At 32.9% G+C, this 55,390-nt stretch carries 74 protein-coding genes and 1 pseudogene (1 of these 75 cut by a window edge); 63 read left to right on the plus strand and 12 right to left on the minus strand.

Annotated features, from left to right (window positions below):
- Positions 1–183: 183 nt before the first annotated feature.
- The 3 genes from HMPREF2663_RS00480 to HMPREF2663_RS00490 all read left to right on the plus strand — a co-directional run bounded on the left by HMPREF2663_RS00480 (position 184) and on the right by HMPREF2663_RS00490 (position 2,575).
- Positions 184–1,125, plus strand: coding sequence for a nucleoside hydrolase (locus HMPREF2663_RS00480; protein WP_002447300.1), 942 nt, complete (start codon positions 184–186; stop codon positions 1,123–1,125).
- Between the two features lie 109 nt (positions 1,126–1,234).
- Entirely contained in the window at positions 1,235–1,783 is a 549-nt protein-coding gene (locus HMPREF2663_RS00485; RefSeq protein ID WP_002473886.1) for a biotin transporter BioY, read from the plus strand.
- Positions 1,784–1,819: 36 nt separating this feature from the next.
- A complete protein-coding gene (locus tag HMPREF2663_RS00490) occupies positions 1,820–2,575 on the plus strand; it encodes a GNAT family N-acetyltransferase (protein ID WP_070845562.1) in 756 nt (251 codons plus the stop codon).
- Between the two features lie 122 nt (positions 2,576–2,697).
- On the opposite strand, the gene fdhD is transcribed toward HMPREF2663_RS00490, so the two are convergent.
- Positions 2,698–3,492: a formate dehydrogenase accessory sulfurtransferase FdhD gene (gene fdhD / locus HMPREF2663_RS00495; RefSeq protein WP_070845564.1), complete on the minus strand. Its 795-nt coding sequence runs from the start codon at positions 3,490–3,492 to the stop codon at positions 2,698–2,700.
- A 219-nt stretch (positions 3,493–3,711) separates the two neighbouring features.
- On the opposite strand from fdhD, the gene modA reads away from it, so the two are divergent.
- The 5 genes from modA to HMPREF2663_RS00520 all read left to right on the plus strand — a co-directional run bounded on the left by modA (position 3,712) and on the right by HMPREF2663_RS00520 (position 7,431).
- Positions 3,712–4,497, plus strand: coding sequence for a molybdate ABC transporter substrate-binding protein (modA, locus tag HMPREF2663_RS00500; protein ID WP_002500905.1), 786 nt, complete (start codon positions 3,712–3,714; stop codon positions 4,495–4,497).
- 13 nt (positions 4,498–4,510) lie between these two features.
- Positions 4,511–5,182, plus strand: a complete 672-nt coding sequence (modB, locus tag HMPREF2663_RS00505; protein ID WP_001832420.1) for a molybdate ABC transporter permease subunit — start codon at positions 4,511–4,513, stop codon at positions 5,180–5,182.
- Positions 5,183–5,791 (plus strand): ATP-binding cassette domain-containing protein, encoded by a 609-nt coding sequence (locus HMPREF2663_RS00510; protein ID WP_002447306.1) that lies wholly within the window; start codon positions 5,183–5,185, stop codon positions 5,789–5,791.
- An 87-nt stretch (positions 5,792–5,878) separates the two neighbouring features.
- Complete coding sequence (locus HMPREF2663_RS00515; protein ID WP_070592707.1) at positions 5,879–6,880, plus strand: ThiF family adenylyltransferase; 1,002 nt, start codon at positions 5,879–5,881, stop codon at positions 6,878–6,880.
- A gap of 20 nt (positions 6,881–6,900) precedes the next feature.
- Entirely contained in the window at positions 6,901–7,431 is a 531-nt protein-coding gene (locus HMPREF2663_RS00520; protein ID WP_002447308.1) for a MogA/MoaB family molybdenum cofactor biosynthesis protein, read from the plus strand.
- A 57-nt stretch (positions 7,432–7,488) separates the two neighbouring features.
- On the opposite strand, the gene moaC is transcribed toward HMPREF2663_RS00520, so the two are convergent.
- A complete protein-coding gene (gene moaC / locus HMPREF2663_RS00525) occupies positions 7,489–7,980 on the minus strand; it encodes a cyclic pyranopterin monophosphate synthase MoaC (RefSeq protein ID WP_002447309.1) in 492 nt (163 codons plus the stop codon).
- 61 nt (positions 7,981–8,041) lie between these two features.
- On the opposite strand from moaC, the gene glp reads away from it, so the two are divergent.
- From glp to HMPREF2663_RS00560, 7 genes are all read left to right on the plus strand, one after another.
- The gene (gene glp / locus HMPREF2663_RS00530; protein WP_002447310.1) at positions 8,042–9,301 is read left to right on the plus strand and encodes a molybdopterin molybdotransferase MoeA; all 1,260 of its coding nucleotides are present in this window, start codon (positions 8,042–8,044) and stop codon (positions 9,299–9,301) included.
- A complete protein-coding gene (mobB, locus tag HMPREF2663_RS00535) occupies positions 9,298–9,774 on the plus strand; it encodes a molybdopterin-guanine dinucleotide biosynthesis protein B (protein WP_070845566.1) in 477 nt (158 codons plus the stop codon). Before glp ends, mobB begins: the two co-directional genes overlap by 4 nt.
- Positions 9,775–10,227 carry a molybdenum cofactor biosynthesis protein MoaE gene (locus tag HMPREF2663_RS00540; protein WP_002500899.1) on the plus strand — a complete coding sequence of 151 codons (453 nt, stop codon included), beginning with the start codon at positions 9,775–9,777 and terminating at the stop codon, positions 10,225–10,227. It begins immediately after the preceding gene.
- Positions 10,224–10,457, plus strand: coding sequence for a molybdopterin converting factor subunit 1 (gene moaD / locus HMPREF2663_RS00545; RefSeq protein ID WP_070845568.1), 234 nt, complete (start codon positions 10,224–10,226; stop codon positions 10,455–10,457). The genes HMPREF2663_RS00540 and moaD overlap by 4 nt, the downstream gene beginning before the upstream one ends.
- Before the next feature lie 5 nt (positions 10,458–10,462).
- Positions 10,463–11,068: a molybdenum cofactor guanylyltransferase MobA gene (gene mobA / locus HMPREF2663_RS00550; RefSeq protein WP_033862434.1), complete on the plus strand. Its 606-nt coding sequence runs from the start codon at positions 10,463–10,465 to the stop codon at positions 11,066–11,068.
- Between the two features lie 12 nt (positions 11,069–11,080).
- Positions 11,081–12,103 (plus strand): GTP 3',8-cyclase MoaA, encoded by a 1,023-nt coding sequence (gene moaA / locus HMPREF2663_RS00555; protein WP_002475356.1) that lies wholly within the window; start codon positions 11,081–11,083, stop codon positions 12,101–12,103.
- Between the two features lie 414 nt (positions 12,104–12,517).
- Positions 12,518–12,868, plus strand: coding sequence for a SarA family transcriptional regulator (locus HMPREF2663_RS00560; protein ID WP_001832414.1), 351 nt, complete (start codon positions 12,518–12,520; stop codon positions 12,866–12,868).
- Positions 12,869–13,068: 200 nt separating this feature from the next.
- Here the strand turns inward: HMPREF2663_RS00560 and HMPREF2663_RS00565 are convergent, their stop codons facing one another.
- Together HMPREF2663_RS00565 and HMPREF2663_RS00570 are read right to left on the minus strand one after the other, a co-directional pair.
- Positions 13,069–14,262: an MFS transporter gene (locus HMPREF2663_RS00565; protein ID WP_002475365.1), complete on the minus strand. Its 1,194-nt coding sequence runs from the start codon at positions 14,260–14,262 to the stop codon at positions 13,069–13,071.
- On the minus strand, positions 14,262–14,702 hold the full coding sequence (locus HMPREF2663_RS00570) for a MarR family winged helix-turn-helix transcriptional regulator (RefSeq protein WP_176746322.1): 441 nt from the start codon (positions 14,700–14,702) through the stop codon (positions 14,262–14,264). Before HMPREF2663_RS00570 ends, HMPREF2663_RS00565 begins: the two co-directional genes overlap by 1 nt.
- 161 nt (positions 14,703–14,863) lie before the next feature.
- Here HMPREF2663_RS00570 and HMPREF2663_RS00575 point away from each other — a divergent pair, with 161 nt between their 5' ends.
- The 3 genes from HMPREF2663_RS00575 to HMPREF2663_RS00585 all read left to right on the plus strand — a co-directional run bounded on the left by HMPREF2663_RS00575 (position 14,864) and on the right by HMPREF2663_RS00585 (position 20,507).
- The gene (locus HMPREF2663_RS00575) at positions 14,864–15,625 is read left to right on the plus strand and encodes a VOC family protein (protein WP_070845570.1); all 762 of its coding nucleotides are present in this window, start codon (positions 14,864–14,866) and stop codon (positions 15,623–15,625) included.
- Between the two features lie 399 nt (positions 15,626–16,024).
- The gene (locus HMPREF2663_RS00580) at positions 16,025–17,275 is read left to right on the plus strand and encodes a lipid II:glycine glycyltransferase FemX (protein WP_002447319.1); all 1,251 of its coding nucleotides are present in this window, start codon (positions 16,025–16,027) and stop codon (positions 17,273–17,275) included.
- 76 nt (positions 17,276–17,351) lie between these two features.
- The gene (locus HMPREF2663_RS00585) at positions 17,352–20,507 is read left to right on the plus strand and encodes an efflux RND transporter permease subunit (RefSeq protein WP_070845572.1); all 3,156 of its coding nucleotides are present in this window, start codon (positions 17,352–17,354) and stop codon (positions 20,505–20,507) included.
- A gap of 49 nt (positions 20,508–20,556) precedes the next feature.
- Here HMPREF2663_RS00585 and mspA read toward each other — a convergent pair whose 3' ends face one another.
- Together mspA and HMPREF2663_RS00595 are read right to left on the minus strand one after the other, a co-directional pair.
- A complete protein-coding gene (gene mspA / locus HMPREF2663_RS00590; RefSeq protein WP_002438539.1) occupies positions 20,557–20,874 on the minus strand; it encodes a membrane stabilizing protein MspA in 318 nt (105 codons plus the stop codon).
- Between the two features lie 301 nt (positions 20,875–21,175).
- Positions 21,176–21,346: an SE1832 family protein gene (locus HMPREF2663_RS00595; protein ID WP_070845573.1), complete on the minus strand. Its 171-nt coding sequence runs from the start codon at positions 21,344–21,346 to the stop codon at positions 21,176–21,178.
- A 141-nt stretch (positions 21,347–21,487) separates the two neighbouring features.
- Here HMPREF2663_RS00595 and HMPREF2663_RS00600 point away from each other — a divergent pair, with 141 nt between their 5' ends.
- On the plus strand, positions 21,488–22,396 hold the full coding sequence (locus HMPREF2663_RS00600; RefSeq protein ID WP_002457946.1) for an AEC family transporter: 909 nt from the start codon (positions 21,488–21,490) through the stop codon (positions 22,394–22,396).
- Between the two features lie 198 nt (positions 22,397–22,594).
- Here the strand turns inward: HMPREF2663_RS00600 and HMPREF2663_RS00605 are convergent, their stop codons facing one another.
- Both HMPREF2663_RS00605 and HMPREF2663_RS00610 read right to left on the minus strand, forming a co-directional pair.
- A complete protein-coding gene (locus HMPREF2663_RS00605; RefSeq protein ID WP_002457945.1) occupies positions 22,595–23,386 on the minus strand; it encodes a glucose 1-dehydrogenase in 792 nt (263 codons plus the stop codon).
- Between the two features lie 27 nt (positions 23,387–23,413).
- Positions 23,414–24,277 (minus strand): GRP family sugar transporter, encoded by an 864-nt coding sequence (locus tag HMPREF2663_RS00610; protein ID WP_002447324.1) that lies wholly within the window; start codon positions 24,275–24,277, stop codon positions 23,414–23,416.
- A 297-nt stretch (positions 24,278–24,574) separates the two neighbouring features.
- Between HMPREF2663_RS00610 and HMPREF2663_RS00615 the strand changes: the two genes are divergently transcribed.
- Both HMPREF2663_RS00615 and HMPREF2663_RS00620 read left to right on the plus strand, forming a co-directional pair.
- Positions 24,575–26,710 (plus strand): DNA topoisomerase III, encoded by a 2,136-nt coding sequence (locus HMPREF2663_RS00615; RefSeq protein WP_070845575.1) that lies wholly within the window; start codon positions 24,575–24,577, stop codon positions 26,708–26,710.
- 112 nt (positions 26,711–26,822) lie between these two features.
- Positions 26,823–28,157 carry an NCS2 family permease gene (locus HMPREF2663_RS00620; RefSeq protein WP_002447326.1) on the plus strand — a complete coding sequence of 445 codons (1,335 nt, stop codon included), beginning with the start codon at positions 26,823–26,825 and terminating at the stop codon, positions 28,155–28,157.
- Between the two features lie 56 nt (positions 28,158–28,213).
- Here HMPREF2663_RS00620 and HMPREF2663_RS00625 read toward each other — a convergent pair whose 3' ends face one another.
- Positions 28,214–28,612, minus strand: a complete 399-nt coding sequence (locus HMPREF2663_RS00625) for a hypothetical protein (RefSeq protein WP_002496108.1) — start codon at positions 28,610–28,612, stop codon at positions 28,214–28,216.
- Between the two features lie 356 nt (positions 28,613–28,968).
- On the opposite strand from HMPREF2663_RS00625, the gene rpsJ reads away from it, so the two are divergent.
- From rpsJ to rpsI, 35 genes are all read left to right on the plus strand, one after another.
- The gene (gene rpsJ / locus HMPREF2663_RS00630) at positions 28,969–29,277 is read left to right on the plus strand and encodes a 30S ribosomal protein S10 (protein WP_001118667.1); all 309 of its coding nucleotides are present in this window, start codon (positions 28,969–28,971) and stop codon (positions 29,275–29,277) included.
- A 27-nt stretch (positions 29,278–29,304) separates the two neighbouring features.
- On the plus strand, positions 29,305–29,967 hold the full coding sequence (rplC, locus tag HMPREF2663_RS00635) for a 50S ribosomal protein L3 (RefSeq protein WP_070845577.1): 663 nt from the start codon (positions 29,305–29,307) through the stop codon (positions 29,965–29,967).
- A 28-nt stretch (positions 29,968–29,995) separates the two neighbouring features.
- Positions 29,996–30,619 carry a 50S ribosomal protein L4 gene (gene rplD / locus HMPREF2663_RS00640; protein ID WP_001829775.1) on the plus strand — a complete coding sequence of 208 codons (624 nt, stop codon included), beginning with the start codon at positions 29,996–29,998 and terminating at the stop codon, positions 30,617–30,619.
- Positions 30,619–30,894, plus strand: coding sequence for a 50S ribosomal protein L23 (gene rplW, locus HMPREF2663_RS00645; protein ID WP_001829755.1), 276 nt, complete (start codon positions 30,619–30,621; stop codon positions 30,892–30,894). The genes rplD and rplW overlap by 1 nt, the downstream gene beginning before the upstream one ends.
- A 28-nt stretch (positions 30,895–30,922) precedes the next feature.
- Positions 30,923–31,756: a 50S ribosomal protein L2 gene (gene rplB, locus HMPREF2663_RS00650; RefSeq protein ID WP_002447329.1), complete on the plus strand. Its 834-nt coding sequence runs from the start codon at positions 30,923–30,925 to the stop codon at positions 31,754–31,756.
- A 66-nt stretch (positions 31,757–31,822) separates the two neighbouring features.
- Positions 31,823–32,101 (plus strand): 30S ribosomal protein S19, encoded by a 279-nt coding sequence (gene rpsS / locus HMPREF2663_RS00655; protein WP_001829710.1) that lies wholly within the window; start codon positions 31,823–31,825, stop codon positions 32,099–32,101.
- A 27-nt stretch (positions 32,102–32,128) separates the two neighbouring features.
- Positions 32,129–32,482 carry a 50S ribosomal protein L22 gene (rplV, locus tag HMPREF2663_RS00660; RefSeq protein WP_001829734.1) on the plus strand — a complete coding sequence of 118 codons (354 nt, stop codon included), beginning with the start codon at positions 32,129–32,131 and terminating at the stop codon, positions 32,480–32,482.
- Positions 32,483–32,505: 23 nt separating this feature from the next.
- A complete protein-coding gene (rpsC, locus tag HMPREF2663_RS00665) occupies positions 32,506–33,159 on the plus strand; it encodes a 30S ribosomal protein S3 (protein ID WP_001829791.1) in 654 nt (217 codons plus the stop codon).
- 2 nt (positions 33,160–33,161) lie between these two features.
- Positions 33,162–33,596, plus strand: coding sequence for a 50S ribosomal protein L16 (gene rplP, locus HMPREF2663_RS00670; RefSeq protein WP_001829782.1), 435 nt, complete (start codon positions 33,162–33,164; stop codon positions 33,594–33,596).
- Entirely contained in the window at positions 33,586–33,795 is a 210-nt protein-coding gene (gene rpmC, locus HMPREF2663_RS00675; RefSeq protein WP_000644737.1) for a 50S ribosomal protein L29, read from the plus strand. Before rplP ends, rpmC begins: the two co-directional genes overlap by 11 nt.
- A 24-nt stretch (positions 33,796–33,819) precedes the next feature.
- On the plus strand, positions 33,820–34,083 hold the full coding sequence (gene rpsQ / locus HMPREF2663_RS00680; RefSeq protein ID WP_002432741.1) for a 30S ribosomal protein S17: 264 nt from the start codon (positions 33,820–33,822) through the stop codon (positions 34,081–34,083).
- Between the two features lie 30 nt (positions 34,084–34,113).
- Positions 34,114–34,482 carry a 50S ribosomal protein L14 gene (gene rplN / locus HMPREF2663_RS00685; protein WP_001829742.1) on the plus strand — a complete coding sequence of 123 codons (369 nt, stop codon included), beginning with the start codon at positions 34,114–34,116 and terminating at the stop codon, positions 34,480–34,482.
- Between the two features lie 41 nt (positions 34,483–34,523).
- Positions 34,524–34,841 carry a 50S ribosomal protein L24 gene (gene rplX, locus HMPREF2663_RS00690; RefSeq protein ID WP_002447331.1) on the plus strand — a complete coding sequence of 106 codons (318 nt, stop codon included), beginning with the start codon at positions 34,524–34,526 and terminating at the stop codon, positions 34,839–34,841.
- A gap of 25 nt (positions 34,842–34,866) precedes the next feature.
- Positions 34,867–35,406 carry a 50S ribosomal protein L5 gene (gene rplE / locus HMPREF2663_RS00695; protein ID WP_001829778.1) on the plus strand — a complete coding sequence of 180 codons (540 nt, stop codon included), beginning with the start codon at positions 34,867–34,869 and terminating at the stop codon, positions 35,404–35,406.
- A gap of 22 nt (positions 35,407–35,428) precedes the next feature.
- Positions 35,429–35,614, plus strand: coding sequence for a type Z 30S ribosomal protein S14 (locus HMPREF2663_RS00700; RefSeq protein ID WP_001829713.1), 186 nt, complete (start codon positions 35,429–35,431; stop codon positions 35,612–35,614).
- 30 nt (positions 35,615–35,644) lie between these two features.
- Positions 35,645–36,043 (plus strand): 30S ribosomal protein S8, encoded by a 399-nt coding sequence (gene rpsH / locus HMPREF2663_RS00705; RefSeq protein WP_001829768.1) that lies wholly within the window; start codon positions 35,645–35,647, stop codon positions 36,041–36,043.
- Positions 36,044–36,067: 24 nt separating this feature from the next.
- Positions 36,068–36,604, plus strand: coding sequence for a 50S ribosomal protein L6 (rplF, locus tag HMPREF2663_RS00710; protein WP_001829740.1), 537 nt, complete (start codon positions 36,068–36,070; stop codon positions 36,602–36,604).
- Positions 36,605–36,635: 31 nt separating this feature from the next.
- Positions 36,636–36,998 (plus strand): 50S ribosomal protein L18, encoded by a 363-nt coding sequence (gene rplR / locus HMPREF2663_RS00715; RefSeq protein WP_001829747.1) that lies wholly within the window; start codon positions 36,636–36,638, stop codon positions 36,996–36,998.
- A gap of 20 nt (positions 36,999–37,018) precedes the next feature.
- Positions 37,019–37,519, plus strand: a complete 501-nt coding sequence (rpsE, locus tag HMPREF2663_RS00720) for a 30S ribosomal protein S5 (protein WP_001829701.1) — start codon at positions 37,019–37,021, stop codon at positions 37,517–37,519.
- Between the two features lie 16 nt (positions 37,520–37,535).
- Positions 37,536–37,715, plus strand: a complete 180-nt coding sequence (gene rpmD / locus HMPREF2663_RS00725) for a 50S ribosomal protein L30 (RefSeq protein WP_002432330.1) — start codon at positions 37,536–37,538, stop codon at positions 37,713–37,715.
- 16 nt (positions 37,716–37,731) lie between these two features.
- On the plus strand, positions 37,732–38,172 hold the full coding sequence (rplO, locus tag HMPREF2663_RS00730; protein WP_001829796.1) for a 50S ribosomal protein L15: 441 nt from the start codon (positions 37,732–37,734) through the stop codon (positions 38,170–38,172).
- Positions 38,172–39,464, plus strand: coding sequence for a preprotein translocase subunit SecY (gene secY / locus HMPREF2663_RS00735; protein ID WP_002447333.1), 1,293 nt, complete (start codon positions 38,172–38,174; stop codon positions 39,462–39,464). Before rplO ends, secY begins: the two co-directional genes overlap by 1 nt.
- Positions 39,465–39,481: 17 nt before the next feature.
- The gene (locus tag HMPREF2663_RS00740) at positions 39,482–40,129 is read left to right on the plus strand and encodes an adenylate kinase (RefSeq protein ID WP_002447334.1); all 648 of its coding nucleotides are present in this window, start codon (positions 39,482–39,484) and stop codon (positions 40,127–40,129) included.
- A gap of 188 nt (positions 40,130–40,317) precedes the next feature.
- Positions 40,318–40,536 (plus strand): translation initiation factor IF-1, encoded by a 219-nt coding sequence (infA, locus tag HMPREF2663_RS00745; RefSeq protein WP_001829792.1) that lies wholly within the window; start codon positions 40,318–40,320, stop codon positions 40,534–40,536.
- A gap of 31 nt (positions 40,537–40,567) precedes the next feature.
- Entirely contained in the window at positions 40,568–40,681 is a 114-nt protein-coding gene (gene rpmJ / locus HMPREF2663_RS00750; RefSeq protein WP_001829709.1) for a 50S ribosomal protein L36, read from the plus strand.
- 22 nt (positions 40,682–40,703) lie between these two features.
- Positions 40,704–41,069 (plus strand): 30S ribosomal protein S13, encoded by a 366-nt coding sequence (gene rpsM / locus HMPREF2663_RS00755; protein ID WP_001829703.1) that lies wholly within the window; start codon positions 40,704–40,706, stop codon positions 41,067–41,069.
- Positions 41,070–41,091: 22 nt separating this feature from the next.
- Complete coding sequence (gene rpsK, locus HMPREF2663_RS00760) at positions 41,092–41,481, plus strand: 30S ribosomal protein S11 (protein WP_001829725.1); 390 nt, start codon at positions 41,092–41,094, stop codon at positions 41,479–41,481.
- A 76-nt stretch (positions 41,482–41,557) separates the two neighbouring features.
- Positions 41,558–42,502, plus strand: coding sequence for a DNA-directed RNA polymerase subunit alpha (locus tag HMPREF2663_RS00765; protein WP_001829787.1), 945 nt, complete (start codon positions 41,558–41,560; stop codon positions 42,500–42,502).
- A 16-nt stretch (positions 42,503–42,518) separates the two neighbouring features.
- Positions 42,519–42,887, plus strand: a complete 369-nt coding sequence (gene rplQ, locus HMPREF2663_RS00770; protein ID WP_002447335.1) for a 50S ribosomal protein L17 — start codon at positions 42,519–42,521, stop codon at positions 42,885–42,887.
- Between the two features lie 330 nt (positions 42,888–43,217).
- Entirely contained in the window at positions 43,218–44,027 is an 810-nt protein-coding gene (locus HMPREF2663_RS00775) for an energy-coupling factor transporter ATPase (protein ID WP_002474900.1), read from the plus strand.
- Complete coding sequence (locus HMPREF2663_RS00780; RefSeq protein WP_002447337.1) at positions 44,024–44,884, plus strand: energy-coupling factor transporter ATPase; 861 nt, start codon at positions 44,024–44,026, stop codon at positions 44,882–44,884. The genes HMPREF2663_RS00775 and HMPREF2663_RS00780 overlap by 4 nt, the downstream gene beginning before the upstream one ends.
- Entirely contained in the window at positions 44,874–45,680 is an 807-nt protein-coding gene (locus tag HMPREF2663_RS00785) for an energy-coupling factor transporter transmembrane component T family protein (protein ID WP_002474898.1), read from the plus strand. The genes HMPREF2663_RS00780 and HMPREF2663_RS00785 overlap by 11 nt, the downstream gene beginning before the upstream one ends.
- A 3-nt stretch (positions 45,681–45,683) precedes the next feature.
- Positions 45,684–46,487, plus strand: a complete 804-nt coding sequence (gene truA, locus HMPREF2663_RS00790; RefSeq protein WP_002474910.1) for a tRNA pseudouridine(38-40) synthase TruA — start codon at positions 45,684–45,686, stop codon at positions 46,485–46,487.
- Between the two features lie 259 nt (positions 46,488–46,746).
- Positions 46,747–47,184 (plus strand): 50S ribosomal protein L13, encoded by a 438-nt coding sequence (gene rplM, locus HMPREF2663_RS00795; RefSeq protein ID WP_001829751.1) that lies wholly within the window; start codon positions 46,747–46,749, stop codon positions 47,182–47,184.
- A 19-nt stretch (positions 47,185–47,203) separates the two neighbouring features.
- Positions 47,204–47,596, plus strand: coding sequence for a 30S ribosomal protein S9 (rpsI, locus tag HMPREF2663_RS00800; RefSeq protein ID WP_001829714.1), 393 nt, complete (start codon positions 47,204–47,206; stop codon positions 47,594–47,596).
- A 262-nt stretch (positions 47,597–47,858) separates the two neighbouring features.
- Here rpsI and HMPREF2663_RS00805 read toward each other — a convergent pair whose 3' ends face one another.
- Positions 47,859–48,599, minus strand: a complete 741-nt coding sequence (locus HMPREF2663_RS00805; protein ID WP_002474902.1) for an NAD-dependent protein deacylase — start codon at positions 48,597–48,599, stop codon at positions 47,859–47,861.
- A gap of 297 nt (positions 48,600–48,896) precedes the next feature.
- Here HMPREF2663_RS00805 and HMPREF2663_RS00810 point away from each other — a divergent pair, with 297 nt between their 5' ends.
- The 7 genes and pseudogenes from HMPREF2663_RS00810 to HMPREF2663_RS00840 form a co-directional block, all read left to right on the plus strand.
- The gene (locus HMPREF2663_RS00810) at positions 48,897–49,652 is read left to right on the plus strand and encodes a DeoR/GlpR family DNA-binding transcription regulator (RefSeq protein ID WP_020359644.1); all 756 of its coding nucleotides are present in this window, start codon (positions 48,897–48,899) and stop codon (positions 49,650–49,652) included.
- A 353-nt stretch (positions 49,653–50,005) separates the two neighbouring features.
- A complete protein-coding gene (gene lacA, locus HMPREF2663_RS00815; protein WP_002447342.1) occupies positions 50,006–50,434 on the plus strand; it encodes a galactose-6-phosphate isomerase subunit LacA in 429 nt (142 codons plus the stop codon).
- A 14-nt stretch (positions 50,435–50,448) separates the two neighbouring features.
- Positions 50,449–50,964, plus strand: coding sequence for a galactose-6-phosphate isomerase subunit LacB (gene lacB / locus HMPREF2663_RS00820; protein WP_002457936.1), 516 nt, complete (start codon positions 50,449–50,451; stop codon positions 50,962–50,964).
- A gap of 12 nt (positions 50,965–50,976) precedes the next feature.
- Positions 50,977–51,909: a tagatose-6-phosphate kinase gene (locus HMPREF2663_RS00825; RefSeq protein WP_002490815.1), complete on the plus strand. Its 933-nt coding sequence runs from the start codon at positions 50,977–50,979 to the stop codon at positions 51,907–51,909.
- A gap of 3 nt (positions 51,910–51,912) precedes the next feature.
- Entirely contained in the window at positions 51,913–52,890 is a 978-nt protein-coding gene (gene lacD / locus HMPREF2663_RS00830) for a tagatose-bisphosphate aldolase (RefSeq protein ID WP_002447345.1), read from the plus strand.
- Between the two features lie 19 nt (positions 52,891–52,909).
- Positions 52,910–53,224: a PTS lactose/cellobiose transporter subunit IIA gene (locus HMPREF2663_RS00835; RefSeq protein ID WP_001829758.1), complete on the plus strand. Its 315-nt coding sequence runs from the start codon at positions 52,910–52,912 to the stop codon at positions 53,222–53,224.
- Positions 53,225–53,229: 5 nt separating this feature from the next.
- Positions 53,230–53,460: pseudogene (locus HMPREF2663_RS00840) on the plus strand (PTS transporter subunit EIIC); the annotation flags it as partial.
- Between the two features lie 91 nt (positions 53,461–53,551).
- Here the strand turns inward: HMPREF2663_RS00840 and HMPREF2663_RS00845 are convergent.
- A complete protein-coding gene (locus HMPREF2663_RS00845; RefSeq protein ID WP_064206138.1) occupies positions 53,552–54,688 on the minus strand; it encodes a site-specific integrase in 1,137 nt (378 codons plus the stop codon).
- Positions 54,689–54,833: 145 nt separating this feature from the next.
- On the minus strand, positions 54,834–55,390 hold the 3' portion of the coding sequence (locus HMPREF2663_RS00850) for a hypothetical protein (RefSeq protein WP_002489655.1). It continues 4 nt past the right edge of the window; only the last 557 of its 561 coding nucleotides appear in the window; its start codon lies beyond the right edge, outside the window — the gene reads right to left on this strand; its stop codon occupies positions 54,834–54,836.

The raw sequence follows: 55,390 nt of genomic DNA on the forward strand, positions 1-55,390 counted from the left end.
GGCTATTTTGCTAGGAATTATGTCCCAGGCTCTTTTCTAATGCAATCATAATGAAATCGCTGTGTAACTGCTAAATATTTATAGATTGGCATGTATTCAATGATCAACTTGAAATTATTTGGTGTCATAAAAGATTTCAAATATAATTAAGTTATTCATTAAAAAACGTTAGGAGTATCAACTATGACCAAAGTATATTTTAATCATGATGGTGGCGTTGATGATTTAGTGTCACTATTTTTATTATTACAAATGGAAAATATAGAACTTGTTGGTGTAAGTACGATTGGTGCAGACTGCTATTTAGAACCTTCATTAAGTGCTTCATTAAAGATTATAAATCGTTTTTCAGACGTTGAAATTAATGTAGCACCATCATATGAAAGAGGGAAAAATCCTTTTCCAAAAGAATGGAGAATGCATGCTTTCTTTATGGATGCCCTACCAGTGCTAAATGAGTCTTGTATACCCAAAAGATGTAAGGCTAGTGAGGACGAGGCGTATATAGATATTATTCGTAAGGTGAAGCGTTGTGATGAGAAAGTTACATTGTTATTTACTGGACCGCTTACAGATTTAGCTAAAGCTATAAACTATGACAACTCAATTTTAAAAAATATAGAGAAATTAGTTTGGATGGGTGGAACGTTTTTAGACAAAGGAAATGTTGAAGAACCAGAACATGATGGTACAGCTGAATGGAATGCATTTTGGGATCCCGAGGCTGTAAAAGTTGTATTAGATAGTGATATGATTGTCGATATTGTTGCTTTAGAAAGTACAAATCAAGTCCCTCTAACAATGGAAGTTCGTCAAATGTGGGCAGATAAAAGACAATATTTAGGCGTTGATTTTCTGGGCACAAGTTACGCAGCAGTACCACCACTCACACATTTTGTGACCAATTCAACATACTTTTTATGGGATGTATTAACTACTGCTTATGTGGGTTCTCCAAATTTAGTTGAATCAACGAAATTGAAAATTGATGTAGTCAGTCAAGGACCTAGTCAAGGGAGAACATTCCAATCTGAAAATGGACGTGAAGTTCAAGTCATTACGGATGTAAATAAACAAGCATTCTTTAAATACATAACGGATTTAGCAAAGAAAATTGAGTCCTAAGTTTTATTTGTTAATAAAAAGGTGCATCTACTTCAACTTATTGTAAACTTTTCGTTCATAAAAGTTTACAAGGGTGCTATAATAAAATCTATGTAAGGAGGATGAACAAGTGACTACAAAACATTTAGTATATACAGCTTTAATGACTGCTATCATTTGTATTTTAGGTTTAGTACCAAGTGTACCTCTGCCATTTATGCCAGTACCTATTGTATTACAGAATATAGGAATCTTTTTGGCAGGAATTATTTTAGGGCGAAAACTTGGTACTACAAGTGTTATTGTCTTTTTATTATTAGTAGCTACAGGTTTACCAGTGCTTTCTGGAGGCCGTGGGGGAATTGGCGTATTTGCAGGACCTTCGGCAGGATTCTTATTCTTATATCCTGTTGTAGCTTACTTTATAGGTATTATTCGTGATGCATATTTGCATAAAATTAATTTCTTAGTGATTTTTATAGCTACACTAGTTATCGGTGTATTAGGATTAGATATATTAGGTACAATCATTATGGGCTTCATTATACATATACCTATCTCTAAGGCATTTATATTATCATTTACATTTATGCCAGGTGATATTATTAAGGCTATTATTGCAAGTTTAATAGGTGCAGCAATTTTAAATCATTCACGTTTCAAGACTCTTATTCAGTAACTAAAAAATAATAATGAAGTTGATGAGGCGATATTTATGTCGAAAATAACTTTTAAAGATATTTATATTGGTGGAAATAAAATAACTGAAGATTCTAGAAAGGTGATTTATCTCTTACCTTCTCAACCTTTAAAATATGCGAGTAACACGTGGATTTATAAAACGATGCCAACAATGAATCAATGGCTTAAAGACATTGAGGTTCAAAAGAAAACGCATCTAAATCAATCATCCTATCATCTTTCATTTTCATTTCCAGCTAATGAAAATATAGATGAAGTATTGTTGGAAAAAATCCGTGACCTAGGTTTTCAGATAGGAGTACTTGAGCTTTATGTCATTGAAGCTAAAGCGTTAAAGGAACTTTCACGCAAAAGAGACGTAGATATTCAACTTGTAACAAGTAGTAATATCAATGATTACCTTCATGTCTATGATGCGTTTGCACGGCCTTTTGGTGATAACTATACCAACATGGTTAAACAACATATTTATAGCTCACACAACTTGGATGACATTGAACGTTTAGTTGCATATGTTAACCAGCAACCAGTTGGAATAGTTGATATTATAATGACGGATAAAACAATAGAAATAGATGGTTTTGGGGTTTTAAAAGAATTCCAACATCAAGGTATTGGTTCTGAAATACAAGCTTACGTTGGACGTATGGCTAACGAGCGACCTGTTATTCTTGTTGCAGATGGAGAAGATACTGCTAAAGATATGTATCTAAGACAAGGATATATATACCAAGGTTTTAAGTATCATATTTTAAAAGAAAATATTTAAGTTAATCGAAATTTTACATCGAAGTGATAACCTAAGATGGATTATTAAATCTATCTTAGGTTATTTTTTATATGTTCAAAGGTGATCGGACATGTAGTGTTAACCTTAAAATTCATTTAATTTTAAAATTCATTTATGATTCTTTCTGGATGACTATAGATATTAAAATGATTTTCTCGAATAAACCCAATTGCGGTAATGTTTAAATCTCTTGCAAGTTGTATTGCAAGTGAAGTAGGAGCAGATTTAGATAATATAATTCCTACACCGATTTTAGCTGCTTTGATTAAAATTTCTGATGAAATACGGCCACTAAAAATCAAAACCTTATCTCTCACAGATATATGTCGTTGAATGCAGTAACCGTATAATTTATCAAGAGCGTTATGACGTCCGATATCGTGGCGATGTTCAAAAAAGTCTTTTCCATCACTGATGGCAGCATTATGAAGACCACCCGTTTGTTTGAAAATAATACTTGCATCCTGTAATTGCGTCATCAAATTAATAACTTGTTTGGGTTGAAATTGAATGTTTGTCATTGATGTTTTGGCAATAGCAGCATCATTTTGAAAATAAAATGCTCTGCTTTTACCACAACAGGAAGCCAGCACACGTTTTGTAGGATGTTCGAATTGTTGACCTACTGATTGAGTTAGTTTTACATGAGCGAATCCTTTACTTTCGTCAATATGAATGGATTGTAAGTCATTCCTCTTTAAGAATATACCTTCAGATGCAAGAAAACCTAAAGTCAATTCTTCTAAATGGTTTGGACTACAAATAATAGTTGCAAACTCAATATCGTTGACTTTAATTGTTAATGGCATCTCTGTTACACATGAATCCGATGCTGTATATAAGTGTCCATTCTCAAATTTGATTATAGTTTGTTTTTGCGTCACATCTTTTTTCATTTTTTTACCCCTTTAATCATGACTACTTATTATCTTAAATGTAACTCACTTCTCACTCTTTTGTATATCCTATTATTAGGAAAGGACTTTTGAGAAATTTTTATAAAGTCAATTCGAGTACATTTAGTTGTATAAATAATGACATAATTTATCACATTTTATTTCTTTTTCAAATATTATTTAAAGCGTATAATAAAGGTTAAATGGAGGTAGGCTATCATGAAAATGAAACATATTTTTATTACTATTTTAACATTAAGTATAGTATTAGCAGGTTGTACCAATGAGAGAGGTCTGAATAAAGAACATAATGAAAAACAATCCCCAAAAGGTGATAAACAAGAACTTCAAGTTTCTGCTGCAGCAAGTTTGACTGAAGTCAGTAAATCATTAGAAAATGAATTTAAAAAGGACCATCCAAATGTAGAGATTAAATTTAACTATGGCGGATCAGGTGCGTTAAGACAACAAATAGAAGCGGGTGCTCCGGCAGATGTCATGATGTCAGCTAACACTAAAGATATAGATCTGTTGAAGAAAAAAAACAAAGCACATGATACTTATAATTATGCAAAGAATCAGCTTGTATTAATTGGTGATAAAAATAAAAGTTATACCTCTGTAAAAGATTTAAATCAAAACGACAAACTCGCACTAGGACAAATAAAAACAGTGCCTGCAGGTAAATATGCAAAACAATATTTAGATGATCAACATTTATATGGTGATGTTAAAGATAAAATTATTTTTGCTAAAGACGTAAAACAAGTATTAAATTATGTGGAAAAAGGAAACGCACAGGAAGGATTCGTTTATAAAACAGACTTATATCAACAAAAGAAAAAAGCAAATAAAGTTAAAGTCATCGAAGAAATTAAATTAAGTAAACCAATTACTTATAAAGCAGGTGCAACTTCAGATAAAAAATTAGCTAAAGAATGGATAAACTTCTTAAAATCCAATAAAGCTAAACAAATTCTTAAAGAATATCAATTTTCTGTATAAGGGGTTCTGAGCTATGCCTGATTTAACGTCCTTTTGGATTTCTTTTCGTGTTGCTTTAATTAGTACAATGATAGTTACTATTTTTGGCATATTGATTTCTAAATGGCTATACAATAAAAATAGATATTGGGTAAATCTATTAGAAAGTTTTATCATTTTACCAATTGTGTTACCACCTACTGTTCTTGGTTTTATATTATTAATTATATTTTCTACAAGAAGTCCTGTAGGAGAATTCTTTACTAATATCTTACACTTACCAGTTGTATTTACTTTGACAGGTGCAGTGATTGCATCTGTCATTGTTAGTTTTCCCCTTATGTATCAACATACAGTGAATGGGTTTCGAAGTATAGATTCAAAGATGTTAAATACTGCAAGAACCATGGGAGCAAGTGAAACAAAAATATTTTTTAAATTGGTGTTACCATTATCTAAACGTTCTATTCTTGCAGGTATTATGATGAGCTTTGCAAGAGCAATAGGTGAATTTGGTGCTACTTTGATGGTTGCTGGCTATATTCCGGACAAAACAAACACATTGCCTTTAGAAATTTATTTCTTAGTGGAGCAAGGGAAAGAAAATGAAGCTTGGTTATGGGTGCTTGTATTAGTTGCGTTTGCGGTAACTGTCATAGCGACCATTAATCTAGTTAATCGTGATACGTTTAGGGAGGTTGATTAAATGCTCACAATTAAATTGAATGGTGTGCTTAATCAGACGGAAATTAATATCAACATAGATGATCAACTCCCCAAGATATATGCGATACAGGGACCATCTGGAATTGGAAAGACAACAATTTTAAATATAATTGCCGGTTTGAAAGCTATAAATTATTCATATATAAAGGTTGGTAAACGTGTATTAACTGATTCACGACATCATTTGAATGTTAAGGTTCAACAACGTCGTATAGGATATTTATTTCAAGATTATCAACTTTTCCCTAATATGAATGTTTATAACAATATAACGTTTATGACTAAGCCTTCTGAACATATCAATAAACTTATTCATACTCTAAAAATAGAGCATTTACTTGAAAAGTATCCTGTGACCTTATCAGGAGGTGAAGCTCAACGCGTCGCTTTAGCTAGGGCGCTAAGTACGAAACCCGATTTAATTTTGCTTGATGAGCCTTTTTCAAGTTTAGATGATAAGACAAAAAAAGAAGGTATCAAATTAATTTTAAAAATATTCGAAGCATGGAAAATTCCCATTATATTTGTAACGCATTCAAATTATGAAGCGCAACAAATGGCACATAAGATTATAACAATTGAAGATTGAATAAAAATATAGCAAGAAGTGCTATTTACCTGTTAATTTTAACAATTATTCGTATATTCAAAATATAAAGAGAGGTTTAGGGATTTGATGCAAGAAAGATACTCGAGACAAGTGCTGTTTAAGCAAATTGGTTTAAAAGGTCAAAGTCAACTTGAGAAAAAACATGTACTTATAGTAGGTATGGGGGCGTTAGGAACACACTTAGCTGAGGGATTAGTGAGAGCAGGAATAAATAAGTTAACTATTGTTGATAGAGACTACATTGAATTTAGCAACTTACAACGACAAACACTCTTTATAGAGCGTGATGCAGAAGATGTACTACCAAAAGTAATCGCTGCACAGAAAGTTTTAAAAGAGATACGTAAAGATGTAGAGATAGATGCTTATATTGAGCATGTCAATTACAATTTCTTAGAGCAACATGGAATAGATGTCGATATTATATTAGATGCAACTGATAATTTTGATACGCGTGAGTTAATTAATGATTTTGCTTATAAACATCAGATTCCTTGGATATATGGTGGTGTTGTTCAAAGTACATATGTTCAGGCAACGTTTATTCCTGGGCAAACACCGTGTTTTAATTGCTTAATGCCTCAATTACCATCTATTAATTTAACATGTGATACGGTTGGAGTTATTCAACCAGCTGTAACAATGACAACCAGTTTACAACTCAGTGATGCATTAAAGTTATTGACTGGTAATAAGGTTAAGACACACTTCACTTACGGGGATATTTGGGAAGGGGATCATTATACATTTGGTTTTAGTCGTATGCAAAATGAAGATTGTAAAACATGTGGTCATGCTCCAACATATCCACACCTTAATCAACATCAACAAGATTACGCGACCTTATGTGGAAGAGACACTGTTCAATATAAAAATGCTGATATTTCTCAGGAAATATTACTATCATTTCTCGAGCGAAATCATATTCAACATCGTACGAATTTATATATGACAATGTTTAGGTTTAGAGAATATCGAATTGTTGCATTTTCTGGAGGTAGATTTTTGATACATGGAACGACAGAACCTAAAAAAGCAATTCAATTAATGCATCAACTATTTGGTTAAATATAAGGGAGTGGATAAACATGCACAAACATCAACATCAGAATATTCATTTAAACAGACCGATTCATGTAGCAATTTTGACTGTATCGGATACGAGAGATTATGATTCTGATAAAGGTGGTCAACTGATTCAATCTTTGATAAATCAACATGAAAATCATGTTGATATTAATTATTATCGAATTGTTAAAGACGATATAGAAGCTATTACACACCAACTTAAGCTTTGGTTAGCTTCACCAAATCAACTAGATGTCATTATTACAACGGGAGGAACAGGTATCTCACAAAGAGATGTGACAATAGAAGCTGTTCGCCCATTATTAACTAAAGAATTAGAAGGTTTTGGTGAATTATTTAGATACTTAAGTTATACCGAAGATGTTGGTACAAGAGCATTATTAACTCGAGCTATTGCAGGTACCTGTGATAATACCTTGATTTTTGCACTTCCTGGCTCAACAGGTGCAATTAAACTTGCAATAGAAAAATTAATTAAACCTGAATTGAGTCACTTAGTGTTTGAATTAAATAAAGACATAAGGAATTAAGTAATTTCAAGATTTTAGATATAATGTAGGAATTTTTAATGTATATAATGAATAGAATTATAAATTTTTTCTGTGGAAGTCGCCAGATTTACCACCAGATTTAGATTCTAAGTACGTTTCGCCAATTACCATGCCTTTGTCTATAGCTTTTGTCATATCGTAGATTGTAAGTGCTGTAACTGAAGCAGCAGTCAATGCTTCCATTTCAACACCAGTTTTGCCTGTTGTAGACACGACCGCTGTAATATTTAAACGATATGAATCATCATTATTTGAACCCCATTTGAAGGATACATCTATACCTGTAAGTGGTAATGGATGACACATTGGAATGATTGTAGAAGTGTTTTTAGCTGCCATGATACCAGCAATTTGCGCAGTATTAAGTACATTTCCTTTACTATTAGTATTTTGAGTAATTTGTCTATAAATTTTTTCATTAACTATTATACTTGAGTGTGCTTCTGCTACACGTTTTGTAATTTTCTTATTAGAAACATCAACCATTTTAGCATTACCTTGTTTATTAATATGTGTGAAATGAGTCATTTTTTCCCTCCTATTAGGAGTAAGTATATCATGAAAATTAATATTTTTTGGAGATGAGTGTATGTCTGTAGAGAAAAGAACGCCAATATCAGTTAAAGAAGCAATTAATCGTATTATGAAACAACATGTAGAAGTGAAGAATATCAATGTTAATTTAGATGAAAGTTTAGGACATATTCTTGCTGAAGATATTGTTGCGACCTATGATATACCAAGGTTTAATAAATCACCTTATGATGGATTTGCAATTAGAAGTGAAGATTCACAAGGTGCAAGTGGCGAAAACCGTATTGAATTTGAAGTAATAGATCATATCGGTGCAGGTTCAGTTTCAGAAAAAACAATTGATAAAAACCAAGCAATACGAATAATGACTGGTGCTCAGATTCCTTCTGGAGCTGATGCAGTAGTAATGTTTGAACAAACTATTGAATCTGAAACAACTTTTACAATTAGAAAATCTTTTAAACATTTAGAAAATATTTCACTACAAGGTGAAGAAATAAAAGCTGGTGATATCGTACTGCATAAAGGTATGCGTATTAACTCTGGTGTGATAGCAGTCTTAGCAACATACGGTTATACTAAAGTGCGAGTGTCTCGAAAACCAACTGTTGCAGTAATTGCTACAGGTAGTGAATTGCTTGAAGTAGAAGATGAGCTTGAACCAGGAAAGATACGAAATTCAAACGGACCGATGATTAAAGCATTAGCTAAACAATTCGGAATACAAGTTGGAATGTATAAAGTTCAGCATGATAATCTAGAAAAGAGTATTGAGGTCGTAAGAAAAGCTTTATCAGAGCATGATTTAGTAATTACTACTGGAGGTGTGTCGGTAGGAGATTTTGATTACTTACCAGAAATATACAAGTCCATCCAAGCGCAGATACTATTTAACAAAGTGGCTCAAAGACCAGGTAGTGTTACTACGGTTGCATTTGTAGATGGTAAATATTTATTTGGCTTATCTGGAAATCCTTCAGCCTGCTATACAGGATTTGAATTATATGTTAAACCCGCTGTAAATAAGCTCATGGGAGCTAAAGCTTGTTATCCGCAAATAATCAAAGCTACACTTATGGAAGATTTTAATAAAGCTAACCCATTTACACGATTGATTCGTGCTAAGGCAACATTAACAAAAGCTGGAATGACAGTAATACCATCTGGATTTAATAAATCAGGTGCAGTTGTAGCTATTGCGCACGCTAATGCTATGATTATGCTTCCTGGTGGTACACGTGGATTTAAAGCAGGTAACATTGTTGATGTGATTTTGACCGAATCTAATAGTTTTGAAGAGGAATTGATACTATGATTTTACAAATTGTAGGTATGAAAAATTCAGGGAAAACTACATTGATGAACCATGCGATATCATTTTTAAAAGAACGAGGTTATTCAGTAGCAACAATTAAACATCACGGGCATATTGGTGAAGAAATTGAATTACAGTCATCTGATGTTGACCACATGAAACATTTTGCTGCGGGCGCAGATCAAAGTATTGTTCAGGGGCATCATTTACAGCAAACAGTGACACGTAAAAAGAAACAATCGCTTAGAGAAATAATTGAAAATTCTGTTACAATTGATTGTAGTATCATTTTAGTTGAGGGCTTTAAAGAAGAAAATTATGATAAAATTATCGTTTATAAAAATAATGATGAATTAAGAACTCTACAAAGACTTTCTCACGTCATAGGGAAAATAGAAACCAATCATCCACGAGCAAATAATCAACTTGAGCACTTACTCAACAAATTAATTAAGGATAAGGGAATGAATTAAATGAAGCAATTTGAAATCGTGACTCAACCTATTGAAACAGAACAATATAGGGATTTTACGATTAACGAACGTCAAGGTGCCGTAGTCGTATTTACTGGTCACGTAAGAGAGTGGACTAAAGGTATTCGTACACAACACTTAGAATATGAGGCTTATATACCAATGGCTGAGAAAAAATTAGCTCAAATTGGAAAAGAAATTGAAGAAAAGTGGCCTGGAACAATAACAACAATTGTACATCGAATTGGGCCGTTACAAATATCAGATATAGCAGTTTTAATTGCAGTATCTTCTCCTCATAGAAAAGCGGCATATGAAGCAAATGAATACGCCATAGAGCGCATAAAAGAAATTGTTCCAATTTGGAAAAAGGAAATTTGGGATGATGGTGCTGAATGGCAAGGCCATCAAAAGGGAACATATAATGAAGCAAAAAAGGGGAAAGCAAGATGAAAATTTTATATTTTGCAGAGTTAAAAGAGTTGCTCAATCGATCTACTGAAACAATACATTTAGATACGACACTAACTGTTCAAGAATTCGAGTCATATTTATTAAAACACCATAGAGAACTTAAATCTAAAAAATTTCAAATTGCCGTTAATGAAGAATTCGTCAGACAAGATGATATGGTCCAACCAGGAGATACAATTGCGCTCATTCCACCGGTCAGTGGGGGTTGATCAAGATGAAAGCAATTATTTTAGCAGGTGGAGAATCTAGCCGATTTGGTAAAGCTAAAGCTTTTGCTAAAATTGATAATCAATATTTTTATCAAAAAATTATAGAAACGTTAAAATCTACAAATATGTTTAATCGCATTATCATTAGCACTAATTCACAATTAGCTTCTCAGTTTGAATATGAATATGTGATTATTGATGACGAACATCATCAAAATAAAGGGCCGCTAACAGGAATTTACTCAGTGATGAAGCAATACATGGATGAAGAATTGTTTTTCATTGTATCTGTTGATACACCAATGATTACTAGTAAAGCAGTGAATGGGTTATATCATTTCATGGTATCAAACTTAATTGAATCACGTTTAGATATTGTAGCATTTAAAGAAGGACAAATATGTATACCGACGATTGGTTTTTATACACTTTCGACGTTTCCTTTTATTGAAAAAGCTTTAAATTCAAATCATTTAAGTCTAAAGCATGTCTTTAAACAATTATCAACAGATTGGTTAGACGTTACTGAAATTGACTCGCCTCATTATTGGTATAAGAATATTAATTTTCAGCATGATTTGGACTCTTTAAAAAAGCAGATAAATGAATAAGGAGGTCCAACAATGAAAACGGTAATACAAGATAAATTAGGTCGTCCAATACGGGATTTAAGAATATCGGTCACTGATCGATGTAATTTCAGATGTGATTATTGTATGCCAAAGGAAATCTTTGGAGATGATTACACTTTCTTACCTAAGGATGAATTGCTTACTTTTGAAGAATTAACACGAATTTCAAAGATTTATGCTCAATTAGGAGTTAAAAAGATAAGAATTACAGGAGGAGAGCCTCTCTTACGACGCAATCTTTATAAACTTGTAGAGCAATTAAATCTCATAGATGGTATAGAGGATATTGGATTGACTACTAATGGCTTGTTATTAAAAAAACATGGAAAAAATTTATATCAAGCTGGTTTACGACGTATTAATGTAAGTTTAGATGCGATTGAGGATAACGTTTTTCAAGAAATTAACAATAGAAATATTAAAGCGTCTACAATTTTAGAACAAATTGATTATGCAGTATCGATAGGTTTTGAAGTTAAAGTAAACGTGGTTATTCAAAAAGGGGTTAATGATAATCAAATTATTCCGATGATTGATTATTTTAAAAATAAAAATATTGAAGTACGTTTTATTGAATTTATGGATGTAGGTAACGATAATGGATGGAATTTCAATAAAGTTGTAACTAAAGAAGAAATGCTTAATATGATAGAACAACATTTTGAGATAAGTCCTGTAGCGCCTAAATATTATGGGGAAGTTGCTAAATATTTTCGACATAAAGATAGTGATGCACAATTTGGTCTAATTACGAGTGTATCTGAATCATTTTGTTCCACATGTACGCGTGCTCGATTGTCTTCAGATGGTAAATTTTATGGTTGTTTATTTGCCTCCTCAGAAGGGTTTGATGTAAAAGCCTTAATACGTAATGGAGCTACAGATGATGATTTAAAAGCACAATTTAAACGATTGTGGAGTATTAGAAACAATCAGTACTCTGATAAGCGTACGATGCAAACTATTGAGAATAATAGAAAGAAAAAAATTAATATGAATTATATAGGTGGATAGGCGTAGTTTAGAATTTTACTACTTATGGGATTTGGACATTATATTATAAGCATTTAAATTTAGTTTCAAAAGTTTATAATACTAATAAATTATATTAAATGAGCAAGAAACAATTAATACAGTTTTGAGTATTTATAGACAACATATGCTTAAGTCTTCATGTTAAACATTTTAAATCCATAATTTTATACATTTAGTTAGTTAATATAGCTACGACAAAACCTATTTAGATATTTTAAATGCCTTTCAACATATAACTGATTGTTTAAATTGTTTAATTTCAAAACAATATTTAGAGGCAATTTTAATATTTGTTATAGATTAAATGCAAAACCTGTAATATAATAAAAATAAGCAATTGAGTTTTATCACACAAACACAACATCCAAGAATCAACTTAGGAGGCATATTATTATGAGTAACAAAGTACAACGTTTTATTGAATCAGAGAGAGAATTAAGTCAATTAAAGCATTGGCTTAAAACAACATATCGTATTTCTATTGAAGAATTTGTAGTTCTTTACAAGGTTTATGCAGACACTAAAATTAGTGGTAAAGAGTTACGAGACACATTACATTTCGAGATGTTATGGGATACTAGTAAAATTGATGTGATTATTCGTAAAATCTATAAGAAAGAACTCATTTCTAAATTACGCTCAGAAACCGATGAAAGACAAGTTTACTATTTCTTCGATGCAAAGCAAAAGAAATTATTGGACAAAATGACTGGAGAAATTGAAACAATTAGTATTGCAAATTAAGGACAGTAAATTTTAAATCTAAAAGTGACTAAATAAATTATAAAATAGCAGCTACCTTATGAATATTAAGGTAACTGCTATTTTTGTTATTATTTATATCCTAATATGAGTGATATAGCGATGTTGGAATAAAATTTACATAAAAGTCATTTTGGCATATTTAGGTATATTAACTTAGAAGTTTTTTAAAATTCTAGCAGTTAATATGCAGTGCTGTGAACCTTACGTCCGTGAACAATAATATAGATGACTAAAGTTGCAAATCCTAAAATACCCATGATTCCATATAATTGACTATAAGAAATCGTATGTGTGAAAAGACCTAGTAAGGATGGTCCAAATCCAATTCCTATATCTAAACCAATAAAGTAAGTTGATGTAGCTAAGCCATATTTATTTGATGGAGATACTTTTATTGCGATAGCTTGCATAGAAGATGACAAGTTACCATAACCAATTCCTAATGCGATACCTGCAATAAGTAATACCCATCCGTTAAAACTAAGCATCAGTAGAACAAAAGATAATACTAAGAAGATAAATGCTGGATAAACAACTACATTTTCGTTTTTATCATCCATCAATCTTCCAGCAATAGGTCTTGTTATGAGGGACGCAATAGCGTAAAAAATGAAAAAGTAACTTGCTGATGTAACTAGATCTCTTTCAACAGCAAAAGCCTGTAAATAAGTTAAAATAGCAGCGTAAGTAACACCGATTAATAACATGACGAATGCTACCGGAATGGCTTCTTTGGCTACAAAATGAGCCAAATTGAACCGTTTATGTGTAATTGTGTTTTCTTTAACTGTTGTGAAATTAATTTTAATTAACAGTGATAATAGACCACTTATGACACCTAAAATTACACAAATAGTAAATAAAATATTGATAGAAAAGGAATTCATCAATAACATACCAAAAAATGGGCCAATAGCGGTTCCCAACACCAAACTTAATGAGAATAAACTGATACCTTCACTTTTGCGTGTAGGTGGTGTAATATATGCTGCTATTGTTCCTGTAGCAGTTGTGGCAACCGCTGTTGCTAAACCGTTCAGTAAACGCACCATCATTAAGAACCAAACAGAACCAGGTATAAAATAAAGTAGCTGTGTTACTACTAAACATATTAAACCAAAAATGAGAATTTTTTTTGGACCAAATCGATTGACGTATTTACCTGTTACAAATCGACCTATTAATGATCCTACTATAAAAAGTCCGACTACGAGTCCAGCAACAGAATCAGAAGCATGGTATTCTGATTTACTATAGCTCGCGATAACGACAATTAATAAATACATACATAGATAAACAAAAAAGTTAATAGCAAAGTTAATATTAAAACTCTTCGTAAAAATGGGGTCTTTAGTTATTGTAGACTGATTCATTACTGCTCCTCCTTTATCATTGCTTCATGAATTTGAGACATCGCATTTGTAATATCAAATACTTGCTCATCAGTTAATCCAGTTTTTTTTATAATATCTTGTTGAATGACAGTGACCTTTTTATTAATAGTTTCAAAGAGGCTTTGACCTTTGTCAGTTAAACTTAATAATTTCTCTCTCTTATCAACTCCTGTTTTTGTCATAACCCAACCATTGTCTAACAATACTTTAATCAACTTTCGTGTTGTAGGCTTTTCTATTGAACGACGATGAGAAATTTTTACAAGTGTAGTAGGTTGATAATTGGCGATATCTCTTAGCACAAGCCATTGGCCAGTATGAATCTGATGATGATCTAATATAGGTTGTGTAAGTTTAATATAGGGTCTATATATACCTATAAAACTATTGAAAAATTCATTGGTTAAAATATCTAACACCTCATTGTTATATTAGTTAGCCTAGCTAACCATTTAAAAGACAGAGACAATTATATGACTAAAATGTGAATTTTGCAATGGTCTTTGATTCCTTTTTAATATTTAAAGTAATTAAAGTTAAATTTTGTTAAAATGAGCAATAACATGTGGAGGGGATAAAGTTGAACTTAAAATTAGACCATATCATTCACTATTTACATCAATTAGAGTCATTTAAGTTTCCTGGAGAAATATTAGAATTGCAAAATGGTGGAAGACATCATCATTTGGGCACCTTTAATCAAATAGCACCGATTAAAAATAGTTATATCGAATTGCTAGATGTTGAAAATGAGTCAAAACTTAACAATGTAGCTAAAACTGAAGAAGGTCGTGTATCATTTGCTACAAAAATAGTGCAGGATCATTTTAAACAAGGCTTTAAAGGTATTTGTTTTAGAACAAAGGATATAGATCAAGTTAAAAGTACTTTAGAAAATAGAGGCGTTGATGTAATTGGTCCTATTGACATGGAAAGAGAAAATAAGAAAGGGCATCAATTACGTTGGAGATTGCTATATATTGCTAACCCTGACTATAGAGTCAAACCACCTTTCTTTATAGAATGGGATAACAGCAGAAAGCAAAACCTATCACAAATACATAATTTCAACTTGTCAGAATTTGAAATTAAAGAGGTGATTATTACTAGTACTCAACGTGAAACAACAGTAAGTCTTTGGAAAGAATGGTATAAAATGAAAATAGTAAATGAAACAGCTACATCTACTGATCTCAAATTAGAAACTGATAAAGTTATTTATAAAATAGAAGACGGCAAAGATTCCGGTTTTCATACATTAATAATGACCGATATCCATGCCACAGCTCCATACTCAATATTTATACGTGGTTCTAAATATCGTTTTGAGCCACCCAACTAGTATAAATATAGATATGCACTGTGAATAATTAAACCGATGTGTATGAAAGCGAAAACGGTAGATAAAATACTTAGAATCAATTCATAGTTTGTAGTACGTAAAAAAATAAAAAATATGGATATAATAAATATAAATGCTACGAAGATGACACGAAGACTAAAATATGAAATTGTTAGTGGGTGATTGATTGTAATAATGATTGCTACGAGATTTAGGATAATAAATAATAATAAAATAAACTTTCTCATATAAAAACCTCTATACTAGTTGTTAGTAACCATTATATCAAGGGTAATAGTATTGAAAGAACTAAAACGGTTTGAAAGTGACATCGTCGACATCGTTCTTATTAAGATGTATAATTAAAATTACTGTAAAATAAAGGAGATATTTTAAACCATGGAAAAGATGAACATCACTAATCAACAACATGACGCATTTGTGAAATCTCATCCCAATGGTGATTTATTACAATTATCTAAGTGGGCAGATACGAAAAAATTAACAGGATGGTATTCGAGAAGAATTGCTGTCGGTGAAAATGGTCAAATTAAAGGTGTTGGCCAGCTACTATTCAAAAAAATACCTAAACTCCCATACACTTTATGCTATGTATCTAGGGGATTTGTAGCTGATTATAATAATAAAGAAGTGTTAGAAGCTCTACTTAGCTATGCTAAAGAAGTAGCAAGAGATGAAAAGTCGTATGCTATCAAAATAGATCCCGATGTCGAAGTTGATAAAGGTGCAGAAGCACTTAAAAATTTACGTGAGCTTGGGTTTAAACATAAAGGTTTTAAAGAAGGATTATCTAAAGACTATATTCAACCAAGAATGACTATGATTACGCCTATCGATAAAACAGATGATGAATTAGTTCAAAGTTTCGAACGTCGAAATCGTTCAAAAGTAAGACTTGCGCTTAAGCGTGGAACTAAAGTAGAACGATCAAATCGCGAGGGGCTTAAAGTCTTTGCTAATTTAATGAAGATAACTGGAGAGAGAGATGGTTTTTTAACTAGAGATATTAGTTATTTTGAAAATATATATGATGCACTTCATGAAGACGGTGATGCAGAACTCTTCCTTGTTAAATTAGAGCCCAAGCCAGTATTAGATATGGTTAATCAAGACCTTGAAGCACAATTAGCTGAGAAAGAGAAATTACAATCAAAAAAGCAAGATAAAAAGACACTCAATAAACTTAATGATATTGAAAATAAAATTAAAAAAACAAATGAATTAAAATCTGATTTAACAGAACTTGAAAAAAGCGAGCCAGAAGGTATTTACTTGTCAGGTGCGCTCTTAATGTTTGCAGGAAACAAATCGTACTATCTCTATGGTGCTTCATCGAATGACTATCGTGATTTCTTACCAAACCATCACATGCAATTTGAAATGATGAAATATGCACGAGAGCATGGTGCAACAACCTATGACTTTGGTGGTACAGATAATGATCCTGATAAAGATTCAGAACATTATGGGCTGTGGGCATTTAAACGAGTTTGGGGTACATATTTAAGTGAAAAAATTGGAGAATTTGATTATGTATTAAATCAACCGTTATATCATTTAGTTGAGAAAGTGAAACCTCGTTTAACGAAAGCCAAAATTAAAATATCACGTAAACTTAAAGGTAAATAACTACTACATTCAGATCTGAACGCTTCTATGATAAATTGAGAGCGTTCAGATTTTTTTATAAGAAAGGAAAAAATGCATGATTAAAAAATTATTACAATTTTCGTTAGGTAATAAATTCGCTATTTTTTTGATGCTAGTTTTAATTATATTAGGTGGTGTTTATTCAAGCGCCAAATTAAAACTTGAATTATTACCAGATGTTGAAAATCCAGTTATTTCAGTTCAAACTACAATGTCTGGAGCAACACCCCAGTCAACACAAGATGAAATAAGTAGCAAGATTGATAATCAAGTACGTTCGTTGGCCTACGTAAATAGTGTGAAGACCGAATCTATACCAAATGCTTCTATAGTAACTGTAGAATATGATAATGGTACAGATATGGATAAAGCTGAAGAACAATTAAAAAAAGAAATCGATAAAATTAAGTTTAAAGACGGCGTTGGTGAACCTGAATTAACAAGGAACTCTATGGATGCTTTTCCAATTGTGGCATATTCTTTTTCAAGTAATAATCAAAAGTTAAAAGACGTTACTAATAAGTTAAATCAACAGCTCGTACCAAAATTGCAAACCATTGATGGTGTGCAAAATGCACAATTAAACGGTCAAACTAATCGTGAAGTATCGTTAAAGTTTAAACAAAAAAATTTAGATGAAAAAGGTTTAACTGCAAATGATGTTGAGAACTATATAAAAACGGCTACACGTGAAACGCCATTAGGACTTTTCCAATTTAATAAGAGTAATAAATCTATTATTGTTGATGGTCAATTTAAATCTGTAGACGCTTTTAAAAATCTTAAAATCCCTTTATCTATTTCTGGACAATCTGTACAAAATGATAGCGATTCCGACAGTGATAGTCTAATGCCAAGTGATAATACTCGCTCGACTAATAGTTCAACTCATATGGCACAAAAAGGCCAAATGCCATCTGTACCACTTAAAGATTTAGCAGATATTAGTGTCGGTGATGAACGTACTTCTATATCCAAGACAAATGGAAAAGATGCTGTTAACTTACAAATTATGAAATCACAAGATGCTAATACTGTGCAAGTTGCGAGAGAAGTTCAGAAAAAAGTAGATGAATTTGTACGTAATGAGAGTGGAATGAAATCTATTAAAACTATGGATACTGCTAAACCTATTGAAGATTCTCTTTATACTATGGTTGAAAAGGCCGCTCTCGGTACGATTGTTGCTATTATTGTTATTCTTCTGTTTTTAAGAAACATAAGAACTACAGCTATTTCAATTGTATCTATACCAATGTCAATATTAATTGCGCTCATAGCATTAAAATTAAGCAACGTATCATTAAATATTCTTACTTTAGGTGCATTAACGGTTGCAATCGGGCGAGTTATAGATGATTCTATAGTTGTCGTTGAGAATATATTTAGAAGATTATCTGATCCGAATGAGAAGCTCAAAGGGGAAAATTTAATTATAAGCGCTACTAGAGAAGTATTTAAACCTATTATGTCATCGACCCTTGTTACCATTGTAGTGTTTTTACCACTAGTGTTTGTGTCAGGTTCAGTAGGGGAAATGTTTAGACCATTTGCGCTAGCTATTACTTTTAGTTTATTAGCTTCACTACTTGTTTCGATTACCCTAGTGCCTTCTTTAGGTGCAACATTTTTTAAAAATGGCGTTAAAAATAGGGAACAAAAGGGAGGTCTAGGAGTAGTTGGGAGAGCCTATCGAAGCGCTTTGAATTGGTCACTTAATCATAAATGGATTGTGCTTATAGTTAGTATTTTTATTTTAGTTGGAAGTGTGGTCATAGGCGCAAGAAATCTAGGAACGAGTTATATTTCAACAGGAGATAATAAATTTTTAGCTCTAACATATACTCCAAAACCTGGAGAAACACAGAAATCTATAACACAACATGCTGAAAAAGTACAAAATTATTTAGATAAAAAAGATAAAGTAGAAACTGTTCAATATTCTATAGGTGGTCCTACACCACAAGATCCTACCGGTAGTACTAACAGCATGGCAATTATGATTAAATATCAATCTGACACGCCTAATTTTGACGAAGAGCCTGATAAAGTACTTAAACATATCGAGACATTTAAACAACCTGGAGAATGGAAAAATCAAGATTTAGGAACAGGAGCAGGTAATAATTCTGTTGAAGTAACTGTCAAAGGACCTAATACAAGTGCAATGAAAGATACAGTCAACCGTGTAGAGAAAATGATGACTGATATTAAAGGCATAACGAATGTTAAATCTGATTTATCACAGACGTATGACCAATATGAAATAAAAGTTGACCAAAATAAAGCTGCAGATAATGGTATTTCTGCTGCACAACTTGCGATGAATCTTAATGAAAACTTACCTGAGAAAACAATTTCTACAGTTAATGAAAAGGGTAAATCTATCGATGTAAAGGTCAAACAAAATAAGCAAACAGATTGGTCTTCTCAAAAAATTAAAAACATTAAACTAAATAAGCCTACGGGCGGTACGATTAAACTTAGTGAAATAGCATCTCTCAAAAAATCATACACACCAAGTAAACTGACACAAGAAGATGGCGATTATGCTACGACTGTTACAGGTAAAGTGACTGATAAAGATGTGGGTGGTAAATCTCAACAAGTCATGGCTAAAGTGAAAGATCTTGAGAAACCTAGTCATATTAAAATTAATGTCGGCGGTGCTACTGATGACATTGATAAGGCTATTTCTCAGCTTGCAATGGCGATGATAGCAGCAATTATCATAGTTTATTTAATTTTAGTTATTACATTTAGAGGTGGTCTGGCACCATTTACAATCTTATTCTCATTACCATTTACGGTTATCGGTGTAGTACTGGCACTCATCATTACTGGAGAAACCATTTCAGTTCCAAGTTTAATAGGTATGCTTATGTTAATTGGTATCGTTGTTACGAATGCTATAGTATTAATCGATCGTGTTATTAACAATGAAAAACAAGGTATGCAGATGAAACCGGCATTGATAGAAGCGGGTGGTACACGGATAAGACCTATATTAATGACAGCAATTGCAACAATAGGTGCACTAGTGCCGTTGTTATTTGGTCAAGACAGTTCAATATTAATTTCCAAAGGTATGGCTACAACAGTAATAGGTGGATTAATTTCTTCAACGCTACTCACACTCTTTGTAGTACCGGTTATGTACGAAATTTTATTCACTTTGAAAAATAAACTTACTAAAAAGTTTAATATGTAAAAAAAGACTTAGGTAAGATGATTATACTTACCTAAGTCTTTTTTATTATTTAATATAATATAAAAATTAAAATAATAAATATAACAAATAATAAAAGTGATAAGATATTTAAGATGCTAACACCTTTTTTATCATCTTTTAATTCTTTAAAACCAGTCACTTCAACATTACCAACTAAAAGTAATAAAACGACAAATACCCACCAATTTTCTTTAGGGAACTGTAACGTCGTCAAAGCAACTACAAATAGTAACAATATGCCCATAACAATTCTCAAGATTCGAGTTATGACAGAATGCATTTTAAAAATACTAATGTACGAAACAATTAAGTATAAAACAGGCAATAAAATAAGATAAAGTTTCATAAAAAGCCACCCTTTCTATTACGAATAATATATTAGCACGATAAAAATCATATGACTAGAATGCGAGTAGAGATGAGTCGTATTAATTGGTTGTCGTAGCTTTATACGTTGCTTTGTAAACCAAAATTTAAAAATTCTAGAAATACGTGTTTGTTAAATCGCTTTTTGATTGTCAATATGGTAACAATGTTTAAAACATTGATTTTTAGATTCTAATGTCATCTAAAATTGGCAAAAAAATTTTAATAAATTTTGTAGTTTAAATTTATACTTATGGGTTAAACAATCAACGTGCTAAATTTTAGGATTGTTGATTTAATTTTGAACGTACATAGGCGATTTCTTGTTCAATATTTTCAAGTTGTTTAAGTAGAGGTTCAATATCTTGATGAAGCGACTCACGTTTTTCTAAATCGTTTTGTAATCGTGTATAATCATATTTAAGTTCTGATAACTTTGAATTCAAGTCCATCGTATCATTCTCCTCTTCAAAGGGTTAATAGTAGTAATTTTTACATTTAATAAAGATTATATCACGAAATACGATACTTCTAAATAAGAGGGACACGATATCAAAGTACTCATTTGTATAAACTAGAAAGAAGGAATCAATGTGACTGAACAATTTGTCATAATTATATTATTAATAGCACTTGGTTATTTTCTTAAACGTATGAATTACTTGAAAGCAACTGATAGTCAAGTACTTTCAACTTTAGTGTTAAATGTTACATTACCTTCACTCGTTATAGTTAACTTAAATAGTGCGAAATTAGATGTATCTTTTTCAATATTGCCTATAATGATGATTATTTACGGTATAGTAGCTAAAATTATCGTAATTTGGTTTTTTAGAAAATATGATAACCATATGCGTGGTTCTGTTGGTATGATGACTGGATCTATGAATATTGGTTTGTTTGCATATCCGTTGGTTGAAGCGATATGGCCATCTAAAGGTATGATATATTTCGGAATGGTTGATATTGGCGGGGCCATTATCATGTTTGGTATTACTTATTTTGTAGGAAGTTATTATAGCGAAGGTAGTGACCAATTTAACTTCAAATTTTTAGGGAAAAAATTAGTTCAATCAGTCCCATTAGTAACCTATATGATTATGTTTGGATTGAATATGTCTCATATTCATATATGGCAACCAGCTATTGATTTCTTTAGTGTATTATCAAAGGCGAATATGCCTTTATCCATGATATTATTAGGTGTAATGCTTAATTTTAGTATTGAGAGAGAATACCTCCCTGTAACAATAAAATATCTTTGTTTACATTACGGGTTAGGTGTGTTAGCTGGAACACTAGTTCACTTTTTATTACCTGTATCTGATGATATGATTAAAACAACCTTGCTTATAACGTGGTTATTACCAGTAGGAGTAGCAATTATACCGTATTCGATTCAATTCAAATATAAGACATTACCGTTTGTTGGAATGGTAACTAATTTAACCATTATTATTAGCATTATCATTTTGTATATTTATCAAGCTGTATTTGTATAAAAATTGATTGCACAATTAATATGCTCATTTATATATAACTAAAAAAAGCTATGAAGAAATATATCATTGTAGATATCTTCATAGCTTTTTTATTATAGTTTGTAACTTATATTCAGCCGATGACTGATGCTTTTTAAGACTACTACTCACTATCAAATGATGACACTTTATTTCTAGTTAAAATTGAAAAAATGCAACTTAGCCTTTACCACCCATAAATGCTGGATAGTTCATCATGCCACCATCAACGTACAATGTTGTACCGTGTATATAACTTGCAAGATCTGAAGATAGGAATAGTACTGCATTAGCTATATCTTGAGCATTTCCAATTTCACGTGCGGGTATCATTTTTATTGTTTCTTCACGCGTCGTTGGGTCAGAAAATTTTTCTTCAGTGTGTTCAGTAAAAATTGCCCCTGGGGATATATTATTAATACGAATACCGTGCTGAGCATATTCCATTGACATTGTTTCCATCATTAATTTTAAGCCACCTTTACTTGCGGCATAGTGTACATAATTAGGCCATGGAATAGTGTCATGAACACTTGAAATGTTAATAATAGTACCTTTTTTGTTTTCCTTTAAAAATTGATTGATGGCTTCTCTTGAACCTACAAAGGCGCCAGTTAAGTTTATGTCAATCACTTTTTGCCAGTCATCAATCGACATTTCATGAGTTGGGATTGAATTTTCGAATCCAGCATTATTAATTATAATGTCTAAAGTTCCAAAGTGATTAATTGTTGTTTCGATCATTCGTTTAATATCTTCTTCAATTGAAACATCACCTTGAACCACTAATGTTTGACCACCAAATTTAGCAACAGTTTGTTTAATTTCCTCAATTTCATCATGATGTCGATCAGAACGGTAATTTATAACAACCTTGGCCTTAGCTTTACCAAAGTTTTCAGCAATAGATTTGCCAATTCCAGTGGCAGCTCCGGTAACAAGAACCACTTTATTTTCTAATTCTTCAAACATTATGTTACCTCCCTAAAGTTTAAAATTCTATTTTAAGTTGCCTAAAATGATTGAAGCTATAACTATAACAATAATACCTGACCAAATACCAATCATTTGGCGACGATCTTTTTTCTCCCCTAGAATAAAGATACCCCCTAAAGTTGAAACAATAACTAGAAGTTGTGATAATGAGAAACTAGTTGCAACACCAACTTTAGGTTGTGAATAAAACATAAATAAGTTACCGATACCCCAGATAACACCTGGTATAAGATTTAAAGCAGTAGATTTAATTGAAGTATTATGGTTCATTGAAAGAACTAATCCTCCAATTGCCATACCAATTGATTGGAAGAAGAGAGCATCTGTACCGCTTACTCCAAAAATATCTCCAAGAACTACATAACCTACGTAACCGATTGTTGATAGAAGTAAAATTCCCATTGCTTTTTTAAATTCCGGGTTATCGGATTTGCCTTCACTTTTGGCTTTAAGTGATGTTAAAGAAATACCTACAACCAATAAAATCATTGCTATAAGTCCCAGCACTACTTGAACAATCGTGCTCCATTCACCTAAGAAAATAGCGCTAAATAGAGTGGTACCGACAAGTTGCATACCCGTTGAAATAGGCATCGTTTTAGATACACCTATTAAATGCACTGATTTTAATTGATTTCCTTGACCAAAAGCCCATAGAGCTCCTGATACTAAACCGACAATAATTACTGTTAGATTATCAAACGCTGCGTGTCCAGTAGCTAGTAGAGAAAATCCGATAAAAAGTGTCCCTAAAGTTGTACCTCGAATCTGATTATATGGTCCACCACCTACAAAAACATTTATAATGACTACACTACCCCAAAACAGGGCTGGTAAAAGTGCTATCAAAAAATCTACAATTTGCACTTATTACTCACTCTCCTAAGAACAAAATTAAGTGTCCCAATTACACTCGAAGTCATTCTATAGTAATTAAAAAAAGAAGTAAAAAACAACACCTTAAAAGTGCTGAAATTTTTAGTAAGGAAAATATTCATAATAAGAGATAATGAGTTTTTGAATAATATGATTGAACAAGATATGTACATATATATAACTATCTTAATTAATTTTATATATAGTAATATACAAAAAAAGATACATGTTACAATGTATGTAATTCTATAACATGATGTACTTTATAAATGTGAAAGGAAAATTAAAATGAAATCTTTAATCTTAGCTGAAAAACCATCGGTTGGAAGAGATATCGCTAATGCTTTGAATCTTCAACAAAAAAGTAATGGTTATATAGAAGGGAAACAGTATATTGTGACTTGGGCATTGGGGCATCTTGTGACAAATGCAACGCCTGAACAATATAACCCTTCATATAAAGAATGGAATTTAGAAGATTTACCTATCATTCCTAAGAAAATGAAAACAGTAGTGATTAGTAAAACAAATAGACAATTTAAAGTTGTAAAATCTTTAATTTTAGATAAAAATGTTAAAGAAATTATTATAGCAACAGATGCTGGACGAGAAGGTGAACTTGTAGCTCGTCTTATTTTAGATAAAGTAGGTAATAAAAAACCAATCAAGCGTTTGTGGATTAGTTCAGTTACAAAAAAAGCCATACAAGAAGGATTTAAACAGTTGAAAAATGGCAACGCGTATCAAAATTTATATAAAGCAGCACTTGCACGAAGTGAAGCAGATTGGATAGTAGGGATTAATGCAACACGTGCACTAACGACAAAATATGATGCGCAATTATCATTAGGTCGCGTACAAACTCCAACAATACAGTTAGTTAAATCAAGACAAGATGAGATTAACTATTTTAAATCTGAAAAATATTACACGTTATCCATTAATGTTGATGGTTACGATTTAAATCTTAACCAACAAAAGCGATATAAAGATAAAAAAGAATTAGAATTGATTGAACATGAAATTAAACATCAAGAAGGAAAAATATTAGAAGTTAAAGGAAAAAATAAGAAATCTTACGCGCAACCTTTATTTAATTTAACAGATTTACAACAAGAGGCATATAAACGTTACAAGATGGGGCCAAAGGAGACACTAAATACATTACAACATTTATATGAGAGACATAAGTTAGTAACCTATCCTCGTACAGCTTCTAATTATTTAACACATGATATGGTCGATACAATTCAAGAACGGTTAAGAGCAATTCTAGCTACAGATTATAAATCTCATGTTCGAGATTTAATATCTGAGACCTTTTCTTCTAAAATGCATATTTTTAATAATCAAAAAGTTTCAGATCATCATGCGATTATTCCTACGGAAGTTAGACCTTCAATTGAACAATTGAGTCAACGAGAGTTTAAAATTTATATGCTAATAGCAGAAAGATTTTTAGAAAATTTAATGAATCCTTATTTATATGAAGTTTTAACAATCCATGCACAACTGAAAGGTTACCATTTTGTTTTAAAAGAGAAAATACCTAAACAATTAGGATATAAAGCTTTAAAAGATAACCCCTCTTCGAATACTTTAACGCATTCTTTTAAAGAAGGTCAGTTATTTAATGTACATCGTATTGATATTCATGAACATGAAACAAAGGCACCGGAATATTTTAATGAAGGTTCATTACTTAAAGCCATGGAGAATCCACAAAATCACATTGATTTGAATGATAAAAAGTATGCAAAAACACTTAAACATACGGGGGGGATTGGAACTGTAGCAACTAGGGCTGATATTATAGAAAAGTTATTTAACATGAATGCTTTAGAGTCGCGAGATGGCAAAATTAAAGTTACATCAAAAGGAAAACAAATTTTAGAATTGTCTCCAAGTGAATTAACCTCACCTATACTAACAGCCCAATGGGAAGAAAAATTAATGCTTATCGAAAAAGGGAAATATAATTCTCAGAAATTCATACAAGAAATGAAAAACTTTACATTTAAAGTGGTAAATAAAATTAAAAGCAGTGAGCAAAAATATAAACATGATAATTTAACAACAACTGAGTGTCCAACATGTGGTAAGTTTATGATTAAAGTCAAAACTAAAAATGGACAGATGCTTGTATGTCAAGATCCAAAATGTAAAACTAAGAAAAATATTCAACGAAAGACCAATGCACGTTGCCCTAATTGTAAGAAAAAAATGACCTTATTCGGTAAAGGAAAAGAAGCTGTTTATAGATGTGTATGTGGCCATACAGAAACTCAATCACAAATGGACAAAAGAATGAGAGATAAAACGAATGGTAAAGTGTCACGTAAGGAAATGAAAAAATATATAAATAAAAAAGAGGAAATCGATAATAATCCATTTAAAGATGCTCTGAAAAATCTCAAATTGTAGATAAATATCGAACTTCTTTGTGACTTCAGACTAAAAAGTTCGTTTTTGGTATTGTTTTTTAAGAAATTTGATATTAAACTATTAAAGTATTTCAAATAAAGGAGCATTCATTGTGAAAAAGTACTTCCAGTTTGATAAGCATGGGACAAGTTATAAAAATGAAATTTTAGGTGGAATTACGACCTTCCTATCAATGGCATATATTCTAGCTGTAAACCCGCAAATTTTAAGTTTAGCTGGTGTAAAAGGTGCAACAAGTGATATGAAGATGGACCAAGGAGCAATCTTTGTAGCGACAGCTTTAGCTGCGTTTGTTGGATCATTATTTATGGGATTAATTGCTAAATATCCAATAGCTTTAGCACCTGGTATGGGTTTAAATGCATTTTTTGCTTTTACAGTAGTATTAACTATGGGAATTCCTTGGCAAGTGGGATTAACAGGTGTTCTATTTTCTGGTATATTCTTTGCATTACTTACTGTTACTGGTTTAAGAGAAGTTATTATCAATGCTATCCCTCATCAAATGAAGCTAGCTGTTTCGGCAGGGATTGGTTTATTTATCACATTTGTGGGGTTACAAAGTTCAGGGATAATAATTAAAAGTGATTCAACTTTAGTAAAACTAGGACATTTGACTGAGGCACCAGTACTTTTAGCTATTTTCGGAATTATTGTTACGGTCATTTTATATGCTATGAAGGTTCCTGGTTCAATTTTTGTAGGTATGATTGTAACTGCCGTAGCGGGTATGCTAACTGGTCAAATCCATCCACCATCAGGAATAATTGGAGAAGTGCCAAGTATCAAGCCAACCTTTGGTGCGGCATTTGAATCATTTAAAGATCCTGGTCAACTGTTTACAATTCAATTCCTAATTGTTATTTTAACGTTCTTATTCATTGATTTCTTTGATACAGCTGGTACGTTAGTAGCTGTTGCCACGCAAGCAGGATTGATGAAAGATAACAAATTACCGAGAGCTGGAAGAGCGTTATTCTCTGACTCTTTAGCGACTATTGTAGGGTCTGTGTTTGGTACAACTACCACAACATCATATATTGAGTCTACTTCTGGTGTAGCTGTAGGTGCTAGAACAGGATTTGCAAGTATAGTTACGGGTGTTTGTTTCTTATTAGCATTATTCTTCAGTCCGTTAATTGAAGTTGTAACAAGTGCAGTAACTACACCTGCTTTAGTCGTAGTAGGTGTGCTGATGGCGGCTAATTTTGCTGATATAAATTGGAAGCAATTTGAAGTTGCGGTACCAGCTTTTATTACAATCATTATGATGCCATTGTCTTATTCTATTGCCACTGGTATTGCATGTGGATTTATTTTTTATCCAATAACAATGATTATTACTAAAAAGTATAAAGAAGTTCATCCTATTATGTACTTTTTAATGGCTTTGTTCATATTATATTTTATATTCGTTCATAAATAATAAAAAGGAGTTGAAACGTTGAAGTTTCAGCTCCTTTTTGTATATTAGTATGAATTTTAATCATTATCTTCTTTAATTCGTTCTTTATATTGAGTATAAACGACCCTCGCATTTTTATTAGGGATATAAGTGGGTGCAACCAAGACAATAAATACAAAGAAAATCATTAAGAAGAATAAAATCCAATGAATTACCATACCTATCACTGGTAAGAACGCTATGAAAGACCCTATTAAGCCTAAGAATGGAATGACAAGCATAGGTTTAATTGAGTTCTGTGAATCCACTAGTAAAATAATGATGAGTACAAGATATAGAAGAGCGTTAAACAACAATGGTTGCCATCCAAAACTTAGAATTACACTGCCTCCTAGAAATGGAATACCATAGAAAAATTCACAAACAATAAGAAAGACTCCTATGATTGCCAAAGACATTTTCACTCCATTTTTCATATTATCACTCCCATTCAACTACTATTATATATAATAATTGAGAATAATAATATTGATTTGATTTAGAATGTTTAGTGAAAGAAAATAAAAAGTAAAAAAAATTCTCTAAAATGGTTGAACAACATCATCATTTAAAGTACAATTATCAAGTATGTGTTAGACAGTTATATATAAGATTACTGAAAAACCTTGAATTATCAATGTTTTTCATGTATTATATCTAATGTTGGACTTTATGAAAAGCGATGAAGCGAAAGGTTACTGACACACCCGGCCGCTTTGCCATGGCGTTGTGTTGAGATAGTTTTCGTGGAGAAGTCTATCACTTAAATGTAGACGAATAAGGAGGGAAAATTATGGCAAAACAAAAAATCAGAATCAGATTAAAAGCTTATGATCATCGTGTGATTGATCAATCAGCAGAAAAAATTGTTGAAACTGCAAAACGTTCTGGTGCAGATGTTTCTGGACCGATTCCGTTACCAACAGAAAAATCAGTTTATACAATTATTCGTGCTGTGCATAAGTACAAAGATTCTCGTGAACAATTCGAACAACGTACTCATAAACGTTTAATCGACATTGTTAACCCAACACCTAAAACGGTAGATGCTCTAATGGGCTTAAACTTACCATCAGGTGTAGACATCGAAATTAAATTATAATAGAACAATATAGGAGGTGGACTTTCGATGACCAAAGGAATCTTAGGAAGAAAAATTGGGATGACACAAGTTTTCGGTGAAAATGGTGAATTAATCCCTGTAACAGTTGTAGAAGCTAGTCAAAACATTGTATTACAAAAGAAAACTGAAGAAGTTGATGGTTATAATGCTATCCAAGTAGGTTTTGAAGATAAACAAGCATATAAGAAAGGTTCTAAATCTAATAAATATGCTAATAAACCAGCTGAAGGTCATGCTAAAAAAGCTGACACAGCACCTAAGCGCTTCATTCGTGAATTCCGTAACGTTAACGTTGACGAATACGAAGTAGGTCAAGAAGTCTCAGTTGATACATTCGAAACTGGTGACATCATTGATGTTACAGGCGTTTCAAAAGGTAAAGGTTTCCAAGGTGCTATTAAACGCCATGGACAAGGTCGTGGACCAATGGCTCACGGTTCTCATTTCCATAGAGCACCAGGTTCAGTAGGTATGGCGTCAGACGCTTCAAAAGTGTTTAAAGGACAAAAAATGCCAGGACGCATGGGTGGAAACACTGTTACTGTTCAAAACTTAGAAGTCGTTCAAATTGACACTGAAAATAGTGTGATTTTAGTAAAAGGTAATGTACCTGGACCTAAAAAAGGTTTAGTAGAAATCACAACTTCAATTAAAAAAGGTAATAAATAATTAAGAAGCGAAAGGAGGAAATTGCATAATGGCTAATTATGATGTTTTAAAAGTAGACGGATCAAAATCAGGTTCAGTTGAATTAAACGATGCAGTATTTGCTATCGAACCTAATAATAGCGTTCTATTTGAAGCTATCAACTTACAACGTGCGTCATTACGCCAAGGTACTCACGCTGTTAAGAATCGTTCAGCAGTACGTGGTGGTGGACGTAAACCATGGAGACAAAAAGGTACAGGTCGTGCACGTCAAGGTACAATCCGTGCGCCACAATGGCGTGGTGGTGGTGTAGTATTCGGACCAACACCAAGAAGCTATGCATATAAAATGCCAAAGAAAATGCGTCGTTTAGCATTACGTTCTGCATTATCTTTTAAAGTTCAAGAAAACAGCTTTACAATTGTAGATACTTTTGGTTTTGAAGCACCAAAAACAAAAGAATTCAAAAATGTATTAACTACACTTGAACAACCTAAGAAAGTATTAGTTGTAACAGAAAACGAAGATGTAAATGTTGAATTATCAGCACGTAACATCCCTGGTGTTCAAGTTACAACTGCTCAAGGATTAAATGTACTTGATCTAACAAGCGCTGACAGTGTAATCATTACAGAAGCAGCTGCGAAAAAAGTTGAGGAGGTGCTCGCATAATGGAAGCAAGAGATGTTCTTAAGCGCCCCGTAATCACTGAAAAATCTTCTGAAGCTATGGCAGAAGATAAATACACTTTCGATGTTGATACTCGTGCAAATAAAACACAAGTTAAAATTGCTGTTGAAGAAATCTTCGACGTTAAAGTTGACAGTGTAAATATTATCAACTATAAACCTAAGAAAAAACGTATGGGCCGTTACCAAGGCTATACAAACAAAAGAAGAAAAGCGATTGTTAAACTAAAAGAGGGTTCAATCGATTTATTTAACTAAAAAATTACCAATAAGGAGGTAAGCGACAATGGCTCTTAAAAAATATAAGCCAATTACGAATGGTCGTCGTAATATGACTACTTTAGATTTCGCTGAAATCACAAAAACAACACCTGAAAAGTCATTATTACAACCGCTACCGAAAAGAGCGGGACGCAATAACCAAGGTAAATTGACTGTTCGCCATCATGGTGGTGGGCACAAACGTCAATACCGTGTTATCGATTTTAAACGTAACAAAGATGGAATCACTGCTAAAGTTGATTCAATTCAATATGATCCAAACCGTTCAGCAAACATTGCATTATTAGTTTATGCTGATGGTGAAAAACGATATATCATCGCACCGAAAGGATTACAAGTAGGTCAAACTGTCGAAAGTGGTGCTGAGGCAGATATCAAAGTTGGTAATGCCTTACCATTACAAAATATTCCAGTTGGGACAGTAATTCATAACATCGAGCTAAAACCTGGTAAAGGTGGACAACTTGCTCGTTCTGCTGGTGCTAGCTCTCAAGTATTAGGTAAAGAAGGTAAATATGTATTAATCAGATTAAGATCTGGTGAAGTACGTATGATTTTATCTACATGTCGTGCAACAATTGGTCAAGTGGGTAATTTACAACATGAATTAGTAAATGTTGGTAAAGCAGGACGTTCTAGATGGAAAGGCGTTCGCCCAACTGTACGTGGTTCTGTAATGAACCCTAATGATCATCCACACGGTGGTGGTGAAGGTCGTGCTCCAATCGGCAGACCATCTCCAATGTCACCATGGGGTAAACCTACGCTTGGTAAGAAAACTCGTCGTGGTAAAAAATCTTCTGACAAACTTATCGTTCGTGGACGTAAGAAAAAATAATATTAAAAACTTATTTGGGTGTGCGGCGTAAAGCTGCACGCACACAATAAGAAGGGAGGCGCCCAAATGGCTCGTAGTATTAAAAAAGGACCTTTCGTCGATGATCACTTAATGAAAAAAGTAGAAGCTCAAGACGGAAGTGAAAAGAAACAAGTGATTAAAACATGGTCTCGTCGTTCTACAATTTTCCCAAATTTCATTGGTCATACTTTTGCAGTATACGATGGACGTAAACATGTACCTGTATATGTCACTGAAGATATGGTAGGTCACAAATTAGGTGAATTTGCTCCTACACGTACTTTTAAAGGACATGCAGCAGACGACAAGAAAACAAGAAGATAATTTTAATAAGTAGAGGAGGAAATCCTGATGGAAGCAAAAGCGGTTGCTAGAACAATAAGAATCGCACCTCGTAAAGTAAGACTTGTTCTTGATTTAATCAGAGGTAAAAATGCTGGAGAAGCTATTGCTATTTTAAAATTAACTAATAAAGCTTCATCACCAGTAATTGAAAAAGTATTAATGTCCGCTTTAGCAAATGCTGAGCACAACTATGATATGAATACAGATGAATTAGTTGTAAAAGAAGCATATGCTAATGAAGGACCAACTTTAAAACGTTTCCGCCCACGTGCACAAGGACGTGCAAGTGCAATTAATAAACGTACAAGCCACATTACAATCGTCGTAAGTGACGGTAAAGAAGAAGCTAAAGAAGCTTAATAACTTTCTAAGGAGGGAATACTGTGGGTCAAAAAATTAATCCAATCGGACTTCGTGTCGGTGTTATCCGTGATTGGGAAGCAAAATGGTATGCTGAAAAAGACTTTGCTTCACTTTTACATGAAGACTTAAAAATCCGTAAATTTATTGATAATGAATTAAAAGAAGCGTCAGTTTCTCACGTAGATATTGAACGTGCAGCAAATCGCATCAATATTGCAATCCATACTGGTAAGCCAGGAATGGTTATTGGTAAAGGCGGTTCAGAAATTGAAAAACTTCGTAACAAATTAAATACCTTAACTGATAAAAAAGTACACATTAACGTAATTGAAATTAAGAAAATTGATATTGATGCACGTTTAGTTGCAGAAAATATTGCACGTCAATTAGAAAATCGTGCTTCATTCCGTCGTGTACAAAAGCAAGCTATTACAAGAGCTATGAAAAATGGTGCTAAAGGTATCAAAACTCAAGTATCAGGTCGTTTAGGCGGAGCTGACATCGCTCGTGCTGAACAATACTCAGAAGGAACTGTTCCACTTCATACATTACGTGCTGACATTGATTATGCACACGCTGAAGCCGATACAACATATGGTAAATTAGGCGTTAAAGTATGGATATACCGTGGAGAAGTTCTTCCTACTAAGAACACTAGTGAAGGAGGAAAATAATAATGTTACTACCAAAACGTGTAAAATATCGTCGTCAGCATCGTCCAAAAACAACTGGTCGTTCTAAAGGCGGTAACTACGTAACATTTGGTGAGTATGGATTACAAGCTACAACTACGTCTTGGATCACGTCTCGTCAAATCGAATCAGCTCGTATTGCAATGACACGTTACATGAAACGTGGCGGGAAAGTTTGGATTAAAATCTTCCCTCATACACCATATACTAAAAAACCTTTAGAAGTACGTATGGGTGCTGGTAAAGGTGCGGTTGAAGGCTGGATAGCAGTTGTTAAACCTGGTAGAATTTTATTCGAAGTAGCTGGTGTACCTGAAGAAGTTGCTCGTGAAGCATTACGTTTAGCAAGTCACAAACTTCCAGTAAAATCTAAGTTTGTAAAACGTGAAGAATTGGGTGGTGAAACAAATGAAAGCTAAGGAAATTAGAGACTTAACCACTTCAGAAATCGAAGAACAAATCAAATCTTCAAAAGAAGAGCTTTTTAACCTACGCTTTCAGTTAGCTACAGGTCAATTAGAGGAAACGGCACGTATTCGCACAGTAAGAAAAACGATTGCACGTCTAAAAACTGTTGCTCGTGAAAGAGAAATTGAACAAAGCAAGGCTAATCAATAATAATTGAAAGAGGAGGTTACAAAAGTGAGCGAAAGAAACGATCGTAAAGTTTATGTAGGTAGAGTTGTTTCAGATAAAATGGACAAAACAATCACTGTTTTAGTGGAAACTTACAAAACACACAAATTATACGGCAAACGAGTAAAATACTCTAAAAAATATAAAACTCATGATGAAAACAATTCAGCTAAATTAGGAGACATTGTTAAAATTCAAGAAACTCGTCCTTTATCAGCAACAAAACGTTTTCGTTTAGTAGAAATTGTTGAAGAGTCAGTAATTATTTAATCAAGATTAGAGATAAGGGAGGTTTAACGAATGATCCAACAAGAAACACGTTTAAAAGTAGCAGACAACTCTGGTGCTCGTGAAGTTCTTACAATTAAAGTATTAGGTGGATCTGGTCGCAAAACAGCGAACATTGGTGATATCATTGTATGTACTGTTAAAAATGCAACACCAGGTGGCGTTGTCAAAAAAGGTGACGTTGTAAAAGCTGTTGTAGTTCGTACAAAATCAGGTGTTCGTCGTGAAGACGGTTCATATATTAAATTTGACGAAAATGCATGTGTTATCATCCGTGATGACAAAGGCCCACGTGGTACTCGTATCTTTGGTCCTGTTGCTCGTGAATTACGTGAAGGAAACTTCATGAAAATTGTATCACTAGCTCCAGAAGTACTATAATACCAATCAAATAAATTAACATAATTTAAGGAGGTGCCTACATGCATATCAAAAAAGGTGACAACGTAAAAGTTATCGCAGGTAAAGACAAAGGTAAAGAAGGTAAAGTAGTAGCTACTGAACCTAAAAAAGACCGTGTCGTTGTGGAAGGTGTTAACGTTATAAAAAAACACCAAAAACCAACTCAATTAAACCCTGAAGGTGGAATTCTAGAAACAGAGGCAGCAATCCATGTTTCTAACGTACAATTATTAGATCCTAAAACAAATGAACCTACACGTGTAGGATATAAAACAGTTGATGGTAAAAAAGTTCGTATCGCTAAAAAATCAGGCGAAGAAATTAAAGCTAATAATTAATAACTAGTTGAAAGGAGGATCCACTTTGAACCGTTTAAAAGAAAAATTTAATACAGAAGTTACTGAAAACTTAGTGAAAAAATTCAATTATAGTTCAGTAATGGAAGTACCAAAAATTGAAAAAATAGTTGTAAATATGGGTGTAGGTGACGCAGTTCAAAATTCTAAAGTATTAGACAATGCTGTTGAAGAGTTAGAATTGATCACTGGTCAAAAACCATTAGTAACAAAAGCTAAAAAATCAGTTGCAACATTCCGTTTACGTGAAGGTATGCCAATCGGTGCGAAAGTCACTCTTCGCGGAGAAAGAATGTATGAATTCTTAGACAAACTCATTGCAGTTTCATTACCACGTGTACGTGACTTCCAAGGTGTTTCTAAAACAGCTTTTGATGGTCGTGGAAATTACACACTTGGTGTTAAAGAACAATTAATTTTCCCAGAAATTGACTACGATAAAGTAACAAAAGTTAGAGGAATGGATATTGTTATCGTAACAACTGCTAACACTGACGAGGAAGCTCGTGAATTGTTAACAAACTTCGGTATGCCATTTCGTAAATAATCTCTAAAAGGAGGCTAATAAAGTGGCTAAAACTTCAATGGTTGCTAAGCAACAAAAAAAACAAAAATTCGCTGTACGTGAATATACTCGTTGTGAACGCTGTGGTCGTCCACATTCTGTGTATCGTAAATTTAAACTATGCCGTATTTGTTTCCGTGAATTAGCTTACAAAGGTCAGATTCCTGGCGTACGTAAAGCTAGCTGGTAATAATAAGAGTCTGAAAGGAGGCAACAATCAATGACAATGACAGATCCAATCGCAGATATGCTTACTCGTGTAAGAAACGCTAATATGGTTCGCCACGAGAAATTAGAATTACCTGCGTCTAATATTAAAAAAGAAATTGCTGAAATCTTAAAGAGTGAAGGTTTCATTAAAAATGTTGAATATGTAGAAGACGATAAACAAGGTGTTATTCGTTTGTTCTTGAAATATGGTCAAAACAATGAACGTGTTATCACAGGTTTAAAACGTATTTCTAAACCAGGTTTACGTGTTTACGCTAAAGCAAATGAAGTGCCAAAAGTATTAAATGGCTTAGGTATTGCATTAGTTTCAACTTCTGAAGGTGTAATCACTGATAAAGAAGCAAGAAAACGTAATGTTGGTGGAGAAATTATCGCATACGTTTGGTAATAAATAATAAGGAGGTGCCATAACATGAGTCGTGTTGGTAAGAAAATTATTGACATTCCTAGTGACGTAACAGTAACTTTTGACGGAAGTCATGTGACTGTAAAAGGTCCAAAAGGTGAATTAGAAAGAACTTTAAATGAAAGAATGACATTTAAACAAGAAGAAAACACTGTTGAAGTTGTAAGACCATCTGATTCTAAAGAAGATAGAACAGATCATGGTACAACTCGTGCTTTATTAAATAATATGGTACTAGGTGTTTCTCAAGGTTACGAAAAAACACTTGAGCTTGTTGGTGTAGGTTACCGTGCGCAAATGCAAGGTAAAGATTTAGTACTTAATGTTGGATACTCTCACCCAGTTGAAATTAAAGCAGAAGAAGGCATTACTTTCGCTGTTGAGAAAAATACAACTGTTAAAGTATCTGGTGTTTCTAAAGAACAAGTTGGTGCGATTGCTTCTAACATACGTTCTGTAAGACCTCCAGAACCTTATAAAGGTAAAGGTATTCGCTACCAAGGTGAATATGTACGCCGTAAAGAAGGTAAAACTGGTAAATAATAGATAACACTCTAAAGAAAGGAGTATTGAAATGATCAGTAAAATTGATAAAAACAAAGTACGTTTGAAAAGACATGCTCGTGTTCGTACTAAATTATCAGGTACAGCTGAAAAGCCACGTTTAAATGTGTATCGTTCAAACAAACACATCTATGCACAAATTATTGATGACGTTAAAGGCGTAACACTTGCTCAAGCATCATCACAAGATAAAGATATTGCAAACACATCAGCTTCAAAAGTTGACTTAGCAACTACTGTAGGTCAAGAAATTGCTAAAAAAGCTAACGATAAAGGTATTAAAGAAATCGTGTTCGATCGTGGAGGATATTTATACCACGGACGTGTTAAAGCTTTAGCTGATGCTGCAAGAGAAAATGGATTAGAATTTTAATTTAAAGGAGGGACACATTCATGGCTCGTAGAGAAGAAGAAACTAAAGAATTTGAAGAACGCGTTGTTACGATTAACCGTGTTGCTAAAGTTGTAAAAGGTGGTCGTCGTTTCCGTTTCACTGCATTAGTGGTTGTTGGAGATAAAAATGGTCGTGTAGGTTTCGGTACTGGTAAAGCGCAAGAGGTACCAGAAGCTATCAAAAAAGCTGTTGAAGCAGCTAAAAAAGATTTAGTAGTTGTTCCACGTGTAGAAGGTACGACTCCTCATACTATCACTGGTCAATATGGCTCAGGTAGCGTATTTATGAAACCAGCAGCACCTGGTACAGGAGTTATCGCTGGTGGACCAGTTCGTGCTGTATTAGAGTTAGCAGGAATTACTGATATCTTAAGTAAATCTTTAGGATCAAATACTCCTATTAATATGGTTCGTGCGACTATCAACGGTTTACAAAACTTAAAAAATGCAGAAGATGTTGCTAAATTACGTGGCAAATCTGTAGAAGAATTATACAATTAAGGAGGGAAAATAAGTTATGGCTAAATTACAAATTACCCTCACTCGTAGTGTTATTGGTCGTCCTGAAACACAACGTAAAACTGTTGAAGCTTTAGGTCTTAAAAAGACTAATAGTTCAGTAGTTGTTGAAGATAACCCTGCAATTCGTGGGCAAATCAACAAAGTTAAGCATTTATTAACAATTGAAGAAAAATAATTAAGGAGGTGCCGAAATGAAATTACATGAGTTAAAAGCAGCTGAAGGATCACGTCGTGTACGTAACCGTGTAGGTCGTGGTGCTGCAACTGGTAACGGTAAAACAAGTGGCCGTGGTCAAAAAGGTCAAAAAGCACGTTCAGGTGGTAAAGTAAGACCAGGATTTGAAGGTGGACAATTACCTTTATTCCGTCGTTTACCTAAACGTGGTTTCACTAACATTAACCGTAAAGAATATGCTATTGTTAACTTAGACCAACTCAATAAATTTGAAGATGGTACTGAAGTTACTCCAGCTTTATTAGTAGAATCTGGTGTTGTTAAGAATGAAAAATCTGGTATCAAAGTACTAGGTAACGGTTCACTAGACAAGAAATTAACAGTGAAAGCTCATAAATTCTCAGCTTCAGCAGCAGAAGCTATTGATGCAAAAGGTGGAGCACACGAGGTGATCTAATGTTTCAAACGTTTGTACGTTTCTTTACAACTAAAGAAGTACGAAACAAGATTTTCTTCACTCTAGCAATGTTAGTTATTTTTAAAATAGGAACGTATATTCCTGCTCCAGGAGTTAATCCTGAAGCCTTTAATCATCCACAAGGATCTCAAGGTGCCACTGAGTTATTAAATACTTTTGGTGGCGGTGCCTTGAAACGTTTCTCAATATTTGCGATGGGAATCATGCCTTATATCACTGCGTCCATCGTCATGCAATTACTGCAAATGGATATTGTTCCTAAATTTACAGAGTGGGCAAAACAAGGTGAAATGGGTAGAAGAAAAATTAATAACGTAACTCGTTATTTTGCTATAATTTTAGCTTTTATCCAATCTATAGGTATGGCTTTCCAATTTAATAACTATCTCAAAGGACAACTTATTATAGAACAGTCCGTTATGAGTTATTTATTAATTGCAGTTGTATTAACAGCGGGAACAGCTTTCTTAATTTGGCTTGGTGACCAAATCACACAGTTTGGTGTTGGTAACGGTATTTCTCTTATCATCTTTGCAGGTATATTATCAACTTTACCTTCAAGTCTAGAACAATTTGCACAATCAGTGTTTGTTGGTCAAGACGATACTTCACTCGCTTGGCTGAAAATACTAGGATTGATAGTAGCGTTGATTTTACTAACAGTAGGCGCAATATTTGTTCTTGAAGCTAAACGTAAAATACCTATTCAATATGCAAAGAAACAATCTGCTCAACGATTAGGTTCACAAGCAACTTATCTACCTTTGAAAGTTAACTCTGCCGGTGTTATTCCAGTAATCTTTGCGATGGCATTTTTCTTGTTACCAAGAACATTGACTTTATTCTTCCCGAAAGCAGAATGGGCACAGAATATTGCTGATACTGCCAATCCGTCAAGTAATATTGGAATGATTATTTATGTGGTTTTAATTATTGCATTTGCATATTTTTATGCTTTTGTACAAGTTAATCCAGAGAAAATGGCAGATAACCTTAAAAAACAAGGTAGTTATGTCCCAGGAATTAGACCTGGTGAACAAACAAAAAAATATATTACTAGAGTACTTTATAGATTGACTTTTGTTGGTTCAATTTTCTTAGCGGCTATAGCTATTTTACCTATAATTGCGACTAAATTTATGGGCTTACCACAATCAATTCAAATTGGTGGTACGAGTCTTTTGATCGTAATTGGTGTAGCTATTGAAACTATGAAAACTTTAGAAGCACAAGTCACTCAAAAAGAATATAAAGGCTTTGGTGGTAGATAATTTGTAGGAGGGCATTTATGAATATCATTTTAATGGGCTTACCTGGTGCAGGTAAAGGGACTCAGGCGAGTGAAATTGTTAAGAAATTCCCAATACCACATATTTCTACTGGTGACATGTTCAGAAAAGCGATTAAAGATGAAACAGATTTAGGAAAAGAAGCTAAATCATATATGGATCGTGGAGAATTAGTTCCTGATGAAGTTACTGTAGGTATCGTTAAAGAAAGAATTTCTGAAGACGATGCAAAAAAAGGATTCTTGTTAGATGGATTCCCTAGAACTATAGATCAAGCTGAGTCATTAAGTCAAATTATGTCTGAGCTTGATAGAGAAATTGATGCTGTCATTAATATCGAAGTTCCTGAGGAAGAATTAATGAATCGTCTTACAGGTCGTCGTATCTGTGAGAAATGTGGTACAACATATCATCTTGTATTTAATCCTCCAAAGGTTGATGGTATATGTGATATCGATGGTGGAAAGTTATATCAACGCGAAGATGACAACCCAGAAACAGTATCTAATCGTTTGAGCGTTAATGTTAAACAATCTAAGCCTATTTTAGAATATTACAACAACAAAGGTGTCTTAAAAAACATTGATGGTTCAAAAGATATTGACGAAGTAACCAAAGATGTCATTGATATTTTAGATCATTTATAATAGATCAACACTATACGATCTATGTTTCAGTGAGTATTAGAGTTAAATTTAATAGAATGAGTGACAAATAACGATATTTAATTCCCGTATTTTTGTTGAACTTATATTAAACCATCACGAATAGATTCGTATCGTTAAGTTGTCTATTGACGATTACCTTACTATTGCAAAAAGGGGGAAGTTAATCAATGGCTAAACAAGATGTAATTGAATTAGAAGGTACAGTACTAGATACTTTACCAAACGCAATGTTTAAAGTAGAATTAGAAAATGGTCATGAGATTTTAGCTCACGTAAGTGGTAAAATCAGAATGAATTACATTCGTATTCTACCTGGCGACAAAGTAACTGTTGAGATGTCTCCGTATGATTTATCGCGCGGTAGAATTACTTATCGTTATAAATAATCGTCACTCCATAATATAGGGAGGTATAAAAATGAAAGTAAGACCATCAGTAAAACCAATATGCGAAAAATGCAAAGTCATTAAACGTAAAGGTAAAGTAATGGTAATTTGTGATAATCCAAAACACAAACAAAGACAAGGTTAATAAAAGAGAGGTGTAAATTAATATGGCACGTATTGCAGGAGTGGATATTCCACGTGAAAAACGCATTGTTATCTCATTAACATACGTATATGGTATTGGTACTTCAACTGCTAATAAAATTGTAGAAGAAGCTAACGTATCAGCAGATACTCGCGTTAAAGATTTAACTGACGATGAATTAGGTCGTATCCGTGAAGTTGTAGATGGTTACAAAGTAGAAGGTGACTTACGCCGTGAACAAAACTTAAACATTAAACGTTTAATGGAAATTTCATCATACCGTGGAATTCGTCATCGTCGTGGCTTACCAGTTCGTGGACAAAAAACTAAAAACAATGCTCGTACACGTAAAGGTCCAGTTAAAACAGTAGCTAATAAGAAAAAATAATAGGTAAAGGAGGCAAAATTTAATGGCACGTAAACAAGTATCTCGTAAACGTAGAGTGAAAAAGAATATTGAAAATGGTGTAGCTCACATCCGTTCAACATTCAATAATACTATCGTAACTATCACTGATGAATTCGGTAATGCATTATCTTGGTCATCAGCTGGTGCATTAGGATTCAAAGGATCAAAAAAATCAACTCCATTTGCAGCTCAAATGGCTTCAGAAACTGCTTCTAAAACAGCTATGGAACATGGCTTGAAAACAGTAGAAGTAACAGTAAAAGGACCTGGTCCAGGCCGTGAATCTGCTATCCGTGCACTACAATCTGCAGGTTTAGAAGTAACTGCAATTAGAGACGTTACTCCAGTACCGCACAACGGTTGTCGTCCACCAAAACGTCGTCGCGTATAATTTTTAAATGTATTGTTACAAGTCACTGAGCAAACAGTTTAAATCTAGTCGACGTATTTAAGGAGGATATTTGTAAATGATAGAAATTGAAAAACCTAGAATTGAGACAATTGAAGTTAGTGAAGATGCTAAATTCGGTAAATTCGTTGTTGAACCACTTGAACGTGGCTATGGTACTACACTAGGAAACTCCTTACGTCGTATCCTACTATCTTCATTACCAGGTGCAGCCGTTAAGTACATCGAGATTGAAGGAGTTTTACACGAATTTTCAGCAGTAGATAATGTAGTAGAAGATGTTTCAACAATCATTATGAACATTAAAAAACTTGCATTAAAAATTTACTCTGAAGAAGATAAAACTTTAGAAATTGATGTAAAAGATGAAGGCGAAGTAACTGCAAGTGACATTACTCACGACAGTGATGTTGAGATTTTAAATCCAGAACTTAAAATCGCAACAGTGTCTAAAGGTGGACATCTTAAAGTGCGTCTTGTTGCTAATAAGGGTAGAGGTTACGCATTAGCTGAACAAAATAATACTAGTGATTTACCAATTGGTGTAATTCCTGTTGATTCACTATATTCACCTGTTGAACGTGTAAACTATACAGTTGAAAATACACGTGTAGGTCAAAGTAGTGATTTTGATAAATTAACTTTAGATGTTTGGACAAATGGTTCAATCACACCACAAGAGTCAGTATCATTAGCAGCTAAAATAATGACTGAACACTTGAATATCTTTGTAAGTCTAACTGATGAGGCTCAAAACGCTGAAATCATGATTGAAAAAGAAGAAGATCAAAAAGAAAAAGTACTTGAAATGTCTATTGAAGAATTAGACTTATCCGTACGTTCTTATAACTGCTTAAAACGCGCAGGAATCAATTCTGTACAAGAGTTAGCTGATAAATCTGAAGCTGACATGATGAAAGTGCGTAATTTAGGTCGTAAATCTCTAGAAGAAGTAAAATATAAATTAGAAGATTTAGGATTAGGATTAAGAAAAGAAGATTGATAAAGGAGGTTAACTCATGGGTTACAGAAAATTAGGTCGTACTTCTGATCAACGTAAAGCAATGTTACGTGACTTAGCAACTTCATTAATCGTTAGTGAACGCATCGAGACAACTGAAGCTCGTGCTAAAGAAGTTCGTAGTTTAGTAGAGAAATTGATCACACTTGGTAAAAAAGGTGATTTAGCATCTCGTCGTAATGCTGCTAAAACTTTACGTAATGTTGAAATTTTAAATGAAGATGACTCTACACAAACTGCTCTTCAAAAATTATTTGGTGAAATCGCTGAACGTTATAGTGAACGTCAAGGTGGTTACACTCGTATTCTTAAAGTAGGCCCTCGTCGTGGTGACGGCGCTGAATCAGTAATTATTGAATTAGTTTAATCTAGTTTTAAGACACAAGTTATAACTTAGTTGTCTAACCTTAATAAATACACACTTACTACTTATATATAAAGCAAATGAGTGCAACGATAATGTTTGCCACATACAAATATTGTCTAGCTCAGAGTACCCCATCCAACTAAATAATTATTTAAGCGTGAACTCAACATTTGATGGGGTGCGCGCTTTTTTATTTAAGCTATAGTTAATAACACTATAGCTTTTTTTATAATTCATATTACAAATGATTAAATTATACATATCTGATATACAGTCAATTTGAATTATTGTAGAATGTTTAGTGATATAAAAATATTAGGAGTGATTAATGTGAATGAGTCAAATCCTATCATTGAATTTAAAGATGTATCATTTCAATATCAAAGTGACGCTGCTTTCACATTAAATCGCGTTTCATTTTCAATACCAGCTGGACAATGGACTTCAATTGTAGGTCACAATGGCTCAGGAAAATCTACTATTGCTAAACTTATGGTAGGTATAGAAGAACCAAGTGAAGGACAAATTCTATTCCAAAATCTACCAATAGACTCTCAGAATAAGCGAGAAGTGAGGAAACATATCGGAATTGTTTTTCAAAATCCTGATAATCAATTTGTAGGTTCTATAGTTAAATTTGATGTTGCTTTTGGTCTTGAAAACCAACTTGTTCCTTATAAAGTAATGGTATCTAAAGTTAATCAAGTATTAACCGAAGTCGATATGATAAATAAAGCAGATGATGAACCCCATTCACTTTCAGGAGGACAGAAACAACGTGTTGCCATTGCTGGGGTACTTGCACTTAATCCTGATGTGCTGATTTTAGATGAAGCGACAACGATGCTAGATCCTCACGGAAAGTCATCTTTACTTAACCTTGTAAATGAAGTTAAAGTGAATAATAATGTTACAATTATTTCAATCACTCATGATTTAGATGAAGCAATGCATGCTGATCAAATCATTGTATTGAATAAAGGAACTGTTTTTAAACAAGGAACACCTCAAGATATTTTTAAGTACGAAGAGGCACTAATATCAGTTGGATTGGACTTACCATTTCCTTTGAAAATGAATCGACTTTTAGGTTTTGATTCAACTTATGTAACTTATGAAGGGTTGATTAAAAAATTATGAGTATACAATTTAATCAAGTGAGTTATATTTATCAACAAGGCACACCTTATGAATTTGAAGCTATTAAAGACATTTCACTAACTCTTGAACAGGGCAAGTATTATGCAATTATTGGTCAAACTGGAAGTGGGAAATCCACCCTGATTCAACATTTGAATGCTTTATTAAAGCCCACTACAGGTTCAGTCAACATTAATGGTTTAGAAGTTACAAGTAAAACTAAAGACAAGCACTTACGTTACATAAGAAAAGAAGTAGGTGTAGTATTTCAATTTCCAGAATCCCAATTATTTGAAGATAGTGTTGAAAAAGAAATTGAGTTTGGACCTAAAAATTTTAATATGAACCTAAAAAATGTTAAAGATAAAGCTTTTCAACTTCTTCTTGAATTAGGCTTTTCAAGAAATGTGATGTCATCCTCTCCATTTCAAATGTCGGGAGGACAAATGAGAAAAATAGCCATTGTTTCCATTTTGGCTATGGATCCACAAGTAATTATTTTAGATGAACCGACTGCTGGGTTAGACCCGAATAGTAAACACCAGGTCATGTCTTTAATAAAGAAAATACAAATAGAAGAAAATAAAACGATTATTCTTGTCTCACATGATATGGATGATGTAGCACGTTATTCAGATGAAGTTGTAGTAATGAATAAAGGGACGATAGTAGAAAAATCAAATCCTAGAAATTTATTTAATCAGAAGTCACGTTTATTAAAATGGCATATTGATTTACCTAAAGTGGTGAAATTACAGAAAGATATCGAAAAAAAGTATAATATCTTATTTCCACAACTTGCTTTGAATGAAGAAGAGTTTGTGAAGTTGTATAAGGAGTGGCATCATGAAAAATAAATTAATCATTGGACGATATCTTCCCCTACAATCAATTGTTCATCAGCTTGATCCAAGGGCTAAGTTAATATTTGTCTTCTTTTTTATTATTTTAATTTTCTTTTGTCATTCATTAGGTACATATGCATGGTTGTTTCTTTTTTTAATCCTATTTATCAAGTTAGCACGCATTCCTTTTTGGTTTTTAATTAAAGGATTAACACCTATCTTTTTCTTCTTGATTTTCACTTTTTCTATGCATGTATTATTTACTAATGGAGGTATCATATTATTTCAATGGAAATTTATCACTATTGAATCAAATGGTGTTATGGAAGGGATTTATATATCATTAAGATTAATTTTTATAGTTATGATTGCAACAATCATGACACTTTCGACTAGTCCGATTGATTTAACAGATGCTTTTGAAAAATTATTTGCACCTCTAAAAGTGATTAAAGTACCAGTACATCAGTTGAGTATGATGATGTCAATTGCTCTAAGGTTTATACCAACGTTAATGGACGAATTAGAAAAAATTATACTTGCTCAAAAATCTAGAGGATCAGAAATAAGTTCAGGAGGTTTAATAACACGAATTAGAGCTTTTATACCTATCATGATTCCATTATTTATTTCTGCCTTTCAAAGAGCAGAAGAACTAGCTATAGCAATGGAAGTCAGAGGTTATGATATTAACATCAAACGAACAAGCTATAGGTTATTGCATTGGCAATATAAAGACACAATAACAGTCTTACTTTTAATACCTATCGCTACTATATTATTTATTTTAAAATTTTCAGGAGTGTAAATATTGCGTATATTAGTTGAAATCGCTTATCAAGGTAACCAATTTTTAGGTTTTCAAATTCAGCAACAAGGACGAACTGTTCAACAACAATTTGAAAAGATCCTCAAACGAATGCATAAACATCATGTACGAATTCATCCTTCAAGCCGAACAGACAGGGGTGTGCATGCGTATCAGCAATTCTTTCATTTCGATACCGAATTGAAAATTGATAACAAACAATGGCAATATGCGATGAATCGAGCTTTACCAGATGATATTTACGTTAAAAATGTACGAAATGTCGACGAGTATTTTCATTGTCGATATGACTGCGTAGGCAAACGCTATCGTTACAAAGTTTATCAAGGTAATCATCGAAATCCTTTTAAGAGTGGTACCGAAACGTTTGTTTATGAAACATTAGACTATGATAAAATGAACAAAGCTGCTCAAGAATTTATAGGTACACATGATTTTACCGGTTTTTGTTCACAGAAAACAGAAGTTGAAAGCAAAGTAAGAACACTCTATCAGAGTGAAATTGTTGCTACTAAAGAGGGATTTGATTACGTCGTAACAGGTTCTGGATTTCTTTATAATATGGTCCGTGTATTGGTAGCTTTCTTAATTGAAGTAGGAAAAGGAAAGCGTGAACCTAATGACGTCCCTAAGCTCTTAGAGGACAGAAATAGAAATAATGTGCCTCTTACAGCTCCACCTGACGGATTATATTTAGAAAAGATTTATTTAAGCCCAGAAGAATTGATACAAGAATATGGGAAAGATATAAAAATACACTACAAAAAATCGTTGGAAAAACACTAATTGTCATTGACAAAAGTACTGTGAAATTATATGATTATTAACGGTATTGTTTTATATCACCCCACGATAAGCCCCGGAAACTTATTGTGTTACAAGATATATAAGCAAAGCAGAACAACAGTTAATGAAATAAATGAAATCTTACGCTTTTAAATCGTAACAATAATGATAGTTGTTAGTGCAATAAACATAGGTTCGAATGTGATTTATTCGCACTGCAATAATGAACGAAGCATTTATTTTTAGGAGGACAATTATTATGCGTCAAACATTTATGGCAAATGAATCAAACATTGAGCGCAAATGGTATGTTATTGATGCTGAAGGCCAAACATTAGGTCGTTTATCATCAGAAGTAGCTGCTATATTACGCGGTAAAAATAAAGTAACTTACACACCACACGTTGATACTGGTGATTATGTAATTATCATTAATGCATCTAAAATTGAATTTACTGGTAACAAAGAACAAGATAAAATGTACCACCGTCATTCAAATCACCCAGGTGGTTTAAAATCAATCTCTGCTGGTGAATTAAAAAGAACAAATCCTGAACGTTTATTAGAAACTTCAATTAAAGGTATGTTACCAAGTACACGCTTAGGTGAAAAACAAGGTAAAAAATTATTTGTATATGGTGGCGCTGAACATCCACACGCTGCACAACAACCAGAAAACTACGAGTTACGTGGTTAATTAGAAGGAGGAAATTACATTGGCACAAGTTGAATATAAAGGCACAGGCCGTCGTAAAAACTCAGTAGCACGTGTACGTTTAGTACCTGGCGAAGGTAACATTACTGTTAACGAACGTGATGTACGTGACTACTTACCATTCGAATCATTAATTTTAGACTTAAATCAACCATTTGATGTTACTGAAACTAAAGGTAACTATGATGTTTTAGTTAACGTACATGGTGGTGGATTTACTGGACAAGCTCAAGCAATCCGACATGGAATTGCACGTGCTTTATTAGAAGCAGATCCTGAATACAGAGGTTCTTTAAAACGCGCTGGATTACTTACTCGTGATCCACGTATGAAAGAACGTAAAAAACCAGGTCTTAAAAAAGCACGTCGTTCTCCACAATTCTCAAAACGTTAATTTTTGGCGAACAACATTTACACTTCCCATTTATTGGGAAGTGTTTTTTTATAATTAAAGACTGGGACAATTAAATGTCCCAGTCTTTATTGTTACGTAGGATTTAGATTATTCAATTAAAAAGCACACCATATTCAAGCTTTTTCAATACTATGCTATGCCCTAAAATAAGGAAGTGTCATCAAGAAATTCTACCGACTTGACGTGTTTGATTTTGGAGCATGAGTAGTGGATTTTGAACTTAATTTGACTTCTATGTTACTTAACTATTACTATTTACTATTTCTTCTATAACACTAGTCATGTCATCGTGTATAACTAGGCTAGCTGTATGATCATATGGAGTTGCATCTCTATTGATGATAACTAAGTTGTCACCTTTAAATTCTGATACAAAACCAGCAGCAGGCTGTACAACAAGTGATGAACCTAATACGATGAGTGTATCTGCATGTTGAATTTTATCTAATGCCTTGAATACTGTTTTTTGATTTAACATTTCGCCGTATAAAACAATATCAGGTCTGATGACGTTACCACATTTTTCACAATATTTGAGATGATGTGTCATGACATATGATTTTGAGTATTCCTCATAACAGTTAATACAATAAAAGCGATTAAGTGAGCCGTGTAGCTCATCAATATTGTGACTTCCTGCATCTTCATGTAAACCATCTATATTTTGAGTGATGACGCCAAGTGATTTTTGTTGATTTTCCAGTTGTGCTATCCATTGATGAACAATATTAGGTTTTTTATCAGCAATTAAAAGTCTTTCATGATAAAAGTTTATAAAACTTTCTTTATTATCATGTAAATGATCGATGCTAAGCAAATACTCTGGAGACTGTCCATCCTTTGATATTTCATCATACAAGCCACCCATTGAGCGAAAATCTGGAATTCCGCTTGCAACTGAAACACCAGCTCCTGTAAAGAAAACAATTTGATTAGAGTTGTTTACGATATCTTTTAACTGTTGAATATCTGTTTTTTTCATTTGTTTTCACCTCATTATCATAGATATTATGTAAGTATTCATTTATTATCAACTGCAATATAATTTAATATTAAAGAATTCATGTTATGATTTAAAGTAATGATAGAAGGTATTTCTAACTTTTTAATGAAAATCGGTAGTATTTTTGAAAAATCAAAATAATTATATAAAAAAATGTGATATTTAAAATATACAATATCGATTTTAAATTTGTATGATAGTAAGTGATAAACTTCTAAAATAATGAAACTGTTTCAATATTATGATATATAGTAATTATAGGAAGTGAATAAATAAATGAACAAATATGATAGATTAGATGAAATCACAAAATTAGTAAATAAAAGAGGTTCTGTAAGAACAAACGAAATTGTCGAAGATCTAAATGTTTCAGATATGACTGTGCGCCGTGATCTTGCTGAGCTCGAAGAAAAAGGTGTTCTCACTAAAATACATGGTGGCGCTCGTAGTAATTCAGCTTTCCAATATAAAGAAATGTCGCATCAAGAAAAACATACACGTTTTATTGAAGAAAAACGATTTATAGCAAAGAATGCAGTAGATTTAATTGAAGATGGAGATACTATTTTCTTAGGTCCTGGTACTACGGTTCAAAAATTAGCTGAAGAAATAAATCATTATTCATTAACGATTATTACTAATTGTTTACCAGTATTTAATATATTAATGAAAAAACAAACGTTACATTTCAGAGTCTATTTATTAGGTGGAGAAATGCGTGATTTAACTGAAGCATTTGTAGGTGAGATGACAAATCAATTATTAAGTCAACTAAGATTTAGTAAAATGTTTTTTAGTAGTAATGGTGTTAAAGATGGTCTAGCTATGACATCCTCAATAGAAGAGGCTTATACGCAACAAATTGCACTTAGCCATTCGTTGGAAAAATATTTACTGATTGACTCTTCAAAAATTGGTAAGGATGATTTTTCATCATTTTGTGAGCTTCGTGAACTCAATGCAGTTTTAACAGATAATAATGACTTGGAAAAGAAAGAAAAAATAGAATCATATGTTGAGGTTATTAGTTAATGTCGTTAACATATTGTCTTTAAAGTGATCATAAAGATTATGTCAATTAAACATTATTATAAAGTAATAAAATCAAGTGATAAGAATTGTAAAATTAAATATCTAGTTTAAGTAAAAACAGCAATAAATTTTTAACATTTATTGCTGTTTTTTTGTTTAAATAAACATTTCACATAGAGAAAAACAATAATTTCTTTTTAAATCAACATGTATCAAACAAAATTACGTGACAATTGTTTGATATGTGTTGATTATTTGTTTGAATATGTTTATAATTTAGGTGTAAAGATTTGAAAGCGCTTTTTCAAAAACACATGTGTTTAAACACCTTAATTCAAAAAAGGAGACTTATTATGACGATTATTATTGGTTCAGATGTAGATGGCAAACGCTTAAAAGAATTAATTAAAGCTTATTTGGAAGACAACGATTATGATGTTTTAGATGTCACAGAAGGAAAAGATTTAGATTTTGTTGATTCTACAGTCTCTGTAGCTAAAGAAGTTCAAAAGTCCGACGACAATCTAGGTATTGCTATAGATGCCTATGGTGCAGGTAGTTTTATTGTTGCAACTAAAATTAAGGGAATGATTGCGGCTGAAGTTTCAGATGAGCGTTCAGCTTACATGACACGTAGTCATAATAATGCACGCATGATTACTATGGGAGCCGAAATTGTTGGAGATACGCTTGCTAAAAATGTTGCAAAAGAATTTGTCAATGGTCATTACGATGGTGGACGTCATCAAATCCGCGTAGATATGTTAAATAAAATGTGTTAATAGGAGGAATAAAAATGAAAATTGCAATAGGTTGCGATCATATTGTTACTGATACAAAAATGGAAGTTTCACAACACTTAAAATCACAGGGACACGAAGTGATAGATGTTGGAACTTATGATTTTACACGTACACATTATCCGATTTATGGAAAAAAGGTAGGAGAAAAAGTTGCGAGTGGTGAAGCAGATTTAGGTGTATGTATTTGTGGCACTGGGGTAGGAATTAGTAACGCTGCAAACAAAGTACCTGGTGTTAGAACTGCTTTAGTTAGAGATATGACATCAGCGCTTTATTCTAAAGAAGAGTTAAATGCAAATGTTGTAAGTTTTGGCGGTAAGGTAGCAGGTGAATTATTTATTTTCGACATCGTTGATGCATTCATTGAGGCAGAGTACAAACCTACTGAGGAAAATAAAAAATTAATTGCTAAAATCAATCATTTAGAAGCACATAACAATGACCAAACTGATCCACATTTCTTCGATGAGTTCTTAGAAAAATGGAATAAAGGTGAATATCACGATTAAGGATGATGTCCAATGATTTTAACATTAACTTTAAATCCCTCAGTTGATATATCTTATCCTTTAGATCAGTTTAATTTAGATACTGTTAATAGGGTATCTCAAACAAGCAAAACAGCAGGCGGTAAAGGATTAAATGTTACTAGAGTATTGTCTGAATTTGGTGAAGACGTAATAGCAAGTGGTTTTTTAGGTGGAGCATTAGGTCAATATATTGAAGAACAAATAGAAACTACTCGTATTAAACAAGCATTTTTCAAAATCAAAGGCGAAACACGAAATTGTATTGCGATACTACATGAGGGACAACAAACTGAGATCCTTGAAAAGGGTCCCACGATTGAACTTAAGGAATCAGAGGAATTCAAGTCACATCTATTAAAACTTTTCAAAGAAACTGATGTGGCTGTTATGTCTGGTAGTCTGCCCAAAGGACTTAATACTGATTATTATACGGATATTGTGAGATTAGCAAAAGAACAAGGAATTTTGACCATTTTAGATAGCTCTGGTCAATCACTTGAGGAAGTTCTTATTAGTAATGTGAAACCTACAGTAATTAAACCTAATATATATGAATTATCACAGCTTTTAAAATACAAAGTAACAAGTGATATTAAAGAATTGAAAACGGCAGTAAGTCAGCCAATATTTAATGATATTGAATGGATTATTGTTTCATTGGGCAGTGAAGGTGCTTTTGCAAAACATAATCATAAATTTTACAAGGTGAATATCCCCAACATTAAAGTAGTTAATCCTGTTGGATCAGGAGATTCTACCGTAGCAGGTATTGCTTCTGCACTCATTCATCAACAAACCGATGAAGAGTTATTAAAAAAAGCAAATGCATTCGGAATGCTAAATGCAATGGAACAACAAACAGGTCATATTAATACAGATAAATTTGACGAAATATTCAAACAAATAGAAGTTATAGAGGTGTAATTTATGACAAAATCACAACAAAAAGTGTCATCAATTGAGAAATTAAGTAATCAAGAAGGTATTATTTCAGCTTTAGCATTTGATCAACGTGGTGCATTAAAAAGAATGATGGCAGAACATCAATCTGAAACACCAACAGTAGAGCAAATAGAACAATTAAAAGTACTTGTTTCCGAAGAATTAACTCAATATGCGTCTTCAATTTTATTGGATCCAGAATATGGTTTACCAGCATCGGATGCTCGAAATAATGACTGCGGACTATTACTTGCATACGAAAAAACTGGATATGATGTGAATGCGAAAGGTCGCTTGCCAGATTGCTTGGTAGAATGGTCTGCGAAACGTTTGAAAGAGCAAGGGGCCAATGCAGTTAAATTTTTACTTTATTATGATGTAGATGACACAGAAGAAATTAATATACAAAAGAAAGCATATATTGAAAGAATTGGTTCAGAATGTGTTGCCGAAGATATTCCTTTCTTCTTGGAAGTTTTAACATATGACGACAATATTCCTGACAATAAAAGTGCAGAATTCGCTAAAGTCAAGCCACATAAAGTTAATGAAGCAATGAAGTTATTCTCTGAAGATCGTTTTAATGTGGATGTACTTAAAGTAGAAGTACCTGTGAATATGAATTTTGTGGAAGGATTTTCAGAAGGAGAAGTTGTCTATACTAAAGAAGAAGCTGCACAACATTTCCGTGATCAAGATGAAGCTACTCACTTACCATATATTTATTTAAGTGCAGGTGTATCAGCGGAATTGTTCCAAGATACATTAAAATTTGCGCATGATTCTGGTGCGCAATTCAATGGTGTTTTATGTGGACGTGCCACATGGTCAGGAGCAGTTAAGGTATACATTGAAGAAGGAGAGCAAGCTGCTAGAGAATGGTTGCGTACGGTAGGATTTAAAAATATTGATGATTTGAATACAGTATTGAAAACAACAGCTACATCATGGAAAAACAAATAATGTAAGGGAGGATATTCAAATGAATAGAGATGAGGTACAATTACTCGGATTTGAAATTGTTGCCTATGCTGGGGATGCACGTTCAAAATTATTAGAAGCTTTAAATGCCGCTAAAGATAGTGAATTTGATAAAGCAGAACAACTTGTAGAGGAAGCGAATGAATGTATTGCCAATGCACATAAAGCACAAACTAATCTTCTAGCTCAAGAGGCTAAAGGGGAGGATATCGCATATAGTATCACTATGATTCATGGTCAAGACCATTTAATGACAACATTACTTTTAAAGGACTTAATGAAGCATTTAATTGAATTATACAAAAAAGGGAGCTGACCCCTATGAATAAATTAATAGCATGGATAGAAAAAGGAAAGCCTTTCTTTGAAAAAATATCACGAAATATCTATTTAAGAGCGATTCGTGATGGATTTATTGCTGCTATTCCAATTATCTTATTCTCAAGTATATTTATTTTAATTACCTATGTACCAAATGTGTTTGGTTTTACTTGGAGTAAAACAATGGAAGGTATATTGATGAAACCCTATAACTATACAATGGGAATAGTTGGTTTAAGCTAAAAAAGAGTCGTAAACGTTGATATGAAGAGGTTTACAACTCTTGATAATATGAATTGAATACGTTTTGAATACGTTATTATTAAAAACTAACATAATTTGCGAACTTTTCGGCCACTTTCTCACGCTGCTTTTCAGTAACGTGTGCATATATTCCCATTGTCGTTTGTATATCCCCGTGACCTAATCTATCTTGTACCTCTTGAACAGATAAGCCCGCTTCAAATAATAATGAACAGTGTGTATGTCTAAAACCATGTACTGTTATCCTTTTAAAATTATTTTTCTTACATATCAAATTCAAAGTTTCATTAGCATATACTCTATTTAGTCGTTTATTCGTTTCTACATTCGTGAATATTTCTTGATGTTTGCTAGATGTATTATGACCGTGTTTAAGAGATAACACACGTTGTTGAGTACGCCACTCTTTTAATACCTCTAATGTTTTACTATCAACGCTGATCGTTCTAATAGATGAACGAGTTTTAGGAGTATCTATAAATTGCCTATGATTTAAGCCCTCTGCAAGCGTCTTATTCACGCTTAACGTCTGATTAGTAAAATCTATATCATTCCATGTTAAAGCCATTAATTCGCCCCGTCTGATACCAGTAAAGGCAAGTGTACGAAATAAAGCATGATGTAATACATTATCTTTTACAAGCTCTAAAAACTGCTGCAATTCATCACTTGTATAGTATTTCATTGTTTCATGTTTCTGATTACTTTTCTTACGTGGTGCTTTTATGTGATTAAATGGATTATCAGTTATGATCTTCAAACTAATAGCATACTCAAAGATAGTAGACGCATATATACGCCCCTTTTTCGTTTCTGAATATATTCTATACCATTCATTCAATACTTTTTGACAATGTGGCACGGTAATATCTTTAATGGCCATATTCTCAAAGTGTGGAAGTATCATCATTTTAAACGTTGTCATTGCTTGCTGATAGGTACTTTCTTTTACTGTATTTCTATATTGTTCTAACCATAGTTCATATATTTGCTTAAACGTCGTTATTTCGTTGTTTAAAAAGCCATTAGCTTGTACTTCTGTTTGCAGCTTAGCCTCTGCAATTTTGGCTTCTCTCTCAGTTTTAAAGCCACGTCTTGTTGTCCGCTTCTGCTTACGAGTAATTGGATCAATGCCAAGATATGCAACAAACATATAAGCAGTTGAACCATCTTTTTTAGTATATTTTTTAATCATGGTAAATCAATCCTTTCTACTTGCCCGCATGCGTTTGATTGGATTGAACACACCTTTGAGAGTGGTTACTCATTGGTGCGGTAATAGTATTAATATTGTTGTTGTAGGTAAAAAAATAATAAGGGTAGGCATGCTACCCGTAAAATTATTGTTGTAACACTTGTGATTCATTTCTTGCTTTAGTTACATCTTGTTTGAAACTGTCATACGATTGGTTGGGACTAGACAACGTCATGCCAGGACCACCACCCATGTGTTGATATTTATCAGGATTATTTTGAATGTTTTCTGTAAGCTTTTTAGCATTTAAATATTCTTGATAACTAGGAGAGTTAGGGTCTTGTTGTTCTGTTTGATTATCATTAGATTGTTGCTGGTTATTTTGTTGTTGAGTAACGTTTTCACCCTGTATGCGTTCATTGTTGCCATTGTTATCTTGCGCTTTGCCATTATTGTTTTTAGATGTACTTTGAGATTCATTGCTAGACGTATCATTACTATCTGAATTAGCTTGTTGTTTATCTTCACTAGAGTTATTCTTTGAATCTTTCTTACTATCTGATTTCTCATCTTTATTCTTTTTAGGGTCATTCGACTTTTTATGTTCGGACTGTTTGTTATCAGCTTTATTCGACTTATCCCCGTCTTGTCCACATGCACCTAACACCAACAAACTTACAAACATTAAAAATAAAACCTTTT

Source organism: Staphylococcus sp. HMSC077D08 (genome assembly GCF_001837945.1).
GTDB classification, from domain to species: domain Bacteria; phylum Bacillota; class Bacilli; order Staphylococcales; family Staphylococcaceae; genus Staphylococcus; species Staphylococcus epidermidis.

Excerpts from the sequence above, each read along its gene's own strand:
- HMPREF2663_RS00540 (WP_002500899.1), top strand. The coding sequence starts at position 9,775 with ATGAAGCAATTTGAAATCGTGACTCAACCTATTGAAACAGAACAATAT.
- HMPREF2663_RS00515 (WP_070592707.1), top strand. The coding sequence starts at position 5,879 with ATGCAAGAAAGATACTCGAGACAAGTGCTGTTTAAGCAAATTGGTTTA.
- HMPREF2663_RS00480 (WP_002447300.1), top strand. The coding sequence starts at position 184 with ATGACCAAAGTATATTTTAATCATGATGGTGGCGTTGATGATTTAGTG.
- HMPREF2663_RS00490 (WP_070845562.1), top strand. The coding sequence starts at position 1,820 with ATGTCGAAAATAACTTTTAAAGATATTTATATTGGTGGAAATAAAATA.
- rplV (WP_001829734.1), top strand. The coding sequence starts at position 32,129 with ATGGAAGCAAAAGCGGTTGCTAGAACAATAAGAATCGCACCTCGTAAA.
- rplO (WP_001829796.1), top strand. The coding sequence starts at position 37,732 with ATGAAATTACATGAGTTAAAAGCAGCTGAAGGATCACGTCGTGTACGT.
- HMPREF2663_RS00560 (WP_001832414.1), top strand. The coding sequence starts at position 12,518 with ATGAGTAACAAAGTACAACGTTTTATTGAATCAGAGAGAGAATTAAGT.
- HMPREF2663_RS00605 (WP_002457945.1), bottom strand. The coding sequence starts at position 23,386 with ATGTTTGAAGAATTAGAAAATAAAGTGGTTCTTGTTACCGGAGCTGCC.
- HMPREF2663_RS00805 (WP_002474902.1), bottom strand. The coding sequence starts at position 48,599 with ATGAAAAAAACAGATATTCAACAGTTAAAAGATATCGTAAACAACTCT.
- lacB (WP_002457936.1), top strand. The coding sequence starts at position 50,449 with ATGAAAATTGCAATAGGTTGCGATCATATTGTTACTGATACAAAAATG.
- HMPREF2663_RS00845 (WP_064206138.1), bottom strand. The coding sequence starts at position 54,688 with ATGATTAAAAAATATACTAAAAAAGATGGTTCAACTGCTTATATGTTT.
- rpsM (WP_001829703.1), top strand. The coding sequence starts at position 40,704 with ATGGCACGTATTGCAGGAGTGGATATTCCACGTGAAAAACGCATTGTT.
- HMPREF2663_RS00740 (WP_002447334.1), top strand. The coding sequence starts at position 39,482 with ATGAATATCATTTTAATGGGCTTACCTGGTGCAGGTAAAGGGACTCAG.
- mobB (WP_070845566.1), top strand. The coding sequence starts at position 9,298 with ATGATTTTACAAATTGTAGGTATGAAAAATTCAGGGAAAACTACATTG.
- rpmJ (WP_001829709.1), top strand. The coding sequence starts at position 40,568 with ATGAAAGTAAGACCATCAGTAAAACCAATATGCGAAAAATGCAAAGTC.
- rpmD (WP_002432330.1), top strand. The coding sequence starts at position 37,536 with ATGGCTAAATTACAAATTACCCTCACTCGTAGTGTTATTGGTCGTCCT.
- moaC (WP_002447309.1), bottom strand. The coding sequence starts at position 7,980 with ATGACTCATTTCACACATATTAATAAACAAGGTAATGCTAAAATGGTT.
- infA (WP_001829792.1), top strand. The coding sequence starts at position 40,318 with ATGGCTAAACAAGATGTAATTGAATTAGAAGGTACAGTACTAGATACT.
- HMPREF2663_RS00585 (WP_070845572.1), top strand. The coding sequence starts at position 17,352 with ATGATTAAAAAATTATTACAATTTTCGTTAGGTAATAAATTCGCTATT.
- HMPREF2663_RS00810 (WP_020359644.1), top strand. The coding sequence starts at position 48,897 with ATGAACAAATATGATAGATTAGATGAAATCACAAAATTAGTAAATAAA.
- rplD (WP_001829775.1), top strand. The coding sequence starts at position 29,996 with ATGGCTAATTATGATGTTTTAAAAGTAGACGGATCAAAATCAGGTTCA.
- rplF (WP_001829740.1), top strand. The coding sequence starts at position 36,068 with ATGAGTCGTGTTGGTAAGAAAATTATTGACATTCCTAGTGACGTAACA.
- rplX (WP_002447331.1), top strand. The coding sequence starts at position 34,524 with ATGCATATCAAAAAAGGTGACAACGTAAAAGTTATCGCAGGTAAAGAC.
- HMPREF2663_RS00510 (WP_002447306.1), top strand. The coding sequence starts at position 5,183 with ATGCTCACAATTAAATTGAATGGTGTGCTTAATCAGACGGAAATTAAT.
- rplQ (WP_002447335.1), top strand. The coding sequence starts at position 42,519 with ATGGGTTACAGAAAATTAGGTCGTACTTCTGATCAACGTAAAGCAATG.
- rplB (WP_002447329.1), top strand. The coding sequence starts at position 30,923 with ATGGCTCTTAAAAAATATAAGCCAATTACGAATGGTCGTCGTAATATG.
- HMPREF2663_RS00765 (WP_001829787.1), top strand. The coding sequence starts at position 41,558 with ATGATAGAAATTGAAAAACCTAGAATTGAGACAATTGAAGTTAGTGAA.
- rplP (WP_001829782.1), top strand. The coding sequence starts at position 33,162 with ATGTTACTACCAAAACGTGTAAAATATCGTCGTCAGCATCGTCCAAAA.
- rplR (WP_001829747.1), top strand. The coding sequence starts at position 36,636 with ATGATCAGTAAAATTGATAAAAACAAAGTACGTTTGAAAAGACATGCT.
- moaD (WP_070845568.1), top strand. The coding sequence starts at position 10,224 with ATGAAAATTTTATATTTTGCAGAGTTAAAAGAGTTGCTCAATCGATCT.
- rplM (WP_001829751.1), top strand. The coding sequence starts at position 46,747 with ATGCGTCAAACATTTATGGCAAATGAATCAAACATTGAGCGCAAATGG.
- moaA (WP_002475356.1), top strand. The coding sequence starts at position 11,081 with ATGAAAACGGTAATACAAGATAAATTAGGTCGTCCAATACGGGATTTA.
- HMPREF2663_RS00595 (WP_070845573.1), bottom strand. The coding sequence starts at position 21,346 with ATGGACTTGAATTCAAAGTTATCAGAACTTAAATATGATTATACACGA.
- secY (WP_002447333.1), top strand. The coding sequence starts at position 38,172 with ATGTTTCAAACGTTTGTACGTTTCTTTACAACTAAAGAAGTACGAAAC.
- rpsJ (WP_001118667.1), top strand. The coding sequence starts at position 28,969 with ATGGCAAAACAAAAAATCAGAATCAGATTAAAAGCTTATGATCATCGT.
- HMPREF2663_RS00565 (WP_002475365.1), bottom strand. The coding sequence starts at position 14,262 with ATGAATCAGTCTACAATAACTAAAGACCCCATTTTTACGAAGAGTTTT.
- rplW (WP_001829755.1), top strand. The coding sequence starts at position 30,619 with ATGGAAGCAAGAGATGTTCTTAAGCGCCCCGTAATCACTGAAAAATCT.
- HMPREF2663_RS00785 (WP_002474898.1), top strand. The coding sequence starts at position 44,874 with ATGAAAAATAAATTAATCATTGGACGATATCTTCCCCTACAATCAATT.
- lacD (WP_002447345.1), top strand. The coding sequence starts at position 51,913 with ATGACAAAATCACAACAAAAAGTGTCATCAATTGAGAAATTAAGTAAT.
- rpsE (WP_001829701.1), top strand. The coding sequence starts at position 37,019 with ATGGCTCGTAGAGAAGAAGAAACTAAAGAATTTGAAGAACGCGTTGTT.
- fdhD (WP_070845564.1), bottom strand. The coding sequence starts at position 3,492 with ATGAAAAAAGATGTGACGCAAAAACAAACTATAATCAAATTTGAGAAT.
- rpmC (WP_000644737.1), top strand. The coding sequence starts at position 33,586 with ATGAAAGCTAAGGAAATTAGAGACTTAACCACTTCAGAAATCGAAGAA.
- HMPREF2663_RS00835 (WP_001829758.1), top strand. The coding sequence starts at position 52,910 with ATGAATAGAGATGAGGTACAATTACTCGGATTTGAAATTGTTGCCTAT.
- mobA (WP_033862434.1), top strand. The coding sequence starts at position 10,463 with ATGAAAGCAATTATTTTAGCAGGTGGAGAATCTAGCCGATTTGGTAAA.
- glp (WP_002447310.1), top strand. The coding sequence starts at position 8,042 with ATGTCTGTAGAGAAAAGAACGCCAATATCAGTTAAAGAAGCAATTAAT.
- HMPREF2663_RS00780 (WP_002447337.1), top strand. The coding sequence starts at position 44,024 with ATGAGTATACAATTTAATCAAGTGAGTTATATTTATCAACAAGGCACA.
- rpsH (WP_001829768.1), top strand. The coding sequence starts at position 35,645 with ATGACAATGACAGATCCAATCGCAGATATGCTTACTCGTGTAAGAAAC.
- HMPREF2663_RS00615 (WP_070845575.1), top strand. The coding sequence starts at position 24,575 with ATGAAATCTTTAATCTTAGCTGAAAAACCATCGGTTGGAAGAGATATC.
- rpsK (WP_001829725.1), top strand. The coding sequence starts at position 41,092 with ATGGCACGTAAACAAGTATCTCGTAAACGTAGAGTGAAAAAGAATATT.
- HMPREF2663_RS00625 (WP_002496108.1), bottom strand. The coding sequence starts at position 28,612 with ATGAAAAATGGAGTGAAAATGTCTTTGGCAATCATAGGAGTCTTTCTT.
- modB (WP_001832420.1), top strand. The coding sequence starts at position 4,511 with ATGCCTGATTTAACGTCCTTTTGGATTTCTTTTCGTGTTGCTTTAATT.
- lacA (WP_002447342.1), top strand. The coding sequence starts at position 50,006 with ATGACGATTATTATTGGTTCAGATGTAGATGGCAAACGCTTAAAAGAA.
- HMPREF2663_RS00520 (WP_002447308.1), top strand. The coding sequence starts at position 6,901 with ATGCACAAACATCAACATCAGAATATTCATTTAAACAGACCGATTCAT.
- rpsS (WP_001829710.1), top strand. The coding sequence starts at position 31,823 with ATGGCTCGTAGTATTAAAAAAGGACCTTTCGTCGATGATCACTTAATG.
- mspA (WP_002438539.1), bottom strand. The coding sequence starts at position 20,874 with ATGAAACTTTATCTTATTTTATTGCCTGTTTTATACTTAATTGTTTCG.
- modA (WP_002500905.1), top strand. The coding sequence starts at position 3,712 with ATGAAAATGAAACATATTTTTATTACTATTTTAACATTAAGTATAGTA.
- rplN (WP_001829742.1), top strand. The coding sequence starts at position 34,114 with ATGATCCAACAAGAAACACGTTTAAAAGTAGCAGACAACTCTGGTGCT.
- HMPREF2663_RS00825 (WP_002490815.1), top strand. The coding sequence starts at position 50,977 with ATGATTTTAACATTAACTTTAAATCCCTCAGTTGATATATCTTATCCT.
- HMPREF2663_RS00580 (WP_002447319.1), top strand. The coding sequence starts at position 16,025 with ATGGAAAAGATGAACATCACTAATCAACAACATGACGCATTTGTGAAA.
- rplC (WP_070845577.1), top strand. The coding sequence starts at position 29,305 with ATGACCAAAGGAATCTTAGGAAGAAAAATTGGGATGACACAAGTTTTC.